The 55,296-nt window shown below is 60.6% G+C and carries 57 protein-coding genes and 3 pseudogenes; 22 read left to right on the top strand and 38 right to left on the bottom strand.

The window, feature by feature from the left end; genetic code table 11:
• Nucleotides 1–138: 138 nt before the first annotated feature.
• The 5 genes and pseudogenes from NKI22_RS27870 to NKI22_RS27850 form a co-directional block, all read right to left on the bottom strand.
• Nucleotides 139–846, bottom strand: coding sequence for a response regulator (locus NKI22_RS27870; protein ID WP_352815204.1), 708 nt, complete (start codon nucleotides 844–846; stop codon nucleotides 139–141).
• A gap of 69 nt (nucleotides 847–915) precedes the next feature.
• On the bottom strand, nucleotides 916–4,605 hold the full coding sequence (locus NKI22_RS27865) for a PAS-domain containing protein (protein WP_352815205.1): 3,690 nt from the start codon (nucleotides 4,603–4,605) through the stop codon (nucleotides 916–918).
• A gap of 268 nt (nucleotides 4,606–4,873) precedes the next feature.
• Nucleotides 4,874–5,041, bottom strand: a pseudogene (locus NKI22_RS27860) (IS701 family transposase); the annotation flags it as partial.
• Nucleotides 5,010–5,282: a hypothetical protein gene (locus NKI22_RS27855; protein ID WP_352815397.1), complete on the bottom strand. Its 273-nt coding sequence runs from the start codon at nucleotides 5,280–5,282 to the stop codon at nucleotides 5,010–5,012. The gene NKI22_RS27855 and the pseudogene NKI22_RS27860, both read right to left, overlap by 32 nt.
• Before the next feature lie 162 nt (nucleotides 5,283–5,444).
• Nucleotides 5,445–5,741, bottom strand: a complete 297-nt coding sequence (locus tag NKI22_RS27850) for a nickel-binding protein (RefSeq protein ID WP_352815207.1) — start codon at nucleotides 5,739–5,741, stop codon at nucleotides 5,445–5,447.
• Nucleotides 5,742–5,908: 167 nt separating this feature from the next.
• Here NKI22_RS27850 and NKI22_RS27845 point away from each other — a divergent pair, with 167 nt between their 5' ends.
• The 5 genes from NKI22_RS27845 (at nucleotide 5,909) to NKI22_RS27825 (ending at nucleotide 11,348) form a co-directional block, all read left to right on the top strand.
• Nucleotides 5,909–7,675 (top strand): winged helix-turn-helix domain-containing protein, encoded by a 1,767-nt coding sequence (locus NKI22_RS27845; protein WP_352815209.1) that lies wholly within the window; start codon nucleotides 5,909–5,911, stop codon nucleotides 7,673–7,675.
• A 158-nt stretch (nucleotides 7,676–7,833) separates the two neighbouring features.
• The gene (locus NKI22_RS27840) at nucleotides 7,834–8,763 is read left to right on the top strand and encodes an alpha/beta fold hydrolase (protein ID WP_352815211.1); all 930 of its coding nucleotides are present in this window, start codon (nucleotides 7,834–7,836) and stop codon (nucleotides 8,761–8,763) included.
• Nucleotides 8,764–8,837: 74 nt separating this feature from the next.
• Complete coding sequence (locus NKI22_RS27835) at nucleotides 8,838–9,818, top strand: DMT family transporter (RefSeq protein ID WP_352815213.1); 981 nt, start codon at nucleotides 8,838–8,840, stop codon at nucleotides 9,816–9,818.
• Between the two features lie 34 nt (nucleotides 9,819–9,852).
• Nucleotides 9,853–10,914: a PLP-dependent cysteine synthase family protein gene (locus NKI22_RS27830; protein WP_352959224.1), complete on the top strand. Its 1,062-nt coding sequence runs from the start codon at nucleotides 9,853–9,855 to the stop codon at nucleotides 10,912–10,914.
• Between the two features lie 89 nt (nucleotides 10,915–11,003).
• Nucleotides 11,004–11,348 carry a glutaredoxin gene (locus tag NKI22_RS27825; RefSeq protein ID WP_352959232.1) on the top strand — a complete coding sequence of 115 codons (345 nt, stop codon included), beginning with the start codon at nucleotides 11,004–11,006 and terminating at the stop codon, nucleotides 11,346–11,348.
• 515 nt (nucleotides 11,349–11,863) lie between these two features.
• Here NKI22_RS27825 and NKI22_RS27820 read toward each other — a convergent pair.
• The 12 genes and pseudogenes from NKI22_RS27820 to NKI22_RS27765 form a co-directional block, all read right to left on the bottom strand.
• Entirely contained in the window at nucleotides 11,864–12,121 is a 258-nt protein-coding gene (locus NKI22_RS27820) for a pyocin activator PrtN family protein (protein ID WP_352815217.1), read from the bottom strand.
• An 872-nt stretch (nucleotides 12,122–12,993) separates the two neighbouring features.
• Nucleotides 12,994–14,617, bottom strand: a pseudogene (locus NKI22_RS27815) (ABC transporter substrate-binding protein).
• Between the two features lie 165 nt (nucleotides 14,618–14,782).
• The gene (locus tag NKI22_RS27810; protein WP_352815219.1) at nucleotides 14,783–16,141 is read right to left on the bottom strand and encodes an MmgE/PrpD family protein; all 1,359 of its coding nucleotides are present in this window, start codon (nucleotides 16,139–16,141) and stop codon (nucleotides 14,783–14,785) included.
• 21 nt (nucleotides 16,142–16,162) lie between these two features.
• Nucleotides 16,163–17,308: a thiamine pyrophosphate-dependent enzyme gene (locus NKI22_RS27805; protein WP_502897724.1), complete on the bottom strand. Its 1,146-nt coding sequence runs from the start codon at nucleotides 17,306–17,308 to the stop codon at nucleotides 16,163–16,165.
• 8 nt (nucleotides 17,309–17,316) lie between these two features.
• The gene (locus NKI22_RS31535; RefSeq protein WP_502897723.1) at nucleotides 17,317–17,838 is read right to left on the bottom strand and encodes a thiamine pyrophosphate-binding protein; all 522 of its coding nucleotides are present in this window, start codon (nucleotides 17,836–17,838) and stop codon (nucleotides 17,317–17,319) included.
• 114 nt (nucleotides 17,839–17,952) lie between these two features.
• Nucleotides 17,953–18,852: a LysR substrate-binding domain-containing protein gene (locus tag NKI22_RS27800; RefSeq protein WP_352815221.1), complete on the bottom strand. Its 900-nt coding sequence runs from the start codon at nucleotides 18,850–18,852 to the stop codon at nucleotides 17,953–17,955.
• 15 nt (nucleotides 18,853–18,867) lie between these two features.
• On the bottom strand, nucleotides 18,868–21,372 hold the full coding sequence (locus NKI22_RS27790; protein ID WP_502897722.1) for an FAD-dependent oxidoreductase: 2,505 nt from the start codon (nucleotides 21,370–21,372) through the stop codon (nucleotides 18,868–18,870).
• Between the two features lie 52 nt (nucleotides 21,373–21,424).
• On the bottom strand, nucleotides 21,425–22,945 hold the full coding sequence (locus NKI22_RS27785) for a trimethylamine methyltransferase family protein (protein ID WP_352815224.1): 1,521 nt from the start codon (nucleotides 22,943–22,945) through the stop codon (nucleotides 21,425–21,427).
• 379 nt (nucleotides 22,946–23,324) lie between these two features.
• Nucleotides 23,325–23,582: a pyocin activator PrtN family protein gene (locus tag NKI22_RS27780; RefSeq protein ID WP_352815226.1), complete on the bottom strand. Its 258-nt coding sequence runs from the start codon at nucleotides 23,580–23,582 to the stop codon at nucleotides 23,325–23,327.
• 546 nt (nucleotides 23,583–24,128) lie between these two features.
• The gene (locus NKI22_RS27775; protein WP_502897721.1) at nucleotides 24,129–24,677 is read right to left on the bottom strand and encodes a transmembrane anchor protein; all 549 of its coding nucleotides are present in this window, start codon (nucleotides 24,675–24,677) and stop codon (nucleotides 24,129–24,131) included.
• 133 nt (nucleotides 24,678–24,810) lie between these two features.
• Nucleotides 24,811–25,479 (bottom strand): HupE/UreJ family protein, encoded by a 669-nt coding sequence (locus tag NKI22_RS27770; protein WP_352815230.1) that lies wholly within the window; start codon nucleotides 25,477–25,479, stop codon nucleotides 24,811–24,813.
• A 114-nt stretch (nucleotides 25,480–25,593) separates the two neighbouring features.
• The gene (locus tag NKI22_RS27765; RefSeq protein WP_352815232.1) at nucleotides 25,594–25,983 is read right to left on the bottom strand and encodes a hypothetical protein; all 390 of its coding nucleotides are present in this window, start codon (nucleotides 25,981–25,983) and stop codon (nucleotides 25,594–25,596) included.
• Between the two features lie 102 nt (nucleotides 25,984–26,085).
• On the opposite strand from NKI22_RS27765, the gene NKI22_RS27760 reads away from it, so the two are divergent.
• Genes NKI22_RS27760 through NKI22_RS27750 form a run of 3 tightly spaced genes read left to right on the top strand, consistent with a single transcriptional unit; the run spans nucleotide 26,086 to nucleotide 28,188 of the window.
• Nucleotides 26,086–26,367 carry a metal-sensing transcriptional repressor gene (locus NKI22_RS27760; protein WP_352815234.1) on the top strand — a complete coding sequence of 94 codons (282 nt, stop codon included), beginning with the start codon at nucleotides 26,086–26,088 and terminating at the stop codon, nucleotides 26,365–26,367.
• Between the two features lie 12 nt (nucleotides 26,368–26,379).
• Entirely contained in the window at nucleotides 26,380–27,705 is a 1,326-nt protein-coding gene (locus NKI22_RS27755) for a cation diffusion facilitator family transporter (protein ID WP_352815236.1), read from the top strand.
• Nucleotides 27,706–27,753: 48 nt separating this feature from the next.
• Nucleotides 27,754–28,188, top strand: coding sequence for a YqaA family protein (locus tag NKI22_RS27750; RefSeq protein ID WP_352815238.1), 435 nt, complete (start codon nucleotides 27,754–27,756; stop codon nucleotides 28,186–28,188).
• Between the two features lie 88 nt (nucleotides 28,189–28,276).
• On the opposite strand, the gene NKI22_RS27745 is transcribed toward NKI22_RS27750, so the two are convergent.
• The 3 genes and pseudogenes from NKI22_RS27745 to NKI22_RS27735 form a co-directional block, all read right to left on the bottom strand.
• Entirely contained in the window at nucleotides 28,277–29,278 is a 1,002-nt protein-coding gene (locus NKI22_RS27745) for a YncE family protein (RefSeq protein WP_352815240.1), read from the bottom strand.
• Between the two features lie 11 nt (nucleotides 29,279–29,289).
• Nucleotides 29,290–30,192 (bottom strand): DUF1259 domain-containing protein, encoded by a 903-nt coding sequence (locus tag NKI22_RS27740; RefSeq protein WP_352815241.1) that lies wholly within the window; start codon nucleotides 30,190–30,192, stop codon nucleotides 29,290–29,292.
• 96 nt (nucleotides 30,193–30,288) lie between these two features.
• Nucleotides 30,289–31,567: pseudogene (locus NKI22_RS27735) on the bottom strand (cytochrome b).
• A gap of 113 nt (nucleotides 31,568–31,680) precedes the next feature.
• Between NKI22_RS27735 and NKI22_RS27730 the strand changes: the two are divergent.
• From NKI22_RS27730 to NKI22_RS27720, 3 genes are all read left to right on the top strand, one after another.
• A complete protein-coding gene (locus NKI22_RS27730; RefSeq protein WP_352815243.1) occupies nucleotides 31,681–32,658 on the top strand; it encodes a chromate resistance protein ChrB domain-containing protein in 978 nt (325 codons plus the stop codon).
• 8 nt (nucleotides 32,659–32,666) lie between these two features.
• Nucleotides 32,667–34,082, top strand: coding sequence for a chromate efflux transporter (chrA, locus tag NKI22_RS27725; RefSeq protein ID WP_352815245.1), 1,416 nt, complete (start codon nucleotides 32,667–32,669; stop codon nucleotides 34,080–34,082).
• Nucleotides 34,083–34,184: 102 nt separating this feature from the next.
• Nucleotides 34,185–35,393, top strand: coding sequence for an MFS transporter (locus tag NKI22_RS27720; protein WP_352815385.1), 1,209 nt, complete (start codon nucleotides 34,185–34,187; stop codon nucleotides 35,391–35,393).
• 70 nt (nucleotides 35,394–35,463) lie between these two features.
• Here the strand turns inward: NKI22_RS27720 and NKI22_RS27715 are convergent, their stop codons facing one another.
• Nucleotides 35,464–36,057, bottom strand: a complete 594-nt coding sequence (locus tag NKI22_RS27715; RefSeq protein WP_352815247.1) for a TetR/AcrR family transcriptional regulator — start codon at nucleotides 36,055–36,057, stop codon at nucleotides 35,464–35,466.
• A 147-nt stretch (nucleotides 36,058–36,204) separates the two neighbouring features.
• Between NKI22_RS27715 and NKI22_RS27710 the strand changes: the two genes are divergently transcribed.
• The 4 genes from NKI22_RS27710 to NKI22_RS27695 all read left to right on the top strand — a co-directional run bounded on the left by NKI22_RS27710 (nucleotide 36,205) and on the right by NKI22_RS27695 (nucleotide 39,241).
• Nucleotides 36,205–37,080, top strand: a complete 876-nt coding sequence (locus NKI22_RS27710) for a class I SAM-dependent methyltransferase (protein WP_352815249.1) — start codon at nucleotides 36,205–36,207, stop codon at nucleotides 37,078–37,080.
• A 178-nt stretch (nucleotides 37,081–37,258) separates the two neighbouring features.
• The gene (locus NKI22_RS27705; protein ID WP_352815250.1) at nucleotides 37,259–37,786 is read left to right on the top strand and encodes a hypothetical protein; all 528 of its coding nucleotides are present in this window, start codon (nucleotides 37,259–37,261) and stop codon (nucleotides 37,784–37,786) included.
• A gap of 81 nt (nucleotides 37,787–37,867) precedes the next feature.
• Nucleotides 37,868–38,512, top strand: coding sequence for a DUF1007 family protein (locus NKI22_RS27700; RefSeq protein WP_352815252.1), 645 nt, complete (start codon nucleotides 37,868–37,870; stop codon nucleotides 38,510–38,512).
• Between the two features lie 15 nt (nucleotides 38,513–38,527).
• Nucleotides 38,528–39,241: a nickel/cobalt transporter gene (locus NKI22_RS27695; RefSeq protein WP_352815254.1), complete on the top strand. Its 714-nt coding sequence runs from the start codon at nucleotides 38,528–38,530 to the stop codon at nucleotides 39,239–39,241.
• Nucleotides 39,242–39,327: 86 nt separating this feature from the next.
• Here NKI22_RS27695 and NKI22_RS27690 read toward each other — a convergent pair whose 3' ends face one another.
• The 6 genes from NKI22_RS27690 to NKI22_RS27665 form a co-directional block, all read right to left on the bottom strand.
• Entirely contained in the window at nucleotides 39,328–40,020 is a 693-nt protein-coding gene (locus NKI22_RS27690; RefSeq protein ID WP_352815256.1) for an amino acid ABC transporter permease, read from the bottom strand.
• 18 nt (nucleotides 40,021–40,038) lie between these two features.
• Nucleotides 40,039–40,746 carry an amino acid ABC transporter permease gene (locus NKI22_RS27685; protein ID WP_352815257.1) on the bottom strand — a complete coding sequence of 236 codons (708 nt, stop codon included), beginning with the start codon at nucleotides 40,744–40,746 and terminating at the stop codon, nucleotides 40,039–40,041.
• A 75-nt stretch (nucleotides 40,747–40,821) separates the two neighbouring features.
• Complete coding sequence (locus NKI22_RS27680) at nucleotides 40,822–41,649, bottom strand: amino acid ABC transporter substrate-binding protein (RefSeq protein ID WP_352815259.1); 828 nt, start codon at nucleotides 41,647–41,649, stop codon at nucleotides 40,822–40,824.
• Nucleotides 41,650–41,665: 16 nt separating this feature from the next.
• Complete coding sequence (locus NKI22_RS27675) at nucleotides 41,666–42,406, bottom strand: amino acid ABC transporter ATP-binding protein (protein WP_352815261.1); 741 nt, start codon at nucleotides 42,404–42,406, stop codon at nucleotides 41,666–41,668.
• A complete protein-coding gene (locus tag NKI22_RS27670) occupies nucleotides 42,399–43,913 on the bottom strand; it encodes an NAD(P)-binding domain-containing protein (protein WP_352959214.1) in 1,515 nt (504 codons plus the stop codon). Before NKI22_RS27670 ends, NKI22_RS27675 begins: the two co-directional genes overlap by 8 nt.
• On the bottom strand, nucleotides 43,910–44,908 hold the full coding sequence (locus tag NKI22_RS27665; protein WP_352815264.1) for a LysR family transcriptional regulator: 999 nt from the start codon (nucleotides 44,906–44,908) through the stop codon (nucleotides 43,910–43,912). The genes NKI22_RS27670 and NKI22_RS27665 overlap by 4 nt, the downstream gene beginning before the upstream one ends.
• Before the next feature lie 162 nt (nucleotides 44,909–45,070).
• Here NKI22_RS27665 and NKI22_RS27660 point away from each other — a divergent pair, with 162 nt between their 5' ends.
• Nucleotides 45,071–45,553, top strand: a complete 483-nt coding sequence (locus NKI22_RS27660) for a CMD domain-containing protein (protein WP_352815266.1) — start codon at nucleotides 45,071–45,073, stop codon at nucleotides 45,551–45,553.
• Nucleotides 45,550–46,125 carry a peroxidase-related enzyme gene (locus NKI22_RS27655; protein ID WP_352815268.1) on the top strand — a complete coding sequence of 192 codons (576 nt, stop codon included), beginning with the start codon at nucleotides 45,550–45,552 and terminating at the stop codon, nucleotides 46,123–46,125. The genes NKI22_RS27660 and NKI22_RS27655 overlap by 4 nt, the downstream gene beginning before the upstream one ends.
• A gap of 115 nt (nucleotides 46,126–46,240) precedes the next feature.
• On the opposite strand, the gene NKI22_RS27650 is transcribed toward NKI22_RS27655, so the two are convergent.
• The 11 genes from NKI22_RS27650 to NKI22_RS27600 all read right to left on the bottom strand — a co-directional run bounded on the left by NKI22_RS27650 (nucleotide 46,241) and on the right by NKI22_RS27600 (nucleotide 51,513).
• Complete coding sequence (locus tag NKI22_RS27650) at nucleotides 46,241–46,498, bottom strand: pyocin activator PrtN family protein (RefSeq protein WP_352815226.1); 258 nt, start codon at nucleotides 46,496–46,498, stop codon at nucleotides 46,241–46,243.
• Between the two features lie 354 nt (nucleotides 46,499–46,852).
• Nucleotides 46,853–47,116 (bottom strand): pyocin activator PrtN family protein, encoded by a 264-nt coding sequence (locus NKI22_RS27645; RefSeq protein ID WP_352815270.1) that lies wholly within the window; start codon nucleotides 47,114–47,116, stop codon nucleotides 46,853–46,855.
• Between the two features lie 236 nt (nucleotides 47,117–47,352).
• Nucleotides 47,353–47,739, bottom strand: coding sequence for a hypothetical protein (locus NKI22_RS27640; protein ID WP_352815272.1), 387 nt, complete (start codon nucleotides 47,737–47,739; stop codon nucleotides 47,353–47,355).
• Complete coding sequence (locus NKI22_RS27635) at nucleotides 47,739–48,023, bottom strand: hypothetical protein (protein ID WP_352851625.1); 285 nt, start codon at nucleotides 48,021–48,023, stop codon at nucleotides 47,739–47,741. The genes NKI22_RS27640 and NKI22_RS27635 overlap by 1 nt, the downstream gene beginning before the upstream one ends.
• 8 nt (nucleotides 48,024–48,031) lie before the next feature.
• A complete protein-coding gene (locus NKI22_RS27630) occupies nucleotides 48,032–48,778 on the bottom strand; it encodes a CbtA family protein (protein ID WP_352815275.1) in 747 nt (248 codons plus the stop codon).
• A 15-nt stretch (nucleotides 48,779–48,793) separates the two neighbouring features.
• Nucleotides 48,794–49,003, bottom strand: a complete 210-nt coding sequence (locus tag NKI22_RS27625; RefSeq protein ID WP_352815277.1) for a CbtB domain-containing protein — start codon at nucleotides 49,001–49,003, stop codon at nucleotides 48,794–48,796.
• A gap of 92 nt (nucleotides 49,004–49,095) precedes the next feature.
• The gene (locus NKI22_RS27620; RefSeq protein ID WP_352851623.1) at nucleotides 49,096–49,566 is read right to left on the bottom strand and encodes a nitrile hydratase accessory protein; all 471 of its coding nucleotides are present in this window, start codon (nucleotides 49,564–49,566) and stop codon (nucleotides 49,096–49,098) included.
• 46 nt (nucleotides 49,567–49,612) lie between these two features.
• Nucleotides 49,613–49,966 (bottom strand): SH3-like domain-containing protein, encoded by a 354-nt coding sequence (locus tag NKI22_RS27615; protein ID WP_352815281.1) that lies wholly within the window; start codon nucleotides 49,964–49,966, stop codon nucleotides 49,613–49,615.
• Nucleotides 49,963–50,277, bottom strand: coding sequence for a hypothetical protein (locus NKI22_RS27610; protein WP_352815283.1), 315 nt, complete (start codon nucleotides 50,275–50,277; stop codon nucleotides 49,963–49,965). Before NKI22_RS27610 ends, NKI22_RS27615 begins: the two co-directional genes overlap by 4 nt.
• Before the next feature lie 23 nt (nucleotides 50,278–50,300).
• Complete coding sequence (gene nthA / locus NKI22_RS27605; protein WP_352815387.1) at nucleotides 50,301–50,915, bottom strand: nitrile hydratase subunit alpha; 615 nt, start codon at nucleotides 50,913–50,915, stop codon at nucleotides 50,301–50,303.
• A 67-nt stretch (nucleotides 50,916–50,982) separates the two neighbouring features.
• Entirely contained in the window at nucleotides 50,983–51,513 is a 531-nt protein-coding gene (locus NKI22_RS27600; RefSeq protein ID WP_352815285.1) for a DUF1097 domain-containing protein, read from the bottom strand.
• Nucleotides 51,514–51,620: 107 nt separating this feature from the next.
• On the opposite strand from NKI22_RS27600, the gene NKI22_RS27595 reads away from it, so the two are divergent.
• From NKI22_RS27595 to NKI22_RS27575, 5 genes are all read left to right on the top strand, one after another.
• On the top strand, nucleotides 51,621–51,881 hold the full coding sequence (locus NKI22_RS27595; RefSeq protein WP_352815287.1) for a hypothetical protein: 261 nt from the start codon (nucleotides 51,621–51,623) through the stop codon (nucleotides 51,879–51,881).
• Between the two features lie 81 nt (nucleotides 51,882–51,962).
• Nucleotides 51,963–53,165 carry a transporter substrate-binding domain-containing protein gene (locus NKI22_RS27590; RefSeq protein WP_352815289.1) on the top strand — a complete coding sequence of 401 codons (1,203 nt, stop codon included), beginning with the start codon at nucleotides 51,963–51,965 and terminating at the stop codon, nucleotides 53,163–53,165.
• On the top strand, nucleotides 53,162–53,776 hold the full coding sequence (locus NKI22_RS27585) for an ANTAR domain-containing response regulator (RefSeq protein WP_352815290.1): 615 nt from the start codon (nucleotides 53,162–53,164) through the stop codon (nucleotides 53,774–53,776). Before NKI22_RS27590 ends, NKI22_RS27585 begins: the two co-directional genes overlap by 4 nt.
• A 102-nt stretch (nucleotides 53,777–53,878) precedes the next feature.
• Complete coding sequence (locus NKI22_RS27580; RefSeq protein ID WP_352815292.1) at nucleotides 53,879–54,901, top strand: acetamidase/formamidase family protein; 1,023 nt, start codon at nucleotides 53,879–53,881, stop codon at nucleotides 54,899–54,901.
• Nucleotides 54,902–54,983: 82 nt separating this feature from the next.
• The gene (locus NKI22_RS27575; RefSeq protein WP_352959210.1) at nucleotides 54,984–55,199 is read left to right on the top strand and encodes a histidine phosphatase family protein; all 216 of its coding nucleotides are present in this window, start codon (nucleotides 54,984–54,986) and stop codon (nucleotides 55,197–55,199) included.
• Nucleotides 55,200–55,296 lie beyond the last annotated feature (97 nt).

Here is a 55,296-nt window from a genome sequence, read left to right as displayed (position 1 = left end):
ACGTGATAGTGGAAGCTCAGCGCAACGCAGCTGAATCCCGAAACTCAGAGTTTGAGCGGGGCTATCCCTTGGAACCACCAAGTCGCAATACGTCAGCCGCAAGGGCTGAGGCGCTGGTCCACCCTGGCGGCGGCGCGCTCAAGAGTAGAGGTAACCCATGCCGCGGATCGTCCTGATCACCTCCGGCTTGGAGGGATCGACCTCGATTTTCTTCCGCAGGCGCGAAACGCGAATGTCGATGCTACGATCGAAAGGATCCCATCCGCGGTCATGGGCGAGTTCGAGCAGTTGATCGCGGTTGAGTACTCGTCCGCGATGGTCGCTGAATACTTTCAGAAGCCGGAACTCCATCGGGGTGATCGCTATCTCGAACCCCTCGGCGTTGTACAATTTGTGTGCGCCCGGGTCGAAGCGGCACTTGCCGAACTGGACCTGGTGGCCCGGAGTGCTCGCTTTCTCCGTAGCCCTTTCGCTCGCCGACGTTCTGCGCAGCACGGCCTTCACCCGCGCCAGCAGCTCCCGCAGGTCGACCGGCTTCGCGACATAGTCGTCGGCGCCAATCTCCAATCCGACAACACGGTCGACGATTTCCGCCGATCCGGTCAGCATGATAATGGCAACGTCTGTGTGCTCTCGTAGATATCGCGCCAGGGAGAGGCCATCCTCACCTGGCATTCGGATATCCAATATGACCACATCGACGTGCTGGCTATCGACAAGTTCACGCAGAGCAGGCCCCGCGTTGGCCGGCGTCACGGCGTAGCCATGATGCTCCAGATATTCCGCTACCGTGTCGCGGATATCCGGTTCGTCATCGCAGACAACTATATGTGCGTGCGTCGTCAAAATCGACCACCGAGCAACTAGCCTAATGGATAAGTTGCCCCTAAAGTGACGTGCAAATCAACGCATCTGTCAAGTATTGTTGTTGACCAGATTCGAGACAAACGAACGGAGCTCGTTAGGTTTGATCGGTTTCTCAAGATAGGGCCGTTTCGCGGCGCGCAGGAACATCTGCGCGTCCGGGCTAATCGTGTCCCCCGTCAGGAAGGCTAACCTGTCGAGCTCGGCCGGATGGAGCTTGGCAATCTGGTTGAACAATCCCCGTCCATCCATGTTCGGCATTTTCAGATCGCTCAGGATCAGCGCGAAAGTGCGGTTCTGGAGGTGCTGCAGCGCTTCTTCGCCGGATCTGGCAATGGTGACCTTGAAACCATCTCGCCTGAGCACCTCAGCAACCAGCTCACCTACTTCCTCTTCGTCCTCCACCACCAGACAGGCAATGCCGGTTGAATTCGGGACTTCGTCTTCGGCCGTTTCGGCTCGTTCGTCGAGACGGTCCGAAGCAGGCAGCGAAAGTATGAAGGTCGAGCCACCCCCCTCGGGGGATTCGACCTCGATGGTTCCTCCATGGGAATGAACGATCCGATGGCAGAAGGACAGCCCGATCCCAGTCCCGGCCCCAATCTCTTTCGTCGTGAAGAACGGCTCGAAAATGCGGGGAAGTATCTCTTTGGGAATTCCCGGACCCGTGTCGGCAACGCGGACCACTATGTTGCCGGTTTTGGGATGGAACCGCGTTGAAACCGTGATTGCCCGTCGCCCTTCCCAGCCGTGCAGCGCCTGTTCTGCATTGATAAGCAAATTGATCAGTACCTGGCCAAGCTGATCGGGATCCGCCCAGATCGGGGGAAGACCAGGTTCAAGATGAACTGTAAGCCCGATGTCCGACGATCGAATCGAATAGCTCGCCACTTCAACCGCTTCGGAAACAATGTCATCGATCGCAACGTTTGAGGTTCGCGTCGGCTGCTGTCTGGCCATCGCCAGGAAAGTCTTGACGATCCTGGCGCAGCGTTCGGCTGCCTTGCTCATCTTGTCGGCGCGTTCCACGACCTTGGCGTCGGTTGCGGTCTCCTTCAACAGCGACGACAGGCCAAGCACCACCGAGAGCGGATTATTCAGCTCATGCGCTACCCCCGCAAGCAGTCCACCGAGGGCCGACATTTTTTCGTTCTGGTGCAGCGTCTCGCGCTGTCGCTCCAATTCTTGCTGCATTTCGATACGGTCGGTGAGATCATAGGTATGGGAAACGATCACCTTCTCACCGTGGAAATCGATCAGTCGAGACGAAATCGAGCACCAGCAGGTTCCACCGTCCTTGCGTTTGAGCTGGGTTTCGAAATCGTCGACCAAGCCGGTCGCGAGCAGCCGCTCAACGTATCGCATCCGCTCTGAAGGATCGACATAGTAGTCGACGGCGCTGGTGACGTCGCCGAGCAGCTCAACGGTGGCGGGACTGCGGTAGAGCAGCTTCCCGTCATGCGCGCGGGTCATCTGGATGTTGACGGGGCAGGCTTCGAGGACCTTACGGACCAGTTCATCCGCTTCCTTGGCGGCCTCCTCGGCGCGCTTGCGCTCTGTAATGTCGACACGGGTGACCACGAACCCGCCTTCGCGGGTCGGACAGTTCGAGACGAAAAACCAACCGCCGTCTGTATGACGGAATTCCTGTTGCCGGAACTCGCGGCGGTCCCTTGCCCTCTCGGCGAGCCAGTCGTCGATCTTGTCCCGTGGAACCGGAAACTGGTTGCGCTCTGCGGTCACGCGGAGGAACTCGAACCAGTTCACCCCGGGAACGAGCACATCCGCGCTTATCGCGTGCATCTGGCGGTACCTGCTGTTGGCCAGCACCAGGCAATCGTTCTTGTCGTAGAGAGCAAACCCTTCGGCCAGAGATTCGATCGCGTCGATCAGCCGCTCGTTTGCCTTGCGCGTTTCTTCCTGGGCGGTGATCATGTCGGTGATATTCGTCGTGTTCGACACTATGACCTGCCTTTCCTGGAAATCGATCAGGCGAGCGGAAATCGAAGCCCAGAATATCTTGTTCTCCGTGTCATATTGCTGGACCCGAAAATCATCGATCCTGCCCTTTTCGATCAGGGTGCGCTCCAATATTGCGCTACAGTGTGGATCGACATAGTAGTCTGTTATTTGAAGGCGATCGCCGTAGAGATCTCTGGTGGCAGGATTGCGGTAGAGTGTCTCTCCGTCGAATGTGGTCATGCGTATTGGCGAAGGGCAGGCATCGAGCACCTTTTGCAGCAGTGCCGTGGCGTTGCGCTCGGCAGCCTCGGCCTTCTTGCGCTCGCTGATGTCGGCGCGCGTTACGACGAAGCCGCCAAGATCGGTGGGATGTATCGATACCGAGTGCCATTTGCCGTCGGAGAGGGGGACCTCGAAAGGGGAGTGGAACTCGATCCGGCCTTGAATCCGCTCGTCGAGCCACTGATCCTCGCGCCCAACCGCATTGCGGTACACGCCGCGCCTGGCGGATTCGCGAAGCAGTTCGTTCCATTCCACGCCCGGCTCAAGGAGATCCCGCACCGGCTGGTTCAGCTCGCGGTAAAGACTGTTGCACATGACCAGGCGGTGATCTTCGTCGTACAGTGCGAATCCCTCGGAGAGTGATTCAACGGCGTTTGCGAGCATCTCCCGCGCCGCAGCGACTTCGCCGTCACGCTTCTTCTGCTTGGTCACATCGGCGATGCCGGCGAGAACCACTCGCCGGCCCTGAAACTCGACGATCCTGAGGTTGCCCGTGGCCCAGAACTCTTGCCCGTCGGGTCTTCTAAGAAGCGCCTCGCAATTTTCGACGACACCCTTTTGCATGAGCTCCCGATTGATTTCGCGGTATTTCTCGGGGTCGACAAAGTACTCGTCGAGCCGCACCGCCTCGCGTTGCGCCTTTTTGCTCCATCCAAGCAGCCGTTCGGCAGCATTGCTCTGGTAGATGAGTTCCCCCGAACTTGCGTCGTTCATCCAGACCGGCAATGGATGATGCTTGATCAGGAAGCCGAACAGGTCTTCGCGCTGCTTCCGTGCCGTGATGTCCAATACCCCGATGATGAGTGAGTGGCGCCCGCCATAGATGCCGCGACGGCAGTTGGTAGAGCACCAAAGGGCCGATCCGCTTGTGTTTCTAAGCTGGATTTCGTGATCCCGCACGATCTCGCTGTTGCTGGCGAGAGAACTGATTTCATCGAAGTCGCCAGTATTCACGAAATGATCCGTCAGGAATTGCGGCTCATGCGGAGTCCACTTTCGGCCAAGCAGGTTCGACGCATCGAGGCTTTCGTAGAGGATTTGCCCGCTTGCCGCGTCTACCACCCAAACGGGCAGCGGGTGACTGTCCGTGATGCAGCGGAATATCTCCGCGTTTTCCCGGTGCGCGATCTGCGCTCGCTTCATCTCGGTAATGTCGACGCTTACCAGGGCCATGCCACCCTCCAGCCGAGGATGTGCCGTGAGCAACTTCCACCGGCCGTCCAAAGTCTCCGCTTCAACTGGACCCTTGTCGATTTGCATCCAGCGCGTCGCGGCGCTTTCAGCGAACTCGTTGCCCGGCTCAATGAGGCGGCCGTCGAAATGTTTCAGATGTGAGAGGGCTTCGGCGACTGCGGCAATGGCGTCTATGGGCTGCCTCTCGCCGCGGTCGAGCCGCTGGCCTCCAAATATCTCCGGATTGCTACCAACGAGGACATTGTTGGCGTCAAAGAGGGCATAGCCTGTGTGTGTGGAGGTAACCGGTTTATCAGGCCGCATGGTCGTTCCCTTGTTCGCGTGATCTCCCAAGGGGCCGATAATAGACCCTCTTTGTTTCAGCACACATTCAGCCGCTGCGTGATTTGTTTCAACTGTTTCGACGCGTGGGAGTCTTCGCCGGAGCAGACGTGAAAACGAATTCTATCCAATGCTCCAGAAAAACGGTCGAAACACGAATGGCCTAGTACTACAGTTGCGGGTGTGTCGATGCCGTTTGTAGGGACAGGTGGTGGCCGCGGCCTGATGTCGTCGTTTCGTTCGGTTTGCTCTATGCGCTGCGGCGAAGATCAGCCGATAGCTTCGAGAGGAATGCCAGGGCGGCCATGCACAGGCTCATGTGGCGATGCCATCCATGCCAAGACCGAGCCTCGCAATGATCAAGTCCGAGATCATCCTTGGCGCGCTCAAAGCACTCCTCGATCGCCCAGCGCAGGCCGCCACTGCCGCCAATTCGCGCTTGAGCTGAACATCCAGTTCTGACGGTCGTCGGTGGCGACATCGCAACCCACGTAGTGGCGCAGATACCAGTTCACTTCATCGGGATTGTCGGTTTCGAAATTGATTAACCGACTGGGGTCGAGGCCATGTTTCCGGGCGACGCCGGCCCAGCTCTCCGGCGTATCGTGATCGGTGACGCGATACGTGAACGAAGCGCCCGGCCTGTAGGTCCGGGGCAATGGAAGGAGCGGCTTTCATTCGGTTCTGAGATGTGCGCCCAGCGGCATACGTATCGGCATGGTCCATTCTCCGTTGCCTCGTTCAGGTGCCAAGGGCGGTCTCCGCGCTAGGGGTGAGCGCGGAGCCGTTGCTAGGTGTCCGTACGCAATTAACGGGCGCCGTCAGGCGGCACTCTTCTCGGGGTCGGCGCGGATGACGACCGTGTCGATGATCGGCAGGATCTCGGCGGCCGGCATGCCGACGCGGGCGGCGTGCTCTTTGATCGATTCGGGATCGCTTGCCTGGTAGATGCAGACGGTGCCGACACGACCGTCGGCTTCGTGCACGACGTAGCTGCGGATCCAGCGGATGCGGTCGGGCATTTCCTCGTTGCCGATGCGCGCCGACTTCGCTCCGGCCTTTTCGAGTTCGCCGAGGTTTGCCCAGGCGCTGGGGCGGCGGATGGCATACATATCCATTGTGGTTCTCCGTGATTGGCTACTTGTCCGGCAGCTCCGGCTGCCCGTCACAGCGGCGTTTCCGCAGCGATTTCTGTGGTATAGGGGGGAGCTGGGCTTGCGTCCTTACGCCGGCCTGAGCATTTGCTGATCTTGACCTGATTGTGCGAGCGACCGGGAGATCGTCGATGGGGTTTGAATTTGGTCTGTTCCGGCTCGATGAGCCGGGTCGCATCCTCTGGCTGGCCGAGCGCGAGGTGCCGCTGCAGCCACGGGTCTTCGATCTGCTCGCCTATTTGATCCGCAGCCGCGAGCGGGTCGTCTCCAAGGATGAATTGCTCGATGCGCTCTGGCCCGGCGTCACGGTGACCGAGAACTCGCTGCAACGTGCAGTCAGCTCGCTTCGCAACGCCTTGCGCGAAGGCAGCATGGAAAACGCGGTCCGGAATTATCCGCGTAACGGTTACCGCTTCTGTGTCGTCGCGGATGGCGAGGTCCCGGACCTGACCACGGCTGTTAGCCCCGTCCGCTCGCGCGATCAAGTGGATGCCGCGCGGCAAGCAGCGGCCGCGCAACGCTGGGACGATGTCGTCGCTTTGTATGCCGAAGCCGACGCTGACGCGTCTCTGGCGGCCGAAGACCTTGATCGCTGGGCCGCAGCGCTGCAGTCCTTGGGCAGGCCGGCCGACGCGATTCCGCTGCTGGTTCGCGCCGTCGCGGCGCATACCGAGGCCGGTGCCGACGATCCGGCCGCCGCCTCCGCCGTAATGCTATCGGTGATTCACTTCGAGCGTGGTGAGGTTGCCGTCTGCAAGGGTTGGGCCGCGCGTGCAAGGAGCCTTATCTCGGGCGATCCAGACTCCCTCGCTACCGGCCGCGTGCTTTGGTTGGAGTCGCGTATTGCCGCTTTCGACGGCGACCAGCGGCAGGCTCTCGGATTGGCTGAGGCCGCCTACGAATTCGGCCAGCGGCTGGGTGATGTGACGTCAAAGGTCCTGGGCCTGATGTACCGCGGCTTCTATCGCCTCAGCCTGGGAGACACACGCGGCGGTCTGGCCGATCAGGATCATGCAGCGGCGATCGCCCTGTCGAGCAAGGTGGATCCGATCACCGGCGGTGTTCTCTACTGCAATATTCTGTGGGCCTGCCGCACTTTTGGAGACTGGGCACGGGCGAACCAGTGGACGATCGGCTATCAGCAATTCTGCAACGACAACAGCATGGCGTTCTCGGGTTCGTGCCAGCTGCATCGAGCCGAGGTATTGGGCATTCGCGGGTCGCTGCACGATGCCCTGGTTCACATCAACGATGCCTTGGCGCGTCTCGGCGAGGATGCGCCGTGGGCGCTTGCCGATGCCTATCGCGTGCTTGGCGATATCCACCACGCCATCGGCGATATCGATGCGGCTCAGGCCGCCTACGAGAAATGCTATGCGCTGGGGTGGAGCCCGGAGCCCGGACAGGCCATGCTGCTTCTGGAACAGGGGGATGCCAACGCCGCATATGCCAGCCTCGAGCGCGGTCTCATCGGGCAAAGCTGGTGGACCCTGCAGCGGCGAGGCATCCTGCTCGCCCATCTGGCCGTGATCGCGGTGCATGCCGGCCGATTAGACGATGCACAGGCACTGATCGACGATCTGTCGGGCCAGGACGAGCGCTGGCCGATGCCGTCCATCCGTGCGTTGACCAACGAAGCTGCGTCGCTGCTTGCTCGGACGCGCGGCAATGCCAGCGAGGCGCTTCGTCATTTGTATCTGGCGCGCCAGCTATGGACGAGCGTTGAATCGCGCCTGCATGCTGCGCGCTTGCGGCTGCAGATCGCTGACGTCCAACTGGAACTCGGCGATCAACGAAACGCTGGCGCCGAAATACGGGCAGCGATTGCCGCAGCCGATGAACTCGGCTCGGAGATGCTGCGGCGGCAGGGCCGGGAACTCCAGCGCAGGCTTGTCTAGCCCGTGGGTCGCCAATGCCTATCGCTCGTCGCTTGTGTGTCAGTTACCCGATACAAAACCCTCGAAACAGAAATACTTGAGCCATCTCTCTGACATTCGGCCGAAACCGGGCCGGTGTTTACCGTGCGTCCGACAACAACGGCGAAACGGTTCAGACCATGTATGGCGAGTCATTCCAGAATCCTCAGGTAGCGGAGATCGGTTCCGGCTTGGGAATGCATCCCAATGCTGCGGGTCGGGGCTTCCTGAAAGTCGAAGCAGCCTCGATTGAGTATAAGGAGTGCGGCAACGGCCCTACTGTGGTGCTCGTGCCCGGCTCGTGCAGCACTGGAGCCGCCTGGCGTTCGGTGGTTTCGCATTTGGGCGATGGCTTCCGCTGTGTGACGACCAGCCTGCTCGGCTATGGTGAAACGGACGAACGCCGGACGATGGCCGACGCGTCGATCGATCATGAATGCCATGTCGTCGAACAGGTTATCAAACGGGCTGGCGGACGCGTCCACCTGGTTGGCCACTCATTTGGAGGGCTGGTGGCCCTCGCGGTCGCTCTTCGAGGTCACGCCGCACTGGCGAGCCTAACCATCCTCGAAGCGCCGGCAGTCGGCCTACTGCGCGGCGAAGGCGACGAGAACCATTACCGCGATTTCATTAATCTCACCGACAGCTACTTCCGCTCATATCGGAACGGCAACCGGGAAGCGATCGCAGCCATGATCGATTTCTACGGAGGTCCCGGCACATTCGATTCGTGGCCCCACCGGGTTCAGTCGCATGCCGTTGAAACGACTGAGGTCAACATGCTTGACTGGACTGGCGCCTACGCATTCACGCCTTCCGACGCCGCGCTGTCGGCCCTTGCCGTACATACTGAGATCATCGTGGGCGCAATGAGCCGTCGAGCCGTGCAGCGGGCAAACGAGGCGGTGATGCACCGCATTCCAGGCGCTGTTCTGTGGGAGATCGAGGGTGCCGCGCACTTCATGATCGCCACTCATCCCGAGCAGGTTGCCAAGATCATATCGGCTCGTGTCGATGACGCTGACCGGCGTGCAGCCACGAATGGTAAGCTAAAGATCAGCCAGCGGTAAGGACTTGCTCCGCAAACCTCGGCTATCCCTCAACAGTCATTTCAACGAACCGAGTGCACCGGATCTGAGCTGTCATGTCCTCACGCGACCCAAGCCTCCTGTCCACCGTTGCTGTCGTAGACGTCGCAGCTTTGACTGCTGGCGGAGATGCCGGCCAGACTTCATTGCGGCAGGCTACGGCGTCTGACCTAGGTGGTTATCTGTGGGGGCTCGGCGCCGCCGCCATCTGGAGCGGCTGGTGGACCGTCACCAGCTCCGGTGTGGCCGGCGGACTTTCTGCCGCTGATCTGGCTGCGGTTCGGTTCGGCATCGCTGGCCTCGTGCTGCTCCCGCTTGCCTGGCGCTCCCGACAGGCGGTCACTCGGGTTGCGCCATCGTTATTGCTGTTCATGGCGCTCGGCGCTGGTGCTCCCTATGCGCTGGTCGCCGGCACCGGCGTCATGCTGAGTTCAGCCGGAGTGGGTGGTGCGATCACCGTGGGAATGCTGCCGGTCTTCACCTTGATCTTGTCCGTGCTGATTCTGCGAGAGCGGGCGAATAAGCGCGTGGTTGCCGGCATCGGATGCATCCTCGTCGGGGCGGCATGCGTCGCGGCTGGGGCATGGAGCGCTGGCGGAAACCGATGGGGCCTGCTTTTCTTTGTCGTCGGCGCCCTGATGTGGGCAGGCTATACGGTGTCGATGCGGCGGGCTGGCTTGCTGCCGCAGACGACCGCTTCGGTGGTCTGCGTCGCATCGCTTGTGTTCTATGTCCCGGTCTGGGGCTTCACAGGCGGCCCTGAGCGACTGCTAGCGGCTGTTCCTAGCGACCTGCTGTTCCAGGTGCTCTACCAATCGCTGCTTTCGGCGATCGGTGCGCTCTACTGCTTCGGCCGGGCCGTCGAGCGCCTCGGCGCGACGCGTGCCTCTGTTTTTGCCGCGATCGTTCCGGCGTTTTCAATGGTGATTGCCGTCGTGCTGCTCGGGGAGTCTCCGAGCACCATCGAGATCATCGGTTCGGCGCTGCTTTCAATCGGAGCGGTCGCTGCGGCGCGCAGTCGTCCCCCCAAAGGCTGACATGCTGAACATCCCCTCTTGAAAGGATCTTATGATGTCCATCCATGACTCGATACTCGACACCATCGGCAACACTCCGATTGTACGGCTGCACCGCCTGTCGCCGGAAGGCTTCGAACTGTTCGCCAAACTCGAGGCATTCAACCCGCTCGGCTCGGTCAAAGACCGGTTGGCGCTGGGTGTGATCGAAGCCGCCGAGCGCGACGGGCTCCTCAAGCCCGGCCAGACAGTGATCGAGGCGACAAGCGGCAATACGGGCATCGGCCTCGCGATGGTCTGCGCACGCAAGGGCTATCCTCTGGTTATCGTGATGGCCGAAAGCTTCTCTGTGGAGCGCCGAAGGCTGATGCGCTTCCTTGGCGCGCGCGTGATCCTGACGCCGGCCTCGGAGAAGGGCACGGGCATGGTCGCGAAGGCACGCGAACTCGCGGCAGCGAATGGCTGGTTCTGGACCCGCCAGTTCGAGAACGAGGCAAACGCGGACGTCCACAGCCGAACCACTGCGCAGGAGATCCTGCGTGATTTCGGCGGCAGCGGACCGGACTACTTCGTGACCGGCGCCGGCACCGGCGGCACGTTGAAGGGCGTGGCGCGTGTGCTGCGGTCAGAAAGCCCTGCCACCCGAATCGTCGTCGCGGAACCCGAGAATGCACCGATGCTGGCTAGCGGCGTCGCTCAGAACCACCTGGATGACGGGACACCTGCCGAAAGCCATCCGCTATTTCGCCCGCATCCGGTGCAGGGCTGGTCTCCCGACTTCATTCCCCGCCTGACCGGCGATGCGATCGAAGGTGGATTTATCAATGCTATCCAGCCCGTGAGTGGCGCGGAATCATTGCGCCTCGCTCGCGAGCTCGCGCGGCAGGAGGGCATCTTCTGCGGCATCTCCGGTGGTGCGACTCTGGCTGCGGCGCTTGAGATCACCAAGGTCGCCCCAAGGGCAGCCGGATCCTCTTCCTGGTTCCCGATACCGGCGAGCGCTATCTCTCGACCCCGCTATTCGAGGCGATCGGGCAAGAGATGGACCCCGAGGAACTGGCGATTTCGAACTCCACGCCGGGGGGTCGTTTCGGCCCTCAGCCGGCAAAGCCGGTAGCGGCAACGCTTGCGCCTGTCGAACCAGCGCCTGCCCGGGCTCGCGACTTCGTAGCAGAAGCGATCGCCGACCCGAAGCAGCCGGTCGTGATGTTCGCACTTGAGTGGTGCGAATTCTGCTGGGCGGTTCGCCGGTTTCTCAAACACATGGGTGTCCGGTTCCGCTCGGTGGATCTCGATGCAGTTGCCATGCAAAAGAGCGGCCTTGGTGGCGAAATCCGCAAGGAGCTACTGGCTCGCACCGGCCAACCAACGATCCCGCAGATCTTCGTCGGAGGCGTACATGTCGGAGGTGCCGTCGATGTCCTGGCAAAACACGACAGCGGCGAACTCGAGCCGCTGCTGCGCGCGGCTGGCGTTGTTCCGGCTGGCAAAACGGAACTAGTTGGGCGCAGCTATCTGCCCAAGTGGCTGGCGGCTCGCCCGGCAGCATAGTGTGGACTGCTTCGAACGGCGACGCGTCTGTCACTATAGGCATAAGGGCACAAATGTGACGTGTCCGACAGCGCGCTAGTTCGCCACGACGATCCTTTATCCTGCGTCATACAAATTGGATCTCGGCGACCGGCTAAGTACGGCCGCCGGGATTCGCTCGTCGACGGCGGCTGCTAATGAACTCGGCTCGGAGATTTTCCCACGCCAGTGCTGGGAACTCCAGAGCAGGCCTGGTTGGATCGGGGATGCCGTCAACACCGTCATCGGTCCGGCTGCTGATGATTGGTTCTGCTCAACATGGTGGCGATCAAACTCAAGCAGATCGTCCGAGCAATCCGCAAGGGTCGGTTCGCGACGCCCGTTGCATGAATGCCAATGGCAAAATCTGGCGCAACCGCGTCGGCCAGCGGGGTCGCTTGGATGTCGGCTTTCAGGAGCGGAAAAGGAGCCCTCAACGGCCGCGATACGGCGCGAAGCGGATCTTCCTCAGCATTATATCTGCATTTTCCAACCGCTCATCTGGAAAACTCCCTCTGGGCCACCTGTCTGCGCTTATCAAGGTAGTCTGCCAAATCCTGCAAATGCACACCCTTGGCACATTTCTGACTTGCTTCTATTCGCATGAGCGGCAGGGCAATGTCGCCTGAACTGAGCTTGCGAAGAAATTTCGGGAGCGTCAGGTGCGAAAAGAAATCGCGACGGACCTCATCGAGCGGAATGATGGCCTTGCCATTGTATTGTGCCATGAGCAGAAAAGCGGTGTTGAGTGACATTGATGGTTACGCTTTGAAAAATAGAATGAAATGGGTCACATATCATAGAGACCGGCAATGTCAGTCTGTCCAATCTCAGTGTGGTTTAAAAACTGTAGGTAAATGATTGAAAAATATATGAAGTTCGCCGTCGCGCCGATGATGGATTGGACGGACGTCGCGAAAAGCAAAGTATATTCAACAACTTAATGGGTATCAGTTCCTCGAAGTTGTACTCCTGTCGTACTCGTCGGAGCGCTTGGGTAACATCGGGCGCGTTTCAGGTTGCATGACCTGGAGCGGTATTTGAACCTGCGACGTTCAGGTTGTGAGTTTTGGAGCCGGAACGCCGGGGCCGTAGCGTCCAAGTATAATGTCCCGTTTCCGCCTTACGCCCACAGTGCCATACCCGTCCTTGCTTGCGTTGCGCTCGTTTCCGCCGTTTGCCTGGCCAACGTCATGGCTGTCCACCAGAATGACCAACACCAGTGGCGGTACCGATTGGGAAGATAGGGTTGGCAAGGAAATGCGATGTCCTCTCAGTTCACGGAAGCGGACCGCCAGTTCCTAGCAGCGAGATCTATAATAGCTGACATTCAGTTCTGCGCGAGTAGCGTCCTGATCTGACCCTTCTCGGACATTTGTCCAAGCAAGACCAAGGGGAAATTCTGGATCCGAAGCAGACGTTCCGACAGTCGGCCTCCAGCTGCCTATTGGCAAACTGGTCGGACGGCCTCTTATGCTAGGAGACGGTTCCTTGCAATTCTCAATTTGACTGAGCATTTTGCAGCCAAGTGGAATCACTTGGCGTCGCACAAATGCGGCTAAAACAAAGAGCTAGAGCGGGATGCCTGGTTCAATTTGAACGCACCCCGCTCAGGATTCGTTCTGACTCAGGCGTCTTCGTCCAGCCAGACATCCTCGAAATTCTGTTCGAAGGTTGGATGGATGCCGTAGTTCTTCACCGACTTCGTCGAGTGATTGTAGATCTTGCGCCAGTAGGGCTGGATGATGACGCCGGACTCCTGCAGGATCTTCTCGATGTCGACCATCAGTTCGCGTCTCTTGTCGACATCGGCGACCCTCAGCGCCTTGCCGATCTTCTCATCGAGATCCTTGTTGGAATAGGCGGATTCGTTCCACGACTCGCCGGTACGATAGGCGAGCGCGATGACCTGCACACCGAGCGGGCGCATGTTCCAGTTGGTCATCGAGAACGGATATTTCGTCCAGTCGTTCCAGAAGGTGGAGCCCGGCAGGACGGTGCGCTTGACCTTGAAGCCGGCCTCGCGGAGTTGGGCTGCGATCGAATCGGCGGTGTTCTTGTGCCAGTCCTGGTCGAGCCCGATCAGTCATCAATGCCTTGGCCTTGGCGATGTCGCGCGACACTTTCGGCAGTTCGGCGTATTCAGGATGGATGGCGCAGACGTGATGGTTCTCGCCGAGCGTGCCGGCATCGCCATAGCCAAGCTTCAGCACGGTTGCATTGTCGACGGCAAGCTGGATGGCCTGGCGCACCTTCTGGTCGTCGTAAGGCTTGTTGTTGACGTTGGTGCGCGCCACGATGGTGTTGGCCGTCACCACCTCGTGCTTGACCAGAACCATCTTGTCGAGAATGTCGACATAGTCCGCCGTGGTTTCGTAGTTGGTGTTGACCTCGCCGGATTCGAAGGCGCTGATCATCGCGTTGGCCTCGGTGCCGTAGTCGATGAACTCGATGCCGTCGAGATGCGCCTCGCCACCCCACCATTTGCCGTTGACGCGGCGCTTCAGCACGACCTTCGAGCCGACATCGTAGGACACCAGCTCGAACGGTCCGGTGCCGATCGGATTCTTCACGAAATTGCTGCCCATTTTCTCGTAGTCGCGATGCACGATCAGCGCTGGATAGTCGGAGAAGCCGGCAATGATCGAGATGTCGGAGGTCGGCAGCTTCAGCTTGATGGTGTACTCGTCGACCTTATTGATGGCCCCTTCGAGCGGCTTGCCGGTCTTGGCGTCGATGAGCGCGCCCATGCGCGCCGCCATCGAATTGCCTTCGGCCGACTTGTCGCACCAGCGCGTCAGGTTGAAGACCACGTCATCGGCGTTGAAATCGTCGCCATTGTTCCATTTGACGCCCTGGCGCACCTTCAGCGTGTATTCGGTGGCGTCGTCGTTGATCTCCCAACTTTCGAGCAGGATCGGCTTGAAGGTGAATTCATTGGTGTATTTGACCAGCGGCTCAAGCGTCTGCCGGGTGACATTGGCCATTTCGGACCAATCATAGGTCCGCGGGTCCTTCTGTTCCTTGACGTTGGTCGCGACTTTCAGCACGCCGCCTCTTTTCGGTTCCTCGGCCCGCGCAACCGTCGGCGCGGCGAGGCCAAGCATTGCGTAAGCCGCGGCTGTCGTGGCGCCGAAAGCGCTGGCGATCGCCAGAAACTCACGGCGGTCGACCGCCCCTGCCTTGGCGCTCTCGGCCATTGCCTCGACGAAATCAGGAATGCGGCCGCCGTCGGTCTTGAACATTGTCATCAAACTCTCCCCGTGGTTTCAGTCCCTGATGCGCTGTTGCTTGCAGCGGCTTTGTTGGCTCATCGTAGACATTGGCCAGCGGGATGGGATCGAAAAGAATTCAGCGCCGGCTGAGAATAATTCCGGCCTGGTGCGGCGATCGTCCGCGCACGCGCCTGGCGCGTGTCAGCGGTCGAGCGGCGCGACCACCAGATCGATCAGCCGGCTAAGACCTTTGCTGTCCAGCCCGTCGAATGACAGCGCCATCGCCTCCATGTCGTCGGCCCGGTTCTTGCCAATCAAGCCATCGGTGAAGGTCGCATATTTCCGATGGAATTCCTCCGCGCTCATCGGATTGTCGCGATCGCCTTTCGGCGTGCGCGGCTCCGACATGATCTTGCGTCCGTCCTTGAGATAGAGCGTCACGTCGGCCCAACGCTTGCCGACGCTGATACGGGTGTAATGTTCAGTTTCGACGAGATCGGTGGCGTTGGAAATGCGGCGGATTTCCGCGTCCTGCAGAACCTCCGGCCGAAGCTCCTGCGGCCCAATCTTGCCACGCACGATCATCGTCGCAACAGGGAACGCGATCGAATAGCTCATCTCGTCCAGCGTCTTCGGATTATGGCCGGCAAGCCGCACCGCATAGTGAAAGGTCTGAATGCGGACGCGCTCTACATCTTTGCTGGACAGGTTGTCGTCGCGCATCAGGTCGCGCGCGGCATCGATCGAGGGATGTGCCCAGCGACATACCGGATAGGGTTTGTACGAGGTGTCTTCGATCACGCGCCAGGCCTGTCCGAGATCGCGCCACCAAGGGGCGGCGGCTTCTCCCTCGGCTGTGATCGCCGGTGCACCGGTGAAGCCGAGTTCCGCCATATAGGCCGCCATGACGCCCGACGGCGCGCCCCAGCCGACACCGTCGCGCAACATGGTCGGGAAATCGATGCAGCGCATCATCTGGCTGCGCGGACCGTGATATTCGGCGATGCCTGCGGCATGGCGTATCTGCTCCTGGCTGAGCCCCAGCAAGCGGGAAACACCAGCCGCCACGCCGACCGCGGTCCATGCTCCAGATGTATGGTAGTCGGAGACGGTACCGTGAAGCGTCAGCCCGGCGCGATAGGCGATCTCGTAGGCGACAGTCAGTGCAACCATCAGGTCTTCGCCGGAGATAGCGGCACCTGATGCCCTGAGCGAATCCGCAACGGCGAGCAGCGCCGGAAACACCGCCGAGCCGGCATGGCCTTTGCAAGGGCTGGTGGTGTCATGCCCATCGATGGAATCGATGGTGAAGGCACCGGCAAACGCCGCTCCCGCTGGGCTGACCGAGCGTCCGTCGAAGATCATCCGCGCCGCGCCGATTTCCGGCGACGAACGCCACAGCCGATCGGCAATCTTCCTGGTGATCGAGGAGATCTCCGTGGTTGAACCCACCGCCGCCACTCCGAGCGTATCGGCAAAACTGCACCTGACGATGGCGCGGACCTCTTCGGGAATGGCGTCGTATGTCAGGCTGGCGGCAAAATCGGAAAAACGGATCACTTTGAAAAACCTCCTGCAGTCTCAATAGGAAAGGCGCCGCTTGAGCGTTCGCCGACCGTTCAAGGCGGATACGGTCATGTTCGGGCCGAGATGGTCCGCGCCAACCTTCACGTGGATGACCGCGGCCTTGCCGCTCGCCAGCGCGCGTTCGAAGGCAGGTGCGAACTCGTCGGTGGTTTCTACCGTTTCGCCATGGCCGCCATAGCCGATCGCTACGGTGGCGAAGTCGGGATTGGTGAGGCCGGTGCCGGAGTTGCGCCCCGGAAAAGCGCGTTCCTGATGCATTCGGATGGTGCCATAGGATCGGTTGTCGACGATGATGAAGATAGGATCGAGGCCGTACTGGATCGCGGTGGCGAACTCCTGGCCGTTCATCAGGAAATCGCCATCGCCGCCGACATAGATTGCGGGCGCGTCCGGGTCGGTGATCTTGGCGGCAACCGCCGCTGGCACGCCAAAGCCCATGGCGCCGCAGACCGGCGCCAGCCCGCCGCGAAACCGGCGATAGCGGAAATGGATGTTGGGCCAGTCGGACGCATTGCCGGCGCCGGTGGTCATGAACGCATCAGCCGGCAGCCGCTGGCTGAGTAAGCGCATGACCGCGCCCATGTCGACGGGGCCGGGCTGCGGAACGAGCTCGAGCATGGCTTCGTAGCGGCGGCGCGCGGAGGTGCAAATCGCAGTGCGTCTGGGATGCTCCTTGCTTGGAACCACGGCTACGGCGGTAGCAAAGGCGTTGGGGTCGGCCTGCACCAGAAGATCGGCCTGGTAGAGCCGGCCAAGCTCCTCGGCGCCCGGATGCACGTGGACGAGCCGGCAGTGCGGGGTCGGCGCCGGAATGAGTGAGAATTTCAGCGTCGTACCGTCATCCAGTCGACTGCCGACGGCAAGGATGAGATCGGCTTCGCGGCAATAATCGTTGGGCATAGGCGCGCCGCCGAAGCCAAGATTGCCGACGTAATTTGGATGGTCGTTTGGAAACAGGCCCTGGCGGCGGAAGCCGACAGCCACGGGAAGCTCGAGATTTTCCGAAGCCTGGATGATGGCGTCATGGCCGGCTTGCGTCCAGTTGGCGCCGCCAAGCAGCAGCAGCGGCCGTTTCGAGTGCGCGAGCAAGGCCTCGATCGTGACCATGTCGGAAGCCAATGGCGCGACAGGCGTCGCCATCGCCGGTTTCAGGTCGGGCGTGTCGCTTCGGCCTTGAGCACGTCTTCCGGCAGAACCAGAACCACGGGGCCGGGTCGGCCGGAAATCGCGGTTCGCCAGGCCCGGTTGACATATTCGGGGATGCGCGACGGGCGATCTATTTCCGCCACCCATTTGCTCATCGGGCCGAAAACACGGCGGTAGTCGAGTTCCTGGAACGCCTCGCGGTCGCGATGCGCCGTCGGGATCTGGCCGACCAGCAAGATGAGCGGCGTCGAGCCCTGATAGGCGGCGTGCACGCCGATCGCGGCATTCATGGCACCCGGACCGCGGGTGACGAAGCAGACGCCCGCATCGCCGGTGGCGTCGGCGTAAGCCGTCGCCATGAAGCAGGCGCCGCCCTCTTGGCGACAGGTGACGTAGCGGATGGCGTTGGCGTGCTGCCACAATGCGTCGAGCGCCGTCAGGTAACTCTCACCGGGAACGCCGAAGACCGCCTTGCAGTTGTTCTGCAAGAGCGCGCTGATGAGAATCTGACCGCCGTTTCGCAAGATTTCCTCGCTTTTCGCGCGACCGTAGGGGCGCATCCGAAGCGTCTCAATCGGATAAAATTTCGGCACCGATGAATTTGATTTCGATCCGCGGCAAAGCCAGGACCAAGCCCGTCACTCGGCCCGAAGGCCTGTGCTGAGCGACAGCAGCCAAGCTTTGAAATGCTTGACGCGGGCGAGCCCCGCCGATCGTTTCGGCGCGATGAAGTAATAAGCGCCGCCGGTTCGCACTTCTTCCGCAAACGGCGCGATCAACGAGCCTCGTTTCAACAGGAGATCGCCATAAGGCCGCCGGTTCATCGACACGCCCATGCCTTCGCTTGCGGCAAGTAGAGCGTGGGAGCGGGAATCGAACATCAGTTTCGGTGCCCGGTTGGAGCCCGGGACGCCCATTTTCTCGAACCAGAAATCCCATTCATGCGGCTCATATTCGCAACCGATCAGGCGCCGCCCGAGCAGGTCCTCCGGCGTCTCGATAGGGCCGCTGTGGCGCAAATAGTCCGGTGAGACGACCGGCGCGATGACCTCGTCGATCAGCTTTTCGCACATGTGTTCCGCAGGTGCCGCCATGGCGTAGCGAATGTCGACGTCGATGCTGGAACCGGAGAACTCGATCTCGTCCGGTTTGGTCATCAGCTTGACGGTGATCTCGGGATTGGACGACAGAAAATCGTCCAGCTGCGGGATCAGCCACATCTGCGCCAGCGACTGGAACAGATGGATGGTCAGGCTGCCATTCTTGGTGTCCTGCATCACCGACAGTGTGCTCGCCTCGATGCGGTCGAGCGCATCGCCCAGCCCTTCGAGATATTTCTCGCCGATCTCGGTGAGTTTCAGGCCGCTCTGCTCGCGCAGGAAAAGCCTGGCGCTGACGAAGGTCTCGAGCGACTTGATCTGATGGCTGACGGCGGAACTCGAAATCAGCAGCTCTTCGGCGGCGTCGGCCAGGCTGCCAGCCCGTGCCGCCGCCTCGAAAGCCCGCAACGCGGCAAAGGGAGGTAACCGCCTTGCCATTATTTTCGCAACTCCTCACGCACCGGAACCGACTGCTCCAGCCGCGGCACCTATAGGGGGTTTCCGGAGGCGGTGGAAGATTTGGATTTTGGATGTGGTGTCGTCACATCCGCATGCGCAGCCCTTGCGGGTCATAGCGCGGTCCGTCGGATGCCGACGCAGTGCGGCGCTTGCCGTTGATCTCGACCTCGAAGCCGGCGCCGGTCTGGGCGACATGCGACTTAAGATAGCCGAGCGCGAGGCTTTCATGCGTCGCGTAGCCATAGGCGCCCGACGTGACATAGCCGACATAGACTTGTCGCGGAATACCGGTTCGCCGCCGCTGCAATCGGCGTCACCCGCGTCGACGGTCAGCGTGACAAAGTGCTCGACGGCGCCTTGCGCACGATGTCCGCGCGCCGCCTCTTCGCCGATGAAGCCCGAGCGTTTCCAGTCGACGAAACGATCCATGCCGGTCTCCATGACCGTGTAGTCCGGCGCGAGATCAAGGCCCCAGCTCTTGAAGGCCTTTTCGATGCGCAGGCTCGCCAGCGCCCTGCTGCCGGCCGGCACCAGGCCAAGGTCGGCGCCGGCCCGGAGCAGCGCATCGTAGAGGCCAGCCTGGTACATTGCCGGCGTGTAGATCTCATAACCGAGCTCGCCTGAAAACGAGACCCTGAGAACAACGGCATCGGTCGCTCCCTGGATCTCCATGCGCCTGACCGACAGGAACGGAAACGCTTCATTCGACACGTCACTGTGCGTTACCTTGGCCAGAATCTGCCGCGCGTTCGGCCCGGCAAGCATCAGGCCGCTCCAGCTGTCGGACAGGTTGTCGACCGATATGCCCGGCGTCTTGTGCGCGTCGAACCAGCGCATGTGCTGGCCCTGCATGGTGCCGGCGCCAAGCAGCAGATAGCTGCCGTCGTCGAGCTTCGAAACGGTCAGGTCGCCGGTCAGCCGGCCCTTTTCCGACAGCATTGGCGACAGTGCGACAGCGCCGGATGGCTCGGGGATCCGCCCCGCCAGCAGCCACCGCAGCCAGCCGGACGCAGCATCGCCCGAGATCCGGTATTTTGCGAAGGTCGATATCTCGAACAGACCGGCAGCACTTCGCACCGCCTTGCATTCCTCGCCGACTGTCTTCCACCAGTTCTGGCGGGCGTAGCCGAAAATGTCGCGCTGTTCGTCGCCCTGGCGGGCAAACCACAGCGGCTGCTCCCAGCCATTGTTGAAGCCGAAGACCGCGCCCCTGGCCTTCTGCGCGGCGTAGGCCGGGAATGTCCGCAACGGCCGGCCGGCGGCGCATTCGAGATGCGGGTAGGGGCGTTCCTGCCGGTTCTCGTAATAATATTTGGTCCGCTCGAAGGTGAAGCGCTTGCCGGCCCAGCGGCCGAAGCGGGCGACATCCCAGAAATTCACGTCCATCTCCGGCTCGCCGTCGACGATCCATTCCGAGATCACCTTGCCGATGCCGGCGCCCTGGTTCAGGCCGCTCATCACGCCGCAGGCGCAGAAATAGTTCTTCAGCTCCGGATGCGGTCCGAGCAGAGGTTCAAGGTCGGGCGAAAAGATCATTGGCCCGTTGATGACGCTCTTGATGCCGGCTTCGCCGAGGCACGGCATGCGGTCCATCGCCACCTCGAAATTGCGATCCATTCGGGCCAAATCGTTGGGCAGCAGCTCATGGCCGAAATCGAGCGGCGTGCCGTCGAAGGCCCAGTGGTGACAAGTGCTTTCATAGGCGCCGAGCAGGATGCCCTTGCCCTCCTGGCGTGAATAATAGCCGGCTTCACTCTCGCCGATGGTCGGCAGCTCGTGATCCATTGCCTCGATTTCGGGGATCGCTTCGGTCACCAGGTAGTGATGTTCGACCGGCAGCAGCGGCAGCCTGATGCCGGCAAGCGCGCCGACTTCTCGCGCCCACAGGCCGGCGGCGTTGACGACGAAGTCGGCATGGATGGTGCCGTTTGGCGTCTCGACATCCCAGCCGCCATCGGCGCGCGGTGTCGTCGCGGTCACCGGCGTGTGGCGATGGATTTTCGCGCCGAGCTTGCGCGCGGCGGCAGCAAAGGCGTTGGTCGCCGATGATGGGTCGACATGGCCCTTGATCGGTTCCCACAGCACCGCCTTGAGGCTTCTGGTGTCGAGGACCGGTGCGCGCTCCTTTGCTTCCTCGAAGCTGATCCATTCCGCTTCGACGCCGTTGCGCCGCGCGCGGGCCCGGGCAATGGCCAGCGTGGTGACCTCGTCGCTCGATGCCGCCAGATGCATGCCGCCGGTCGGGTGGTAGCCGACGGCCTGGCCGCTTTCCCGTTCGATCTCCGGATAGAGATTGATCGTGTAGACCTGCAGCCGCTGGGCGTTGGACGGCCTGGTCAGCGAGAACAGATTGCCGGCGGCGTGCCAGGTCGAGCCGGATGTCAGTTCAGAGCGCTCCAGCAGCACCACATCCTTCCAGCCCTTTTTGGCCAGGTGATAGAGGATGGCGCAGCCGGTTATCCCACCGCCGATCACCACCACGCGGGCATGTGTATCCATTCCGTCAGAAATCCATTCGTTTGATTTTCAAAGAGCGCGAGGAAGCAAGCATCTAGCGCAGGGCTTCGAGTTCGATCTTGCGCCCAGCGACATAGTCCTCGAGCTCTTCGATCACTGCCGGGTCGATGGCGGGCGCCTCATACTCGTTGACCATCTGCTTCCAGATGCCGTTGGCGCGGCGGGCGGCGTCGGGGCTGCCCTTGTCCTGCCAGTTCTCGAAGTTCGACCAATCGGAAACCAGCGGCTTGTAGAAGGCGTTCTCGTAGCGCGCCAGCGTGTGCGCCGTACCGAAGAAGTGGCCGCCGGGACCGACCTCCTTGATCGAGTCCAGGCCGATCGTATCGGCGCTGACGGTGAGTGGCGTCATCCAGGCGCACATCATGCGCACCATCTCGATGTCGAGGATGAATTTCTCGTAGGAGCCGACCAGGCCGCCCTCCAGCCAGCCGGCCCCATGATTGAAGACGCTGGCGTGGCCGGTCAGCGCTCCCCACAGCGACATCATGGATTCATAGGCCGCTTGCGCGTCGGGGGCGTTCGATGCGTTCACGTTGGACGAGCGCCACGGCAAGCCATAGCGGCGCGCCATCTGGCCGGTGGCCTGCGCGCCGAGCGTGAATTCGGGCGTGCCGAAGGCCGGCGACCCGGTCTTCATGTCGGCGTTGCAGATGAAGCCGCCGTAGATGTAAGGGCAACCGGGACGGATGATCTGGGTCAGCGCGCAGCAGGCGAGAGTCTCGGCGTTCTGCATGACCAGCGCACCGGCAACCGTCGCCGGCGCCATCGCGCCGGCCAGGCCGAAGGGTGTAACGCAGACGACCTGACCCAGCCGCGCATATTCGATGACGCCTTGCGCGATCTCGCCGTCGAGCACCAGCGGGGTATTGGTGTTGGTGTTGATGAAGAACACCGGGTTGGCGGCAAGGCTGTCCTCGTCTTCGCCGTACCAGATCTTGGCCATTTCGATGGCGTCGCGGGCACGGTGGCGACCGATGGTCAGCGGCTTCCATGGCTTGTCCGACAGCTTGCAGCAGGCCAGGTAGAAATCGAGATAGCGAGTGTCGGCCGGCAGGTCCTGGGCCTCGACGCTGGTGCCGCCCTCGATCTGCAGCACGTCTGTCATATGCGTCATCTTCAGGAAATTTTCCTGATCGCGAAACGTGCCGGCGCGGCGGCCGTGATCGAGATCGGACACGAAAGGCGGGCCGCTCACCGCTGTGAAGGCAACCTGGCCTTGGCCCATGAAAAGCTTTTTTGCCGGGTCGCGGCCACGCACCGTTACGACCGGCGGCGCCTTGGAGACCAGTGCCAGCAGGCCCTCGCGATCGAAGACGACTCGCTCGGTTGCGTGATCGACGGCAAAGCCGGCGCTGGCAAATAGTTTACGTGCCTCTTCGTCCTGGATGCGCATGCCGACATCCTCGAGCACTGACATGGAGGCATCGTGGATTGTCTCGACCTGCTCCTCAGTCAGAACCTCGGTAGGGGCATGGGGATTGCGGAGCTGCAGCCACTCCCTGGAGAAATCCAGCCTGCCGTCGCGCACCCTGCGCACTCTGGCCGTCGTTCGCATGCCTGCCCCGCAGAGGTTCGATCTTCGGCGGCCAGTTGAGGAAGTTTGGCCGCGAACGGCAATTGAAAACGTTTCAGCCGGCAATGAGTGAATTTCGTCGCTGGGCAGCGATACGCGCCTCGCGTTCGCTCTTGACGAATTTTAACAGAGCAGCAGCGATGAACGCTCCCTGCAGGCGTTCTGCTGCGCGGTTCTCATATGATCCATTCATCGACGTGCCCGAGAACTTTTCGATATTCGATAGGTGTACGACTGGATCGGAACGACCGCTTCTCCTCGACAGCTGCCATCCACATACTAAATATACTAAATGCTGAATGGCAGCTCTTGGGCGCGAAGCGGACGCTTCGTCAGCACCACATCTGCATTTTCCAACCGCTCATCTGGGAAGCTCCCTCTGGGCCACCTGTCTGCGCCTATCGATGTAGTCCGCCAAATCCTGCAAATGGACACCCTTGGCGCATTTCTGACTTGTTTCTATTCGCATGAGCGGCAGGGCGATGTCGCCTGAACTGAGCTTGCGAAGAAATTTCGGGAGCGTCAGGTGCGAAAAGAAATCGCGACGGACCTCATCGAGCGGAATGATGGCCTTACCATTGTATTGTGCCATCAGCAGAAAAGCGGTGCTGAGGGACATTGATGGTTACGCTTTGAAAAATAGAATGAAATGAGTCACATATCATACAGGCCGGCAATGTCAGTCTGTCCAATCTCAGCGTGGTTTAAAAACAGTGGATAAATGATTGAAAAATATAGAAAATTAGCCGTTGCTCCGATGATGGACTGGACGGACGTCGCGAAAACCAACGTATATTCAACAACTAAGAGGTATCAATTCCTCAGAGTTGTACTGTTGTTGTACTCGTTCCGGAAGTCCGGAACGCATAGGCAAAAACCGGGCGCATTTCGGGGAAGGGGGCAGGAATGGCGGATGGGAGGCAGCATCCTAACGGTCATCTAGGGATTGCTGAACTCCAGGCGCAACGAAGCCACGGGAGCGCTAGCTACTTTGGAAGGCGCGTACTTCAGACAGTGCGATTTCGCGCCGCTTATCGGGGTGAAGCGAGGTCCTGGAGATGAACGCCTTTCCGAGCGACCGATGATGTGGCTTGTGCGCCGGCTGCAATGACGGCGCGCCACTTATCCGGCGCCAAACGGCGCCGGATAAGACGTGCCGTATCGGTCACATCATGCGTTTGATGTCGGTGTAGGCGCCATTGGTCTTAAGCGTCACGGTAACGTCGGCATCGGTACGGTTGCGCCAGAACCAGCCGTGATTACCGTCAAAGGCTGCTTCAAGTACGCCCTCGTCCTCTGCAACCCCGCGCCCCTTCTCGTATGAGATGTTTTCGCCGCCGCCGTCACCATGGGTGTCGAAGTTCACCGCCGCGCCATTGGCCGTCCAAGAGTAGTTTGCCTGTGCGCCCTTGGCCATGACGAGCTTGATCTCAGCTCCCTCGCCGGGCTTCAGGATGACCGACATTTCGTCCGTCCGGAGTTCCTGGGCAGAGGCGGAACCAATCACCAGTTCAGCGAAGACGCGCTCCAGAAGACTCGACTGCTGATCTTGGCTTGGCACTGCGGTCGGAGTGCCGTTTTGCAGTTCGCGAAGGCGGTCCCGCTCGGCTTCTTCGGCGAGTTGTGTCTTGATCTCGCCCATCTCGGTGAGATCGAACGCTCGCCCAACGCCGGTCGGATCGATGGCGTATTCGGCCGGCAGCACGATGGTCACAAGGATGGCCGCTGCCGCGAGAATGGCGATGACGGCAGAGCGAAGGAGTTGCCTAGATGTCGGCAGTTCGGCGCGGGTCGGGATGTCGGTATTGTACATAAGGGGAATTCCTTTTTTGGATCTTTTTGGAGGTTCAGGAGACGACCCAGCCGGTGAGCTGATAGCCGATCAGCACAAACCCGGCGGTCATCATGATGGTGTTGGCGGTGTATGCGTGGCGCCAGAAACTGTCGGTCCGGCGCCAGTAGCCCATGACAATAAGGATGGCAGCGAGCGCCAGGAGTTGGCCAATCTCGACGCCGACATTGAAGGCGAGGAGGTTCGGGACGAGACCGTCGGGCGAGATGTCGTACTCGATGATCTTCGTCGATAGGCCGAAGCCGTGGAAGAAGCCGAAGATCAGGGTCGCGATCTTGGTGTTCGGCTGGAAGCCGAGCCAGCGCTGGTAGGCGCCCATATTGTCGAGCGCCTTGTAGACGACCGAGAGACCAATGATTGCGTCGATGATGTAGCTGTTGATCCCGACGTTGAAATAGACGCCGAGCAGCATGGTCGTGGAATGGCCGAGCGCGAATAGGCTCACATAGATGCCGATGTGCTTCATCCGGTAGAGGAAGAAGATCACGCCGAACAGGAACAGGATGTGGTCGTATCCCGTCACCATGTGCTTGGCGCCGAGATAGATGAAGGGCAGCCGATTGATGCCCGTGATCTCCTGGACATAGCCCTTGTCGCCTTCGGCCACGGCATGGGCGAAGGCAGCCCCACCAAGCAGTGGGAGGGTCAGGAGAGCAATGAGCATAGGAAGGGCCAACCGCCAGCGCGCGCAAGGCGTGCGTGGCGGACCCTCGTAGAAGGATCCTTGCATGAGAATTCCAATCGTCGTCGTTGAAGATGGCCGCGCGTGCGGCCGCGATCATGCGATGACGATCTGCCTGGGAGGGCACTCAAGCCGGAAACGGATTTCCAGATCGGCAAACGAAGGCGGGTAAACCAGCCAGCTCCGGCCTATCGGCGGAGCTGGCTGCGCGAAGCCCGGAAGCGTGCTCGCCGTCTCATGGGTGTGGTCGGCCGGATTGTGGCCGTGGGTATGACTAAAGCTCTGCTTATCGGCTTCGCCATCGTCATGGCTGTGGCCATGTATTTCGATCTGCGCTGCCAGCTCGGCGTGACGCGCTGCCTCGGCGGCAGCCAGCGCAATCGGGCTATGCGAGGCCGAACTACCCATTGGGGACAGCAGCACGCCGAGCGCCATCGCAAAAGCGATGACTAGGCGAAAGGCTGTGCTGTGGACCCAGTTCGACATGCTTAACGAGTATTCTCTAAAATCTTAACGAATGGTTGCGCGCACCAGAATCGAGGCCGCTTGGAGGCTTGTAATATCCTCTCCAGGGGATAGCATCAAGACATGAACGAGCGTCCGCACATTCACGAAACCCATCCCGACATCATCAAGCGGCTGAAGCGCGCCGACGGCCATCTGCGCGGGATCGTCGAGATGATCGAGGCCGGCCGATCGTGCCTCGACATCGCCCAGCAACTGCATGCCGTCGAGAAGGCCATCTCCCAGGCCAAGAAGACGCTGATCCAGGATCACCTCAACCATTGCCTGGAGGACGTCGTCGGACCGCTGGCGCGCGAGCAGCGCCGCTCGATCGACGAGTTCAAGGACATTACCAAGTACCTGTGAGAGACGCCCGTCATGGACAAGATACGCGACTGGTTCGGGTTCGGCCCGGCAGCCCAGGGCTTCGGCGGGCATGGCCATGACCATGGCGAGGGCGGGCACGGCCACACGCATGGCGTGGTCGACCCCACCATCGCGACGACGACCCGCGGCATCTGGGCGATCAAATGGTCGTTCGTCGTACTGGCTATCACATCAGCTTCGCAACTGGTCATTGTGTTCTTCTCGGGCAGCGTGGCGCTGCTTGCGGACACCATCCACAATGTCGGCGACGCGGTCACCGCCATCCCACTCTGGATCGCCTTCATGCTGGCAAGGCGCAAGCCGAGCAAGACCTTCACCTATGGCCTTGGCCGCGTCGAGGACCTCGCCGGCATCATCATCGTCCTGATCATCCTGTTCAGCGCCATCGTCGCCGGCTACGAGGCGATCGACAGGCTTATCAATCCCAAGCCGATCGCATTTCTTGGTTGGGTCGCCATCGCCGGCCTCATCGGCTTCGTGGGTAATGAAGCCGTGGCCGTGTTTCGGATACGTGTCGGCCGCGAGATCAACAGCGCGGCGCTAATCGCGGATGGCTACCATGCCCGCACGGATGGGTTCACCAGCCTTGCGGTGGTCCTTGGCGCCATCGGCGTGTGGCTCGGCTTCCCGCTCGCCGACCCGATCATCGGCCTTTTGATCACGGTGGCGATCTTCGCCATCGTCTGGCAGTCGTCGAAGGCGGTGCTGACACGGATGCTGGACGGCGTCGAGCCCGGAATCGTCGAGGAAATCCATCATGCGGGCCGAGCATGTGCGGGCATCGAGCGGATCGCCCAGGTGCAGGCGCGCTGGATCGGTCATCGCCTGCATGCCGATGTCGCCATCAAGGTAGCCGACACCGCGACCGCGAAGGACGTGGTCGGCATCACCGAAGCCCTGAGAGGGGAACTGTTCGATCACTTGCCGGCGCTCTCGGAGGCCAACATCCGCCTGGAAGGCGAGGGCGGGCCAGTGGCAGAGAGTTCCGGCCATGCCCACCACGCGCCCGACCCCTTCAAGGTCGCCTGCGATCTGGCCACGGGGACGCTCGAGATCGTCGACACGCCCGCCGGCGAGCGCATGCGCCTCACGATCGACCAACATTCCGACGAACTTGAAGCAACCGTGATCATCGAGCGACCCGAGGGACGCGAGAGGCTGCCGCTCGATCCTGTCGCAGGCGATCACCACCGCCTCGAGAGCAGCGTCGCCCCGGCCGAGCCGCACGAGTTCGAGGCAAAGCTGATCCTGACCGCCAAGGGCAGGGAACAGATCCTCCCGTTCAAGATGGTCGAGCCGGAAGGCCACCATCACTAGGCCGGGGACGACTTTGCGCGACTTGAAGCGTTCGCGTGACGCGGGGCGATGACAGATCTTGCCGCTTATGCCGCTCTGTTCCTCGCGGCCTTCATCGCCGCGACGATCTTGCCGATGCAGTCGGAAGCAGTGCTCGTCGGGCTGCTGCTCGCAGATTATTCGCCTTGGCTTGTCATTGCTGTTGCCAGCGTCGGCAACGTGCTTGGCTCGGTAGTCAACTGGCTGCTCGGGCGAGGCATCGAGCGTTTTCGTGATCGGCCATGGTTCCCGGTGGACGAAACAGGGCTCGCCCGCGCGCAGCAATGGTATCGTCGTTACGGAAAATGGTCGCTTCTGCTGAGCTGGGTGCCCGTCATAGGTGATCCTCTGACGGTCGTTGCGGGCGTCATGCGCGAACCGTTTCTCGTATTCCTCCTGATCGTCGCCATCGCCAAGATCGGCCGATACCTTGTCCTTGCCGCTCTAACGCTCAACATGATCTGACCTCATGGGCCGGGCCGAGATGCACCGAACACGATAGCCATCTCGACACCACACACGCCTCGCCAATACCGTTGAGGGCTGATCGCCATCATGGCGAAGGGCGAAATACGAGGATAGCAGCCTCGGATCCAAGCCATCCAGCACGCACGGCAACAAAAAGACGATCGAGTTCCGGCATGAAGAGCGAGGTCCGAGCTCCGCTCGATGTTACCACACGTCCGGCCAGTCCGATCCCTTCGGGGCTGCGCTGCATAATGTCGATCGTGCCATCTCCGCAGCTCACGTAAATTCGATCGCGCTTGCGGTCGAAGAAAACATCGTCAGCATCGCCGCAGGTATCGAGGCTCGCCGTTACCGCGCCAGTTGCCGTATCCAGCAGGGCAAGCTTTGCCGGACTGCGGAACACAATTGCAAGCTGTCTACCCGTGCTGTCGAGCGCCATCGGAAAATTCGAAGCCAAGCCTGGTGTTTTCCAGGCCCCCACCTGCTTGCGCGATTTGAGGTCGATGACGGCAATCTGCCCAGCGTCCGGCACATTCGCGAACACGCGGTCCGTTTTCGCGTCGACCTGAAAGCTTTCGGGATGGCCGGCCAGTCTTATGTCTTCGAGCTCTGATCGGGTCACCGGATCGAGGATGGCCAATCCGCCATCGCCATACCCGACAAAGACATGGCCGGAAGACGGATCGCTGCGGACATTGTCCGCATCGCTGCCGAGAGCAGCGGTTCCCAGTGACGACAGATCACCGGCGCGTAAAAACCGAACGGACCCGTCACCGCCATTGGCGACGACAATCACGTCCTGATCGGCAAGATATGCGACGCCCTGCGGCTCATTCAGTCCGTTGACTCTCTGGGAGACTTTCCCGGTCTGAAGGTCGACTGCATCTACGCTGTCATTGCCAAGTTCGGCGACGAACAGTCGTCCCCCAACTCGATCGAACGCCATATGATCGATGCGGCCCCGGACGTTTTCGAGCGGGATTGTTCGCTCGAGGATCAGAGGCGGCTCCGCCGCAGCCGGGCCGACTGAGCATACGATCAGGGAGATCGTGGCGATGAGCCCAAGGGCCACACTGACGGCGCGCACTGGACCCGACCCTAGCTGTTCGCGAGATTCATCTTGTCGAGAGCCGCCTTGAGGCCGCGCGCAAGCTTGGCGGCGTCGTCATTAGCCCAGAAATGCATGAAGAAGAGCCGCGGCTGCTCATCGATCATGTGGCTATGCAGTGCCGTGATCTCGATGCGGCTGCCTTGCAGGGCTTTGATGACTGGATTGACCTCCGATGAGATCAGTACAAAATCGCCCGTGATCGCCGCCTTGCCTCCTCCGGTCGGCTGGAAGTTGATGGCAATGGCGGTACCCATCGACACTGGGACCGTCATGCCGCCGTCCGTGATCGTTTCGGCTCGTGGGATGGTGAACTGATAAACCCCGCCATTGGCCTTTCCTTTATGACCAATGGCCTGGTCGACGGCCGCCGTGTCGAACTCGATCTGCTGGGCGGCGGGTTGCGGCTGTGCGGCACCGGACGCGGCATTCTCCATCGGTGTCTTGCTCAGCGCCAATCCCGCATGAAGCGCTGTGGCGAGCGTGACCGGGTCGCCCTGACCCAAGACATGCATGTAGAGGGTCATTGGCTCAGAGCGCAGCAGATGGTTGTGCAGCGCAGTGATCTCGATCCCACCTTCTTGAAGCTTCTTCATGACCGGGTTCACCTCGTCCTGCGTCAGAACGATGTCACCCATGACCATTGCCTGATTCCCCATTGGTTCGAACGCTATCCATCCTCCGAGGGCAAATCCTGGCTTCAGCGGTACGCCATCGAGCGATACTTTCAGGTCGGTTCGTGGCAAGCCAACTCTATAGACGCCGTCGGACTGCGTGGTCCCTCCTTTGCCGAGCGCCTTTCCGACCTGGCTCCAATCAGGATTGGCGGCGAACGAAGGGGTGATGAAAGTTGCGGCAGCAATGAGAACTGCCAGGCGGGTCGGTAGTGTCATAGTGATATTCCTCTTTTCTTCACTGCGAATTGACCGGAGTTGGTTCTGCCGTCGCCGTGCCACCAGAGACAGGTGCGATGTTCGACGGCTGGATGGTTACGGCGTATCTGCCATTACCCGCGCTGTCGCAGGATGCGCGCCGCCCTTCGGCAGGACTGCCGAGACGATACTGGTCGGGAGCGGCAGCGGCCGCTCGAAGATGCCGAGGAGCGGCATCACGATCAGGAAATGGAAGAAGTAATAGAGTGTGCCGACGCGGCCGATGAGAACGAAAAGGCCCTCCGGCTTGTTGGCGCCGACCCAGCCCAAAACGATGACGTCGATGACCAGGAGCCAGAAGATCCACTTGTAGATTGGCCGGAAGCGGGCACTGCGGACCCTTGATATATCCAGCCAGGGCAGGATGAAGAGGACACCGACGGCCGAGAACATGGCGATGACGCCAGCAAGCTTGTTCGGGATCGAGCGCAGAATTGCGTAGAACGGCAGGAAATACCATTGCGGCACGACCTCGGCGGGCGTTCGCAGTGGATTGGCCGGTATGAAGGCGTCGGCGGAATTCAGATAGTTCGGCAGGTAGAAGACGAAGAAGGCGAACACCAGGAGGAAAGCCGCCAAGCCGAGCAGGTCCTTGACCGTGTAGTAGGGGTGGAAGGGGATGCTGTCTCCCGGCCCGTTGCGGTCGATGCCGAGCGGATTGTTGGAACCGTGCCGATGCAATGCGACGAGATGCAGCATCACGACGCCGACGATAACGAACGGCAGGAGGTAGTGCAGGGCATAGAAGCGCTGCAGCGTCGGATTGTCGACGGAGAATCCGCCCCAAAGCCACGTGACGATGCTCTCACCAACTACCGGAATTGCAGAGAACAGGTTGGTGATCACCGTTGCGCCCCAAAACCCCATCTGGCTCCATGGCAGGACATAGCCAAAGAAGACGGTCGCCATCATCAGCAGCAGGATGACGACTCCCAGCATCCACAACAGCTCTCGCGGCGCCTTGTATGACCCGTAGTAAAGGCCGCGAAAAATATGGATGTAGGTCGCGATGAAGAAGAACGATGCGCCGTTCAGGTGGATGTAACGGATCATCCATCCGTAATTTACATCGCGCATGATGTGCTCGACGGAGCCGAAAGCGAGGTTCGAATCCGCTGTGTAGTGCATGGCGAGCAACGCCGGTGAAGATCATGACGACCAGCATGAACCCGGCCAACGAACCGAAATTCCACAGGTAGTTCAGATTTCTTGGCGTCGGATAGTCGTTCAATTCATGATTGACGAAGGTGAAAATCGGCAATCGATAGTCAATCCACTTTACGACGCGGCTGCTTGGCTGACGGCCTGCGACGTCCTCATTCGATTGGTCTACCATTCTTCGTCTCCGCTCAAGCCGCCGCCGGCCCATCCGTGAGGAGGCGAACGCTATGCTCAAACGAAAAATGATACAAGTGTTGCATTCGGCTCTGTCCATGATACGGTTCACTTATGAGTGAAGGGGAATCGCAGGAGCAGCGCTGGCTGCTCCTGATCCATCAGCTGCCAAGCAAGCCCGCCTATTTCCGGGTGAAGATCTGGCGACGGTTGCAAGGCATCGGCGCGGTCGCAGTCAAAAGCACCGTTTACGCCCTCCCGGCCAATGCCGAGATGCAGGAGGATTTCGAATGGCTTCTCAAGGAGATCGTCGCTGGCGGCGGCGAGGCCATGATGTGCGAGGCACGCCTTGTCGACGGTCTATCGGACGCCCAGGTCCGGGCGATGTTCGATGCCGTTCGTGACGCCGACTATGCGGAGATCGTCAAGGAGGCACGCGATCTGGCCGCAGCGATCAAGGCCGGCGCGACATCGGAAAAACATGCGGAAGCGCGTTCGCAGCTCGGCCGCTTGCGCAAACGGCTCGCCGAGGTCGTGGCGATCGACTTTTTTGGCGCCACCGATCGCCTCGCCGTCGAGGGTCTGATCGCCGAGCTCGAGACACAGCTTATAGAGGACAAGGCCATGACCAAGGAACCGAAAAAGGCGGCCGAGCCGAGCGAGCTCAAGGGCCGAATCTGGGTCACGCGCCGGGACGTGCATGTCGACCGCATCGCCTGCAGCTGGTTGATCCGTCGCTTCATCGATGCCGATGCAACGATCCGCTTCGTGGCCGGAAAAGGATACGTGCCGAAGGAGGGTGAATTGCGCTTCGACATGTTCGAGGGCGAAATCACCCATGAGGGCGACCGCTGCAGCTTCGAGGTTCTGCTTGGCCGCAGTGGCATAGTCGATCCGGCGCTGCAGGCCATCGCTGAGGTCGTACACGATATCGATCTCAAGGACGGCAAGTTCGGTCGCGAGGAAACCACCGGCATCGCCAGCCTGATCTCCGGTATCGCCATGGCGAACGCGGGCGACGAGCAACGGATCGCCGAGGGCGCTTCGGTGTTCGACAACCTCTATCGATATTTCCGTTCGAAACGCGGGTGATCCGAGCCATGGCCAATGCTGAGAGCACCATGACGGCGTCAAACCGACCAAACGACACGCCCGGCCACGGCATTTCATTCGCCGAGGCCACGCGCGTCTGGGCTCGGGTCGCCGCGCTCAGCTTTGGTGGTCCCGCCGGGCAGATTGCAATGATGCACCGGATCATCGTCGAGGAAAAACGATGGATCGGCGAGACCCGGTTCCTGCATGCGCTCAACTACTGCACGCTGCTGCCCGGCCCGGAGGCGCAGCAATTGGCCATCTATATCGGCTGGCTCATGCACAAGACCAAGGGCGGCCTCGTTGCGGGAATCCTGTTCGTGCTGCCCGGGGCGATCGCCATCATGGTTCTGAGCTGGATCTACGCCATCTTCGGCAACGTTGGCGCCGTTCAAGCCCTCTTCTTCGGTCTGAAGGCGGCGGTCCTCGCGATCGTTCTCGAAGCGGTCTTGCGGATCGGCAGGCGGGCACTGAAGAACAATGTCATGGTCGGACTCGCGGCGGCGGCCTTCGTCGCTCTCTTTTTCTTCGACGCGCCGTTTCCGCTGGTCATCTTGGTCGCGGGTATAATCGGATTCGTCGGGGGGAGAGCGGGCTGGGCCTCATTCAGCTCGGGCAACGGGCATGGCAAAGTGGGCGGCAAGCAGGTCGCCGATGCAGATACTGCACTTGGCGAAGGTGTGCCAGCACATGCACGCCCATCCATCGGCTGGTCGTTGAAGATTGCAGCGGCGTTTCTGGCGCTATGGTTCGTGCCTGTCCTGGCTCTTCTGGTGTTTCTTGGGCAGGGCAATGTCTTCACCGACATCGCCATCTTCTTCTCCAAAATGGCGATGGTCACCTTTGGCGGCGCCTATGCGGTACTCGCCTATGTCGCGCAACAGGGCGTGGATCACTATGGCTGGCTCAAGCCGGGAGAAATGCTGGACGGCCTCGGCATGGCCGAGACCACGCCTGGCCCGCTGATCATGGTCACGCAGTTTGTCGGCTACATGGGCGCGTACCGCGCGCCAGGCGTGCTTAACCCGCTGGTCGCCGGAACACTCGGCGGTCTTCTGACGACGTGGGTTACGTTCGTACCGTGCTTCCTGTGGATATTTCTTGGCGCACCTTTCATGGAGACGATGCGAACCAACAAAGCCCTGTCAGCAGCATTGTCTGCCATCACGGCGGCAGTGGTCGGTGTGATCCTGAACCTTGCGGTATGGTTCGCGCTTCACGTGCTGTTTCGCGAACTGCACAAGGTCAGCTGGCTGGGAATGACGCTGGACGTGCCCGTGTTCAACTCCCTCAACATCCCCTCGCTGGTCCTGACGCTGGGCGCACTGCTCGCGGTGTTCCGTTTCAAGATCGGGATGATCCCGGTGCTGGCGGCATGTTCTATCCTCGGCCTGCTTTATGGCGTTGCAACAGGATCGATTTAGGTTGCTCGTTGCGTGCAGCCATTTTCTGGGCAGGAGGCACCTTTGACAGCCGAGGGGCCGACGAACGCTTTGCTCGAACCACTTGCGAGGCATAGGTTTGCGCTGTTGCCTTCGGGCGCGGGGGCAGCGGCCACCTATCTGCTGGCATCGAGGGGATTGCGGGCGTTCGGCGACGGGCTCGTCAGTCTTTTGCTTCCGGCCTATCTGGCCGCGCTCGGCTTCAACGCTTTTGAGATCGGGACCTTCGCGACGGCGACGCTGGCTGGATCGGCCGCACTCACGCTCGGCGTTGGAGCTGTCGCGCACCATTTCTCGCGCCGCTCGCTGCTGATTGCAGCTGCTGTCCTCATGATCCTGACCGGGTTTGCCTTCACGCTCGTCCATGATTTCTGGCCGCTGCTCCTGGTCGCGTTCGTCGGAACGTTGAACCCATCCTCCGGCGACGTCAGCGTGTTCCTGCCGCTGGAGCATGCGGAACTCGCGCACAGTGTCACCGATCGCGACCGTACCGCGCTGTTTGCCCGCTACAGCGTTGTCGGATCGCTTATTGGGGCTGTAGGCGCTCTGGCGGCCGGGGCACCCGACCTCCTGCGGCAGCTTGTCGGCCTGGAGATCAAGCTGTCCCTGCAGCTTGCCTTCCTGCTCTATGCTCTTCTTGGGGTAGGAGCATTGTTCCTGTATCGGCGGCTGCCGGACGAATCGATCGATGCGAGCGCTGCGCCAGCGGAGCCCCTGCGCAAGTCTCGGACCATCGTCCTCACGCTGGCCGCACTCTTCAGCCTGGACGCTTTTGCGGGCGGGCTTGTGGTTCAGTCCTTGCTGGCACTGTGGCTGTATCAAACCTTCGGCCTGTCCTTGGCTGCCACGGGCGCGATTTTCTTCTGCACGGGCGTGCTCTCAGCCGTGTCATATCTGGTGGCGGTTCAAATCTCCAAGCGGATCGGACTGGTGAACACGATGGTTTTCACCCATCTGCCGTCGAGTCTTTGCCTGTTGCTTATTCCGTTCATGCACAGCCTCGCTCCGGTGATCGTCCTCCTGCTGATCCGGAGTGCACTGTCGCAGATGGACGTGCCGACCCGCACCTCTTACGTGATGGCGGTGGTTACGCCTGGCGAGCGTGCCGCAGCAGCGAGCGTCACTGCCGTCCCGCGCAGCCTCGCGTCAGCGGCGAGTCCCATGCTCGCCGGCTCACTGCTTGCCGTTTCCGGTTTCGGTTGGCCGCTGCTCATCGCGGGCGCCTTGAAAATTGTCTACGACATCCTTCTGCTCGTGACGTTCCGCAAGATTCGGCCGCCGGAGGAACGTTAGCCTCAAAAAGGATATCGCCCGAGCTTGCAACGATCGAGACGGGCGCATGATGCGGATTAGGAAGCACTTGCTAGTCTGACCGACCCGGAAGAGCTGAACCCGCCATCCGCTGGAACAGGTCGTCGACCTGCACCGGCGAAAGCCTGGCGTCCTCGGCGATCCACCAGGCAAGCACCGCGAGAAATGCTCCAGATATGAACTGGACGGCGAATTCGATCGGCACGCCTGTGTCGCCGATCCGCTCACCGGCAAGTTCCGTCCGCACGGCGCGCCGTATGCGTTCACGCAATTGGTCGTGGATCGTATCGCCGCTGCTCGAAAGCAGCGCATGGTGAAGCGACCTGAACGCCCGCGCGTGCTCGAACATTGGCAGACTGAATTCGAACAGGCGGTTGCCTGTCTTTTCGTCTGCGGACACGCGCCTGTTGAGCGACTGCAGATGCGCCTCCAGAGTCGCGCTGCGCAGTTCGTCCTTGCCGGCATAGTGGGTGTAGAAGGTCGACCTGCCGACGTTAGCCTTCTCGCAAATGTCTTCGACGGTGATGGCCGCGTAGCCGCGCTCGGGGATTAGGGCAATCAGCGCGTCCTGCAGCAGGGCACGCGTGCGCGCGACGCGCCGGTCGATGGTGCCCCTGTCGTCGGTCCGCTCGATGTTCATGGTCATTGCCCCTTGCCGCGTGCGGTTTCGGACATTCGGCGGTCCAGTGTCTGGCAACAGCATTCCCGGACACCGTGTCCAATATGATACGCCAAGTCCAGAAGCTCAATGATGTTTTGAGCGCACCGCAAACTGACGAGAGGCAAAAAGGACATGCACCAATCTGGTCATCAGGCCGGTAACGGACAGCATTCGCGAAAGCGCGTCATTGTGCTTGCCGTGCTTGTCAAACTGTCGCTGGTCGCCGGTTTCCTGCTCATGCTGCAATTCGGGGCCGGCTACCTCAATGCCGGCGCGTGGATGGGGGCGCTCCACGGCCTCATCCTCGCCGCGGTCGCGGCATTCGCGCTCTGGGGCGGCTTCCGTCACATGCGGCCTGCCGGGAACGACGCGCATGGCGCTAGCGACAAGGGCATCGGTATCGTCCTGCACAGGCCGACAGGCTATGACTTGCTTGCGCGCGTCCTGACTTGGGGCCGCGAGGACCGGTTCCGTGAATTCATGCTGCGCCTGGCAAGGCTCCAGCCTGGGGAGGCAGTGCTCGATGTCGCCTGCGGAACGGGCACGCTCGCCATTGCTGCAAGGCACCTTGTCGGCGCGGACGGACGCGTCACGGGCATCGATGCGTCAGCCGAGATGACCGAGAGGGCGCGCGACAAGGCCATCCGCGCCGGCCTCGACATGGACTTCGTCCATGCGACCGCTCAGGAAATCCCGTTCCCGGATGGACATTTCGACACCGTGATCGGAACGCTCATGCTGCATCATCTGCCGCAAACCGTTCGATCGGCCTTCTTCCGCGAAGCGAAGCGCGTGTTGAAGCCCGGCGGCCGGCTGCTGCTGATCGACTTCGGCAGGCCGCGACGCGAATCCAGAATGCCGAGGCTCCACCGGCACGGGCATATCGACATGAATGCGGTCGGCGCGCTGTTGACCGAGCGCGGGTTCAAGGTGAGCGACATCGGCGCTGTTGGGACCATGAACCTGAACTATGTTCGCGCAACGACGGACACGGTCCGGCCAGCTTGATCGCGCCATGCGACGGCCGTCGGCTCTGGCGCGCCCGCTGCCTAGGAAGACGCGCCCGTTGCGCCGCGGCACAATCGGCTCAGGCGCCGCCATTCCGCGTTGCGTGCATGGCCGGTCTGGACCTATCTTGCGGGCTCGACATCCGATCCGCAAATTGCCTCGTTACCGAGTCTGGAGAATGCCCAAGGCCTTCTTTTCCATGACGCTCGCGGCCGCATGGCTGGCATCGCCATTTGCGCATGCCGATGGCGTCGACCGGGCGCTAGATGCGTTTCACGAAACATGCTTGGCGCACGGCCCCGACTTCGAACGAACCGAGACATTGGCAAAGACGCACGGATGGACGCCACTCTCCGACGGTGCGGCACTTGCTCCTGTCCATGCCATGAAGGCGTTCCGTGGATGGCAGGTCGCCGGCGAGGACCTTCCGCCCGGAACGATGGTCGCGGTGACCAGGGCGACCATGGACGGCAGGTCCGTCCAGACCTGCTCGGTCAAACTCTTCGATGTCGACCGCACAGAATTTGAAAAACGGTTCTTCGACCGCACCGACGCCGAGAAGATCGGCGAGGAGAGGAAGGGCAGGCAGATGTCCCGGCTGTTCATACTGGTCGCGGGCAATCGCAAGCAGCTCGTGCATCTGACATCGCCTGCCGGTCGGGGCACGCCGGACGCCATCATTGCAAGTTCGATCGTCGATGACTGAAGGGCTTCCGGTCGCGTCCCAATTTAGCCTGCTTGCGCTGCCACAGGTCCGGCAGCGAAAGATATGTGAGGGGAAACGCAAATGCGCCTGACGGGCACGATTGCAGGCGCGGCACTCCTGCTCGCTTCCACTCTCGCGGCTGCTGCTCATCCGCATGTTTTTGCCGAGGCGAGGCTGGACGTAGTCGTCGGCACCGATCGGGATGTCGAGACGCTGCGGCATCTTTGGCGGTTCGACGAGCTCTTCTCCTCGACGGTGCTGATGGAGTTCGACAAGAATTCCGACCTCATCCTCGACGCCAAGGAACTCGATAAGGTCGCTCTCACCATCCACGCCTCGCTGGCCGAGTACAATTATTTCCAAATGGTCACGGTGGATGGCAAGGACGCGGCAATGGCGCCGCCGGGCAAACTCATCATAAGCTATGAAGGCAATCAGCTCGTCGTCCAGTTCGAGACGCAGCCGAAAGAGACGCTGCCGCTTGCCGGCAAGGTCAGCATCGGCGTCTATGATCCAACTTTCTACACGGCGATCGATTTCACCGACGACGACAAGCTTGCGGTGGCGGGCCTGCCGCGAGGCTGCGCACGCGCCGTCGTGCCTCCCGATCCGGACACGGCGATCGCGCAGAACCAGCAAAGCCTGACAGATGCGTTCTTCAGCGATCCGACCGGAACCGATCTCGGCAAGATTTTCGCAACCCGCCTCGAACTGACGTGCGCGTGAGGGCCGGCTCGCCTGATGTTTCAGACCCTCGTCGAATTCCAGCGCACAATCTACCTGGCGCTGGCCGAGCAGATCAAACTGCTGTCCACCGGCGGCGACTGGCTGGGTTTCATGGCGTTCCTGCCGATGGGCATACTCTTCGGCGCCGCGCATGCGCTCACACCCGGCCACAGCAAGGCGGTGCTTGCCACCTATCTCGCCGGCTCGGATGCCAAGGTGGCGCGTGGCCTCCTGGTCTCGATCACGCTCTCCGTAACCCATGTGACCATCGCGGTGGTGATTGCCGCCCTGTCCTTGCCGCTCGTCTCGATCGCCTTGGGCAGCGTCGGCCGCGCGCCGCTGCTGGAGAATGTCAGCCGCGGGCTGCTCGGACTTATCGGCCTGTGGATGATATGGCGGGCGTTAAGCCACGGGTACCACCACAAGCATGAGGGCGAGGCCGTCGGCTTCATGGCTGGCCTGATCCCGTGCCCGCTGACGCTGTTCGTGATGACCTTCGCGATTTCGCGGGGCGTTCCGGTGGCGGGCCTTCTCTTTGCCGTCACGATGATGGCCGGGGTGGCGCTGACACTGTCGACCGTCGCTGTTCTGTCGATCCTGTTTCGCGAGCGGCTGGTGCATTTTTTTGACAGCCGGCCACGCCTGTTCGGTGCCGTTTCCCGGACGATCGAAGGTGCGGCGGGACTTGCACTTGCAGGTGTCGCTGTCTGTCAGATCACATCGACCTGAGGCTCTGCACTCTCGCCATTGCTACTCGCCCCTCTCGACCTTGAGCAGGTCGATGAACGCGGACCGCAGACAGGTTGGAGGCTACCTTAGGTCCGCGCCCTAAGGACTGCTTCCACCCTGTCGGCGCCATGTGTGACAATATAGGCAATCACCATGTAGATGACGACAGCGATCAAGAAGGCTTCGAGGTAGTAAAAATTCAGCGCGGCGGTCAACTGGGACTGCGCAAAGATGTCAACGACCTCGATAGCGAATCCGAGAGAAAGCGCCTTCATGATCACCATGAACGAGTTGGCGAGGTCCGGGATTGCGGCTACGATCACCTGGGGAAGCATGACCCGCCGGAACAATTGGCTGCGTTTGTAGCCCAACGAGTAGGCCGCGTCCGCCTGACCGGTGTCAAAGGAGTTCAGGGCGCCCTTCACGACTTCCGCCTGGAAAGCGGCGACACAAGCAGTCAACGCAACGATGAGCGTGACCCAGTTAGGCGTCAAGTGACCGTTGAACTCTATTCCAACAAGCGAGGCCAGGAACTGAAGTGCCGGGGGAAGGCCGTAGTAGGCGAGGAAGATTACAATCACCATCGGGACGCCCTTGAAGGCAACCTTGTAGGCCACGACGAGTTCCCGCAGGACAGGTATCCGGCGATATTCGACCATCGCAAACAGACTACCGACGATCGTGGAAAAGACGAAGATCACCACCGCCATCAGGAGCGTGATGGGCACCGCGCCCAGAATGCTCCACAGGTCCGGGAGCAAGACTTCAATGTCGAACATGTGGTGACCCTTTCCTGATCAGACGCTTGCCATGATGGTGGTCTTCGCCGGCGCCGCTCTTGGTGCGAACTTCGAGGACCGAAGTTCGAAGAAGCGCACGACAAGCCACGCGGCCAGGCACAGCAGCGCATAGATCACCGCCAGCACGAGATAGGTTTCGAACTGATACTGGTTGTAGTCTCGCTCCATGACCAGATGCGCGGTCGCCATCACGTCCGCCGCCCCGATGTACATGACCAGCGCAACGTTGTGGATCAGGTAGATGATGGAGTTTCCGTAGCCGGGCAATGCGATGTGCACCGCCTGCGGTCCGAGGACGCGAGTGAGCTTCTGACGGAATGTGTATCCGAGACTGTCCGCCGCGTCATGCTGGCCGCGATCGACGGCCAGGTATGCCGGCCGCATGACCTCCGACAGATAACCACCATGGTAGAGGCTGAGCCCCAATATCGCAGCCACGGTGGGCGAGACGAAATCTTCGACTTCGAGCAGACCGACCACCAATGGAAGCCCGTAGAACGCGACGAACAGCTGGAGGACGACGGGGACGCTCCGGGCATAGGATACGTAGAGGTCGGCCAGGTGACTGATCACCGGTACTCTGCGCACCCGGAATGTGGTCGCGATCAGCGCCAGGCAGAAGCCGACGATCATGGCCGTGAACGTGATCGCGAGTGTCAGCGGCAACGCCTTGAGCAGTTCGGGGATCATTATGGAAAGGTCCACAGTGCAACAACTCCTTTCTTTCAGTTCCAGCCTTGATCGTCGGCAGTCCGAGAACTCGTTTCGTGCGAGCTTTCGTTACTTCATGTACGTGGTGATGTCCTCGCCGAACCATTTCTGCGAGAGCTTGGCGAGCGTGCCGTCGGCCTTGAGTTCCTTCAGTGCCTTGTCGATGTCTTCGGAGAGGGCCTTGTTTTCCTCGGAGCGATGGATCAGGACGAAGGTGTTGTTGATGGCAACGGGCTCGCTCGCCTTGATGTCGAGCTTCTGCTGGTCGATGACCGTCTGCTCGCCGAGGTTGGACGGCAGAACCAGCGCGTCGTACTTGCCGTTCTGGACCTCCTTCAGGCGATCCGGATACGGAATGCCGGCGCTGGAAGCGGTGATCTCGATCTTATAATCGGGGTTCCGTTCCTGCCACGCCGTGGCGAACTTGTAGATGCCGCCGCCGGCCGTGACGGGTACGATCTTCTTTCCGACGAGATCCTTCATCTCGTTGATGCCGCTGTCCTTTCGGCTGTAGATCTTGATCAGGCTAGCGCCAATCGGGCTCTCTGGAATAAGAAACTGCTTTTCGCGAGCGGGCGCACGGTAGTAGCCGCCGGTCGCGATGTCGTACTTGCCAGTGGCGAGGCCCGTCTCCTGAGCGATGTCGGCGGCGCCTTCCATCTCGAACTTGTACTGGGGGAGTTTCGCGTTGATGGCTTTCAGGACGTCGGGCTCGTACCCCTGCGGCTCGACGCCGATCGCGCCCCACGACAGCGGCTTGGATTCTGCCGCAGTCGCGATCTTGATGGTCCGGACGGAGTCCTGGCCATGGGATGCGCCCGCGGTTGCAAGGGCGATTGCGACGCCAGCTACGGCGAGGCCGAACCGACGGCGCGAAGTTGATCTGATAGAAGACATTTCAGGCATCCTTTCTCTACTGGAGTGAGTGTTCAGTACTGAGGAATTGCGCGAGGCGCGGGTTGGAGGGCGAGTCGAAGATCTCGGCCGGGCTGCCTTGAGATGCGACGACGCCCCGATCCATGAAGACGATCCGGTTCGAGATGTTCTTCGCGAACTGCATTTCGTGGGTCACGAGAAGCGACGTGATCCCCGATGACGTGACGTCCTTGATCACCCTAAGAACTTCGCCGACGAGTTCGGGATCGAGCGACGACGTGGGTTCGTCGAAGAGCATCACGTCTGGTTTGATCGCGAGCGCCCGCGCGATGCCGGTCCGCTGGAGCTGGCCACCGGAGAGCTGGGACGGGTAGCTGTCCAGCTTGTCGGAGAGGCCTACCCGATTGAGCTCCTTCAGGGCGATCGCCCGCGCCTCGTCCCTGGATTTGCGCTGCACTACCACCAGCGGATCCATCACGTTCTGGATGACCGTCATGTTCTTGAAGACGTTGAACTGCTGGAAGACCATGGCCGTCCGGAGCCGGATCGCCTGTATCGCGGTCTTGTCCGGGCGCTGGTAGTCCATCTTGACCTTATCGAACGCGATGGTGCCGGACGCCGGCTTTACCAGGTAGTTGATACACTTCAGCAGCGTGGTCTTGCCGGTACCGCTGGGGCCGATGATCGACACCACGTCTCCGCGCTTCACAGAGAGATCGACGCCGTTCAAAACCTGCGTGTTCCCGTAGGACAGCTTTAGATCTTTGAGTTCAAGCATTTCTGGTGGGTGTCCTTTCGGGAGATGGTCCGGGAAGCGCCAGGTCATCGCTCGCATCGTCTGCCGCTGCTTCGTGGTCCGCCCATTCGTCTCCGAGGAGCTCGGGCGTGTCGAACGCTTGGAGATCGGCGAAATGGCGCTCGCGGTCGGGGACGAAGAGCGCCCTGACAATGCCACGCGCTAGCCGGTCGGCGCCTTCGCTGATGGCAGGAATGTCACCCGTGAGCTTGCCGTGGCTCAGCGTAGCTGGAAAGTTGAAGCAGTGTATCCGGGAGAGCCCCGGGCAGGCACCCGGCTCTGTTTCGAGGAATTCGAACGCGTTTCCAAGATCGGGCGAGGATTCGAGTTCGCCGTTCGGCATGTCAGCCGGTGCGGGGAAGCGGTCACGCCACAGGCGGATGTAGGGTGCGACGGCGGCGAGCTCCGGCCGGTTCGTCAGCTCGATCTTGAAGCCGGTGCCGAAGATCAGGAAGTCGACGGGATAGCGGCCGTTCGGCGTCGTCACCACGACGTGATCGCCGTCCTGCTCCAGCCCGGTGATTGGGCTTTTCAGATGGAGATGGGCCTGCGGAAAGGCGCTGACGCGCAGAACGCTGGGACGGGGGGGCGGCGTCTGCGCCCGCGTGGCGTAGTCGAGAAAGCGCCACTTCCAGTCGTCGGGCAGGCCGGCGAAGCCGTGCACCACGCCCTGGCTGCCGATGCCGGTGAACTTGTTGATCCGTGGCAAATCCGTCCTGCGCACGAAAAGGTCGAGCCGTCCCGCCCCAGCCTCGAGCGCGGTGGCGGCGTTGTCCATCGCAGAAGCGCCGGCTCCCACCACGCCGACGCGCTTACCGCGGAGTGCAGCGAAATCGATAGCGTCAGCGGTATGGGCCCAGAACTCGCGCACGATGTCGTCGGCGATGGGAGGAACGAAGGGGCCGCCGAGACCGTCGCGGCCTGTCGCGAGCACCACGTGGCGGGCGATCATCGTTTTGGTGTGGCCGTCCTCACGGCATACGATGTCGAGCATGTCGTCCGGGCGCGGGAGGATAGCGTCGACGGTGACCCCGTTGCGTACCGGCAGGTCGAGCACGCGGCGGTACCAGACCAGGTAGTCCATCCACGTCTCGCGCGGCGCCCTGTCGAGCGCCACCCAGGCGTCGCCTCCATGCAAGGCTTCGTAATAGGCGCGGAATGTCAGCGCTGGCAGTCCCATCGCAGGCCCTGTCAGTTGCTTCGGGGAGCGGAGTGTTCGCATCCGCGCAAAGGTGACCCACGGACCCTCTCGACCGGCAGGTGCCTTGTCGAGGACGATGTGGTTGGCGACACCGAGCCGCTTCAGCATGGCCGAGGCGACAAGCCCGGCCATGCCGGCGCCGATGATCACCACATCGGTTACACGTTGTCCGTCGACGACGCGGGTCGGAACCCAGGCCTTGGCCGGCAGTTCCAGCCAGGCGAGGTCCTGCTGCAGGCGCGCCTCGAGGGCGTCGAGACCGGTCGGAAACCCTGACATATCGCTCACGACGGCGCTTCCTCGAATAGCAAAGTTTGCCCGTAGACGGTGTCGGCCAATGCGTCGTCGCCGGACGAGTCGCGCAGGCGGCAGCCAGGCATCGCCAAGGCAACCGTGCGCGCCGCGTCGATCATGGCGGCGACGGTCGGCGTCATCGGCAGCGTGGCGGGCGAAATGGCGCCGAACAGGAAGGGGATCGTGTGGTCGAGCACGCGCATCACGATACCCTTGAGCGGAACGCCGCAGACGGTTGCCGGCTCGACGATGGCAACCCCCAGTCCAGCCCTAACCATCGTGAGGGCCGTCATCGAGGCGTTGACGTCGATGATCCGTCGCGGCGTCACGCCCGCCCTTTCAAGAGCCTCGTCCACGCGGTGCCGCAGGCGATAGGGGTTTGCCAGGGTGATGATGCGGCGGTCCGCGAGATCGGCAAGGCGCACCACATCGTTTCCGGCAAGCGGATCGCTCACGCTCAGAGCGACGACGCACGGCGCATCGGCAATCCAGTGCACCTCGAGGCCGGGATGTTCCAAAGGCAGACTTGCTATCCCGAAGTCCGCCGAGCGGGCGAGCACGGCCTGCACGACGTTCTCGGCCGCCAGAGCCTGCACATGAAGATGACGCGGAAGCAGGTCTGGCGCGACGGCCGCGATCGCTTGGGGTAGGACGCCGGCCGCAAGCGAAGGCGTGGCCGCGATCGTAAGCGAAGGCGGCTCATCGAGACCGATAGCGTTTGCCCGTTCGCGGATGTGGGCCAGGCTGGCGAGATGGCGCTCTACCTCGGCGTGAAAGAGTAGACCGCGCGCGGTCGGGCTGATGCGCGGTCCGCTTCGATGCAGCAGCGCATAGCCGATATCGGCTTCCAAATCCTGAATAAGCCGAGTGACCGCCGGCTGCGATCGGCCAAGCAGCCGTGCCGCTCCGGTCACGCTACCGGCGGACATCACCGCTGCGAAGGCTTCAAGTTGTCGGATATCGAAAGAGTTAGAATGCATGCTGGACATCAACAACTCTCCTTCATGTCAGTAAAGCATGACATTTCCCAATTGGCGAATGGGAAATAGATAAATTTTTCGCATCGAGAGCGGATCATCATTCTCATTTGACATAGTGGCACGGCGCGCCTACCTAGGTCGCATGCCTGCTGACGTACGGAGGGGCTTGTTTTGAGACTCATCGAAAACCTTGCCTCCGTAAGGCCGGGTTCCGCGCTTGCGGAAGCCATGGAGAAGCGCGCGGAGATTTTGCGCCTCAGCGAAGCGGCCCACGATGCCGTGCTACTGCCGCGGGAACCCGGCGGCCTGTCTCATGGCCTCAGGGCCGCGCTCGCCGCCCGTATGGCGCGCCTCAATCGCAGCCCGGCGCTCGCAAGCCACTACGAAACCCTGGTCGCCCGCGCCGACGAAGCGACGACAGCCTCGCTCGCCAACCCCGGCACGAGCGTGACGGACCGGCGTACCGCCGAGATCGTCCGTCACGCCGATCGGCTCACACTCGCACCACGCGAGGCCACGCGCGCCCATGTGGACGCGTTGCGCGAGGTTGGCGTAACCGACGCTGACATAGTCCGGCTCTCGGAGCTCGCGGCCTTCGTCAATTACCAGGTGCGCGTCATTGCGGGTATCACGCTGATCGGAGGAATGCGATGAGCGAGGTCGTCCACACTTTCACCACCACGATACCGCGCTGGCAGCCCTATGTGGTTCCAGTCGATCTCGCGACTGCCACCGACGAGCAGCGTGCGGCCATGCAGGTGACGCCGTCTAGCAAGGGCATCTCGCCCTATGTGCTCACGCTTGCGCATGACCCAGAGTCGCTCGCGGTCCGCTCACCCCTGTTTAATCTGATCATGTACGGCCGCGACGGGCTGGCGGGCAGCGAGCGCGAGCTGGGCGCCGTCGCGGCTTCCGTTGTCAACCGCTGCGTATACTGCGCCGCAGTGCACGCCTCCCGGTTCAACAACCTTACGAAACGGACGGACGTCATCGAAGCTGTCTTCGCCGACGGTCTTGAGGCAACGCTCGACGAGCACCTCCAGGCAATATTCGACTTCTCGGCACACCTGTCGACCACGCCACCCGAGGCGACCGCGGCCGACGCTCAGGCGCTTGTCGACGTCGGGCTCAACGAGCTGGAATGTCTCGACCTGGTCCTGTCGGCTGCCATCTTCGGCTGGGCGAACCGCTTGATGCATACGCTCGGCGAGCCGGTGATGGATTGAATACTACAGACGGCCCAGATTGAAGGCATGCAATCGATCATCTGCCGCGATCGATCAAGCGCCTCCAACGCCGCACGCAATGCCGAGCGCTACAGCTGCACTCAGCTCCAACCGCTCATCTGGGAAGCTCCCTCTGGGCCACCTGTCTGCGCCTATCGATGTAGTCCGCCAAATCCTGCAAATGGACACCCTTGGCGCATTTCTGACTTGTTTCTATTCGCATGAGCGGCAGGGCGATGTCGCCTGAACTGAGCTTGCGAAGAAATTTCGGGAGCGTCAGGTGCGAAAAGAAATCGCGACGGACCTCATCGAGCGGAATGATGGCCTTACCATTGTATTGTGCCATCAGCAGAAAAGCGGTGCTGAGGGACATTGATGGTTACGCTTTGAAAAATAGAATGAAATGAGTCACATATCATACAGGCCGGCAATGTCAGTCTGTCCAATCTCAGCGTGGTTTAAAAACAGTGGATAAATGATTGAAAAATATAGAAAATTAGCCGTTGCTCCGATGATGGACTGGACGGACGTCGCGAAAACCAACGTATATTCAACAACTAAGAGGTATCAATTCCTCAGAGTTGTACTGTTGTTGTACTCGTTCCGGAGCGCTTGGGCGAAAGCGGGCGCATTTCGGGGAAGGGGGCACGAATGGGCGACGGGAGGTAGCATCCTGTCGGTGATCTAGGGATTGCTGAACTCCAAGCGCAAAGAGGCCACGGGCGCGCTAGCTACGTCGGAAGGCGCGCACTTCAGACAGTGCGATTTCACGCCGCTTATCGAGGTATGAAGCCAGGTCTTGGAGATGAACGCCTTTGGCACTCTTCTGGCTTCTTTCTGCTCTGGTTAGCGGAAGCTCAATTTCTCCAATGCTCACTTTGCGTAAGAACTTGGTGAGCGTCAGGTGGGAAAAATAATCCTTGCACACGGTCTCAGCGGGGACAATCATGCGTCCCTCATATTGCGCCATGAGTAGGAAGAGGGTGTTCAATTTCTTCGCTCGCCGCATGGCTGCATGACTCAAACCAAATGGCCTCCGGCAAACCCGGGGCGGTTCACCCGGTGGCGGTAGCTGTCGTGGTGTATTTCACGTCTACGGGCACGGTCTTTCTCCTTTGGAAATGTCGGCATTTGGGTAATGGCGAGTGCGAAGCGGACAAGACTTCGCGTTGGCCGGCAGAGAGCGCTCGACCAGCGTCGTCTCATTCGTTCTTCAGGTTTCGGTGTTCAGACGTCCCCGGGAATGGGGTTCCGGTCTGTTCCCCCAACCTGTCGCCTCAAGGTGCGCGTTGGGAACAGGACGGCAAGAAGGCCTGCCATCGTCGCTACAAAGGCAATTCCTACCGCAATCAGGCTGGGCAGGTGGAAGGGAATGTCCCGCCAGTCCGGAATGACCGGCGAGGCCGTATTGAAGGTCTCGCCGCTGAACTGACACATGACGAACGACGCGCGGTTCAGCACCATGTCTGCGTCGATCCGTGATATCAGCGCCTCGACGGCCGGTTTATCTGCCGACATCTCGCGCAGATGCGTCAGCGCTGCCTGCATCGCTGACAGATAGGCATGGCTGCATTCATTGAAGGGGCTTGTCTCATCTCCAATGCTGCCGGGCATCAGCCCCAAAGACAGGCGGCATACTGCAGGTTGGCGAAGTTCAACAGCCTGCGAAACGTTTCGTCCGTGCGGTTTTGTTTGGCCGCCAGGTCGAGAATTTCGCTGCGATAGTCAGCGATCACGGCCATCTGGCCGTGTGTCAATGCGGGTATTTGTAGACCTGAGCTGTTCAGGTCCGATTTCTGCCCATGCGCCTGCGCCGATCCCGCCATCATCGAGAGCAGAGAAAGACAGAACCACCATGACGCGGCGCGCGTAGACATCCGGATGCTGTGCGCCGTCATGGAATGGCCTAGCGAGCAGCTGCGTTCGGCACCGGGCGACCGTCATCGCGATAGGCCATCCTGCGTTCGGCGACCGCTCCGAACAGCACGCCGATCGCAGTCCACAGAACCGTCTGGATACCGAGCCCCGCAAGGCGGAAATCCCACAATACAACAACGGAAAACTGCTCAGGCACTTCGTTGATCGGCGGCAGCGCATATTCGGCAATCGCCATCACGACGAGATAGGCAGCTACCGCCGCTATCCAGGAAGTCCAAATCCCGTACTGCGACGCTAGGCGTTTGGCGAGGCCGATCGAGGCCACTGCCGCCAAGACAGACACGATCAGCAGTACAAAGAAGAGTTGGGTGCGCGCCTGGATAGTTTCGGGATCGCCCACTGAAGGCGGATTGGCAGGATATTTGAACTGCGGCACCAGGATGATCGCGACGAATCCGGCCAGCGCGATCAGCGCTGCCGTGCCTCGCGGTCCAAAGCCGCTGACCCTTCCCTGGACATAGGAGAAGACCAGCGCGAAAAGGCCGCCAATGGACGCGCCATAGACGAGAATGCCGGTCAGCAGGCCGATGCCGGCCTGTGTGGAGCGACTGACGAGTTCGGGCTCCGGTGCCTCGCCCGCGGCCCGCGCCTGATGTTCCTCGAAAGCGATCGCGTGATCCACCTGCGGCTCGCCGAACACACGGGCAAAACCGAACGCCAACAGGCCGGCCATGATCCCGACCAGCATGCCGCGCAGCAAAAGACTGCCAACCATGATGTTGATCCTTTATTAGTGGCAGGGAAAGCCGAGCAGATGGCGGCCGTCGTGGACGAATTCGTGGACGTACATGCCACGGATCAGCGACGTCGCGCCTTCTTCGGCACCGATGAAATAGATCGCCAGCATTAGCATGAGCCCGCCAAAGACGGCCCAGGGCAGAAGCTCCTGGACCGGGATGGGTGCCGGCAGGGCAACGGGTTTAAGAGCGATTTCGGACATGAATGTTCTCCTCAAGAGTGTTCATTGGATGGACTCGCGACGAAATCTCGTTCGCCCTCATTTTGCGATTGCGGCTGCTGCCGGCTTGTGGGTCACGCAAGCCTTGTCGCTGGCGCGCGGCAACTGTGATCGTCGTCATGAGCATGAGCATGAGCATGAGCATGATCGTGATGATGATGGTGGTGATGATGCGAATGACCATGACCATCCAGGCTAAGCGGTTCGCCAAAGCCGCGATGCTCGTCGGCATGACGCCATTGTTCCTTGCGCGCCATCAGCTCATCGAAGCTTGACAGCTTCTTGTCGGTCACCAATTTCTCAAGCGCGGCAAGCCATTGATGATAGTAGATCCCATTATGGTCTTCCGGATCGAGGCCATAGGTTTTGCCGAGTTCGATTTCCGCGCTGATGTAGTTCACCCACTCACGCCATTGGAAGTGGCCATTGTTGTGAAGTTGGAGCACGATCCCGAAGGCGGTGAGCTGCCAAGGCTCGGCAAACAGTGGTCCGGCTTCATTGCGCGGAAGACCGGGAAGCTGATCGAGACTGCTATTCTGGTTCATGGGAAAATCCTAACGAAGCCGAGGCGGTGAGCAGTTGGGCGGAGCGCTAGTCGGCGCCCTCGAGGTAGTCATCCCAGGCGTCGACATACATCCGGTCCCGCGGATGGCCGGCATCGCCCCACAGCTCGCGAGCCGTGAACACCACCGTGTAGACGTGCTGCGGCTTGGGTCCCTGGCGGTGGGCGCTCGTATCGGGGAAAACGAACACGCCGTGATCGAAGGTGACGGTACCGACCTTGCCCCTGATGTAGGCCGGCAGGCGGTTGTGCGCGACCTGGTTCAGGTTGACGACCGTAACCTTGTCTCCGGCCTTGAACTTCGGTGCGACCTCGACATCGACGCGCGCTGGATCTCCGGTGGCCAAAACCGTAGGCACCATATCGGTGGTGAGCATGTTCATGCTGCTTTTCCTTTCATGAGCTGGGCGTGGCGGGCATCGACTTCCTCGCGGGTGACGATGCCTGCATCGATGCAGTTCTGTTCCACGGTGCAGAGCCACTTTTCGTAGTAGCTCGACATCAGGTAGTGGCGAGGATCCATCCGCTCGATCGGATGCCGGAACTGGTCGACGTTGTAGATGCCCGCCGCAAAGCAGGCGATCATCATCGATAGCATCCGCCCTTCCCATTCCTCATGGAAATACGGCTCGTTTTGTTCAACCAGCACCGGGCCGAAGCCGTGCTTGCCGCCGACATCATGAATTCCATTCATGGTCCTGATCCTTTTGCCAGAGGCTAGTGCGAGGGTGATTGTGCGACGCCGGTTCCGATCATGGAATCCCGGGTAACGAGAGCAGCCAGTTCTTGTTCGGTCAGGTTTTCAGTGCCGGCTGGGCGCATCGGCAGCACCAGGTAGCGAAGCTCAGCCGTGCTGTCCCAGACGCGCACCTCGACGTCGTCGGCAATATCGAGGCCGAATTCCTTCAGGACGCTTCGAGGTTCGATCACCACCCGAGCCCGGTAGGGCGCCGACTTGAACCAGATGGGAGGCAAGCCAAGCGTCGGCCAAGGATAACAAGAGCAAAGCGTGCAAACGACCACGTTGTGCACCGCGGGAGTATTCTCCAGGGCGACCATGTTTTCGCCCTGCACGCCGATATAGCCGAGGCTCTTGATGGCGGCAGTGCCATCTTCCAGGAGCCAATTCCTGTATTTGGGATCGGTCCAGGCCTTGGCGACGACTTTGGCGCCGTTCTTCGGACCCATCTGCGTCTCGAAGGTCTCAATGATCAAATCAAGCGCGGCAGGATCGATGGCCTTCTTCTCGGCGAGAAGCGATTCAAGCGCCTTCACGCGGAGACCGACCTCGGGGATGAGTACGTTGGCATGGGAATGGTTATCGGTGGTCATGACTTGCCTCATTGATGTTGTCTGAAAATTTTTTTGAGCGCCGCCGGTCGAACGTGCCGGCCGGCAGTCAGGCGACGGCAAGACTCGGTTTGGTCAAGGCACCAGCGAGCTTGGCCGATGCAAACCCGAACAGAGCGCCGGCCACCATCGAAACCGGGACCACGACCAGCGAATTATCGAAGGATGCTGAAAGCAGCTTCGGCAGGGCGAGCCGGTCGGGCGTCTGCAGCAGAAACGCAAACGTACAGGCATAGCCGAACGTCGTGCCCGGAACAGAGGCCAAAGCAGGAATCTGCGATGCGAGGATGTAAATCACGACTGTGATGAACACCACCATGGCAGGCCAGATCTGGGGCCCAACAAAGTTCCCGATGGGCAGGCCGAGGATCATGACGGCGCCTAGCCAGCCCATGAAACAACCGAAGATGTTGGAGACGATCGTGCTCTTGAGCGCAGCATCATCGCCGCCTGATTGGAAGAAGCAGGCCCACGCGACGAATGCCGCCCAGACGAGGATTGTGCCGATCGAGAGAAATGCCCAGGTGCAGATTGCACCAAGGATGCCTACGCTTAGGGCTGTGGCGGTGACAGGTTTCATTGTCAGGTTCCCCATTGTCTTTTTTCAGAACTAAAAAGGCCCGCCACCGTCACCGGTGAGCGGGCCTCATCGCCATAAGCTCGCATTGTCACGAGCTTTATCTGTTCATGCTGCGCCTCTTTTGGGCGCTCGCTGTCTTGTTCCTATTTAGCGTCGCCGAGGAATTTTTTTTTGTCAACCGTTATTCATGGGAAATTCGTAAAACTGGCAAAATCAGCAAATGGCATAATTTTTATGAAACAAACCAGTTACTTAACCTATATTCGCAACGTGGTGAGAAGTCAGGGGAAATAGAATTTGACATTTTTGCCGATATGACGGACGATTTAAATCGAATTTGCCGGCTAGCCGGTTTGAACTATAATTGAGGGATCACCACGATCCTTCGCGGCAACGAAGCCCTGACGCCTTACAAGGCGTCAGGGCTTATTTTTTTTTGGGTAGCTACGTTGGGCGAAAAAGCGAAAATCCCGGTCGGCGTGCTGTTTTCCACGACAGGGCCGTACGCTACAGTCGGCGAGGCGATGCTCAATGGAACGCTGCTCGCTGTCGAGGAAGTCAACAGATCGTCGGACTTCGATTTCGAACTGGCACCACTCGTTCGAAATCCTGGAGGCGAAACGGCTGAGTATGCTTCAATCTGCCGGGATCTCATCATCAATTCCGGTGTTGCGCACATCGTCGGCTGCTACACCTCTTCCAGCCGCAAGGCGATCGTGCCCGTCGTCGAGAAATACGACGCGCTGCTTTGGTATCCCTCGCACTATGAAGGCTTCGAAAGCAGCGACAATGTCGTCTATCTCGGCGCATCGCCGAACCAGCACATAGTACCCCTGGCACAATATATGGCCTCGGGGTTCGGCGCTCGCGTCTATTGCTGTGGGTCCGATTATATCTGGCCTTGGGAAAGCAACCGCGTCATGCGCGAAATCGTCGAGAATTTTGGCGGCGAGGTGCTCGCTGAGCGCTATCTGGCTGTCGGATCGACCGAAGTTACCGGGCTCGTTGAGGAAATCCGTCTGTTGCGGCCCGATTTCGTGTTCAACACGCTTATCGGCGAATCCAGCTACGCATTCTTTCGTGCTTTTCGCGATGCGGGACTGGGTACGCAATCCGCATCCGACGTTTCCATTCCTATAGCCAGTTGCACGCTCTCCGAACCGGAACTTCGCACGATCGGCGATCCGGCAGCGCTCGGCCACATCACCTCCAGTGTCTACTTCCAGTCTCTGGACAATCCGCAAAATCATGCCTTTGTCGAAAATTACAAAACGCGTTTCGGCCGGCAGAAGGTGACCTCGGCCGACGCCGAAGCTTCGTACAATTCCGTTCACATGCTGGCGCTGGCCCTTCGGTCCGCAGCCTCAACGAGAGCATCCGACCTACTCGCCGTGCTCGGCGACTGTGTTTACGATGCGCCGCAGGGACGGATCCGCATCGACACGGAAAACAACCACTGCTACCTGACACCACGAATCGGCATCTCGAGCGCCGGCGCGGAATTCGCCGTCATTGCGGCCGCGCAAAAGCCGATCAAGCCCGATCCGTTTCTCGCATCCCTGAAGGGAGCGGCTTTCATGTTGGACGCTGCTCGAGACCAGGATCAGCCGGATGGCAACCGACAACCGCCGAAGCTGAGGATCGTGTCGTGATCAAGCAGGCGATCCCTAATTTCAGCAACAAGACAGCGCTGATTATCCACAAGACGGATGGCAACGTGGATGCCCTGCTGAGCCAACTTCGCAGGTTCAACATCGAAGCCGTATGCCAGTGGCCGCCGCGGGCCAAGGATTTTGGCCCCGTCGATATAGTATTCTTCGACGTCGACAACGGGTTCGACGGCATGTTCCCGTGGTCCGAGGCTCCGATCCCGCTTATCGCGATCATAGGATCAGAGACACCCGGTCGACTTGCTTGGGCCATAAGCCAAAACCCGAGCGCTTACCTCACTACTCCCATAGGTTCGAAAGGCGTGTTTCAGGCGCTGGTCACGGCCTTCCACAACCATACCGACCGTGCCGACCTTCAGCGCGAAGTCGCCGATTTGCGCGAGCGGCTTCGATGCCGACCACTGGTGGTTCACACGATCCTGCGCATCATGAGTGTTTTGGGCATCGACGACGACGCTGCATTTCACCTGATTCGGGATGAGAGCATGCGCCGGCGCATCTCCGTCGAAGCATGCTGCCAGGAACTCGAAGCACAAGCAGACAGCTTTTTGTCGACAATTCCCGAACTCAGCAGATCCATCGCCCGCAAATAAGCGGGGCTGAGCCTCGATATCGGAATTGAATACGCACAGCGCCGTGCGAACGCTAGCGAAAGCTGCGCTCGCGCGGCCATTTTATTTTTGGAGGAAATACACATGAATAAGCTCGATGTCGCAATTCCTTTCACGCATCGATGGGTCGCGGACTCGATCATGGCGACGCGCGGGGTTGGTCGTGGTTCGGCTCGCCAAACGCATCATCTGACGGAGGAACGACAAGGGACCTTCCACTATACAATGGGCCCCTATTCGGAGCCCGTCCTTACGGTTTCACCCGGCGACAGGATCGTCGTCGAAACCCGGGACGCCTTCGAGGGCGCCATTCAGCATGAAACCGACAAGCCTTCGCAGCTCTTGCGAATGCCTTTTCTCAACCCTCAGAACGGGCCGATCATGGTCGAAGGGGCGGAGAAGGGCGATACGGTTGCGGTCTATATCGAGTCGATGGTGCCGCGCGGCCAAAACCCGCGTGGCACCTGTTGCATGATCGAGGAATTCGGCGGACTGACCGGTACGGCCTATACCGCCATGCTCAACGAGCCGCTACCCGAGGTGGTTCGCAAGATCAACCTCGACGAGGAAAACGTCTACTGGAGCGACCGGGTCAGACTCCCTTATAAGCCACATATCGGGACGCTCAGTTGCTCGCCCGAAATAGATTCCATAAATTCTTTGACGCCCGACAACCACGGCGGCAACATGGACCTGCCGGACATGGGGCCAGGGAGCGTGACGTACTTGCCCGTGCGATCACCGGGTGCACGCGTATTCATAGGTGATGCGCATGCCTGCCAGGGCGACGGCGAGGTTTGTGGCGTGGCGGTCGAGTATTCGGCGACCGTCACCATCCGTATCGATCTAATCAAAGGCTGGACGATCGACTGGCCTCGACTGGAGACCGCCGATCTCATCATGGCGATCGGCAGCGCAAGACCCCTTGAGGATGCAACACGCATCGCTTACCGCGAATTGATCCGATGGATGGTCGCGGAGTTCGGTTTCGACAAGTGGGACGCATATATGCTGCTCAGCCAATGCGGCATAGTGCGACTGGGAAACTTCGTGGACCCGAAATACTCCGTAGCCGCGGCAGTAAGGAAAACAATCATTAACAGGTAGGCTGTTGCCGCGGGCTTTCACCGCGAAAGATAGGTAGCACCGAACTGAAAACGAAGACTCTGACAGGATGAGAGCAACACGCTTGACGCTGGTTTGCAGCGGTATCACGCACGAAATGCGCAAGGGTGGATTTCCCCTCAACGAGCCACTGGAAAAGCGCTCGATTGAACTGGCGAGCGCTCTTGGAAACCATCTTTCAAAGACAGATGGCGTGTTTGTGGCTCCATCGCTGCGCGCCCGGGAGACAGCCCAGCTACTGGGGCTTCGTGCAACGGTGATCGACAGCCTGCGAGGATAGTGTCCTGAAGGTTCTGCAAAAAGTTTTGGAGAGAGAACGGCGCTTGCTCTGAAGGGCGAGCGGCCATGGCACGGTGGTGACGTTGCAATCACCGATT

This window comes from Mesorhizobium sp. M0778 (genome assembly GCF_040320105.1).
Lineage (GTDB): Bacteria > Pseudomonadota > Alphaproteobacteria > Rhizobiales > Rhizobiaceae > Mesorhizobium.
The sequence above is the reverse complement of the archived record's forward strand: the minus strand, read 5'-3'. Positions and strand labels throughout refer to the sequence as shown.

Excerpts from the sequence above, each read along its gene's own strand:
- NKI22_RS27865 (WP_352815205.1), bottom strand. The coding sequence starts at position 4,605 with ATGCGGCCTGATAAACCGGTTACCTCCACACACACAGGCTATGCCCTC.
- NKI22_RS27850 (WP_352815207.1), bottom strand. The coding sequence starts at position 5,741 with ATGGATATGTATGCCATCCGCCGCCCCAGCGCCTGGGCAAACCTCGGC.
- NKI22_RS27845 (WP_352815209.1), top strand. The coding sequence starts at position 5,909 with ATGGGGTTTGAATTTGGTCTGTTCCGGCTCGATGAGCCGGGTCGCATC.
- NKI22_RS27840 (WP_352815211.1), top strand. The coding sequence starts at position 7,834 with ATGTATGGCGAGTCATTCCAGAATCCTCAGGTAGCGGAGATCGGTTCC.
- NKI22_RS27835 (WP_352815213.1), top strand. The coding sequence starts at position 8,838 with ATGTCCTCACGCGACCCAAGCCTCCTGTCCACCGTTGCTGTCGTAGAC.
- NKI22_RS27830 (WP_352959224.1), top strand. The coding sequence starts at position 9,853 with ATGTCCATCCATGACTCGATACTCGACACCATCGGCAACACTCCGATT.
- NKI22_RS27825 (WP_352959232.1), top strand. The coding sequence starts at position 11,004 with ATGTTCGCACTTGAGTGGTGCGAATTCTGCTGGGCGGTTCGCCGGTTT.
- NKI22_RS27820 (WP_352815217.1), bottom strand. The coding sequence starts at position 12,121 with ATGTCACTCAACACCGCTTTTCTGCTCATGGCACAATACAATGGCAAG.
- NKI22_RS27805 (WP_502897724.1), bottom strand. The coding sequence starts at position 17,308 with ATGGCGACGCCTGTCGCGCCATTGGCTTCCGACATGGTCACGATCGAG.
- NKI22_RS27800 (WP_352815221.1), bottom strand. The coding sequence starts at position 18,852 with ATGGCAAGGCGGTTACCTCCCTTTGCCGCGTTGCGGGCTTTCGAGGCG.
- NKI22_RS27790 (WP_502897722.1), bottom strand. The coding sequence starts at position 21,372 with ATGGATACACATGCCCGCGTGGTGGTGATCGGCGGTGGGATAACCGGC.
- NKI22_RS27785 (WP_352815224.1), bottom strand. The coding sequence starts at position 22,945 with ATGCGAACGACGGCCAGAGTGCGCAGGGTGCGCGACGGCAGGCTGGAT.
- NKI22_RS27780 (WP_352815226.1), bottom strand. The coding sequence starts at position 23,582 with ATGTCCCTCAGCACCGCTTTTCTGCTGATGGCACAATACAATGGTAAG.
- NKI22_RS27770 (WP_352815230.1), bottom strand. The coding sequence starts at position 25,479 with ATGCTCATTGCTCTCCTGACCCTCCCACTGCTTGGTGGGGCTGCCTTC.
- NKI22_RS27765 (WP_352815232.1), bottom strand. The coding sequence starts at position 25,983 with ATGTCGAACTGGGTCCACAGCACAGCCTTTCGCCTAGTCATCGCTTTT.
- NKI22_RS27760 (WP_352815234.1), top strand. The coding sequence starts at position 26,086 with ATGAACGAGCGTCCGCACATTCACGAAACCCATCCCGACATCATCAAG.
- NKI22_RS27755 (WP_352815236.1), top strand. The coding sequence starts at position 26,380 with ATGGACAAGATACGCGACTGGTTCGGGTTCGGCCCGGCAGCCCAGGGC.
- NKI22_RS27750 (WP_352815238.1), top strand. The coding sequence starts at position 27,754 with ATGACAGATCTTGCCGCTTATGCCGCTCTGTTCCTCGCGGCCTTCATC.
- NKI22_RS27740 (WP_352815241.1), bottom strand. The coding sequence starts at position 30,192 with ATGACACTACCGACCCGCCTGGCAGTTCTCATTGCTGCCGCAACTTTC.
- NKI22_RS27730 (WP_352815243.1), top strand. The coding sequence starts at position 31,681 with ATGAGTGAAGGGGAATCGCAGGAGCAGCGCTGGCTGCTCCTGATCCAT.
- chrA (WP_352815245.1), top strand. The coding sequence starts at position 32,667 with ATGGCCAATGCTGAGAGCACCATGACGGCGTCAAACCGACCAAACGAC.
- NKI22_RS27715 (WP_352815247.1), bottom strand. The coding sequence starts at position 36,057 with ATGACCATGAACATCGAGCGGACCGACGACAGGGGCACCATCGACCGG.
- NKI22_RS27710 (WP_352815249.1), top strand. The coding sequence starts at position 36,205 with ATGCACCAATCTGGTCATCAGGCCGGTAACGGACAGCATTCGCGAAAG.
- NKI22_RS27705 (WP_352815250.1), top strand. The coding sequence starts at position 37,259 with ATGCCCAAGGCCTTCTTTTCCATGACGCTCGCGGCCGCATGGCTGGCA.
- NKI22_RS27700 (WP_352815252.1), top strand. The coding sequence starts at position 37,868 with ATGCGCCTGACGGGCACGATTGCAGGCGCGGCACTCCTGCTCGCTTCC.
- NKI22_RS27695 (WP_352815254.1), top strand. The coding sequence starts at position 38,528 with ATGTTTCAGACCCTCGTCGAATTCCAGCGCACAATCTACCTGGCGCTG.
- NKI22_RS27690 (WP_352815256.1), bottom strand. The coding sequence starts at position 40,020 with ATGTTCGACATTGAAGTCTTGCTCCCGGACCTGTGGAGCATTCTGGGC.
- NKI22_RS27680 (WP_352815259.1), bottom strand. The coding sequence starts at position 41,649 with ATGTCTTCTATCAGATCAACTTCGCGCCGTCGGTTCGGCCTCGCCGTA.
- NKI22_RS27675 (WP_352815261.1), bottom strand. The coding sequence starts at position 42,406 with ATGCTTGAACTCAAAGATCTAAAGCTGTCCTACGGGAACACGCAGGTT.
- NKI22_RS27665 (WP_352815264.1), bottom strand. The coding sequence starts at position 44,908 with ATGTCCAGCATGCATTCTAACTCTTTCGATATCCGACAACTTGAAGCC.
- NKI22_RS27655 (WP_352815268.1), top strand. The coding sequence starts at position 45,550 with ATGAGCGAGGTCGTCCACACTTTCACCACCACGATACCGCGCTGGCAG.
- NKI22_RS27650 (WP_352815226.1), bottom strand. The coding sequence starts at position 46,498 with ATGTCCCTCAGCACCGCTTTTCTGCTGATGGCACAATACAATGGTAAG.
- NKI22_RS27640 (WP_352815272.1), bottom strand. The coding sequence starts at position 47,739 with ATGCCCGGCAGCATTGGAGATGAGACAAGCCCCTTCAATGAATGCAGC.
- NKI22_RS27635 (WP_352851625.1), bottom strand. The coding sequence starts at position 48,023 with ATGACGGCGCACAGCATCCGGATGTCTACGCGCGCCGCGTCATGGTGG.
- NKI22_RS27630 (WP_352815275.1), bottom strand. The coding sequence starts at position 48,778 with ATGGTTGGCAGTCTTTTGCTGCGCGGCATGCTGGTCGGGATCATGGCC.
- NKI22_RS27625 (WP_352815277.1), bottom strand. The coding sequence starts at position 49,003 with ATGTCCGAAATCGCTCTTAAACCCGTTGCCCTGCCGGCACCCATCCCG.
- NKI22_RS27620 (WP_352851623.1), bottom strand. The coding sequence starts at position 49,566 with ATGAACCAGAATAGCAGTCTCGATCAGCTTCCCGGTCTTCCGCGCAAT.
- NKI22_RS27615 (WP_352815281.1), bottom strand. The coding sequence starts at position 49,966 with ATGAACATGCTCACCACCGATATGGTGCCTACGGTTTTGGCCACCGGA.
- NKI22_RS27610 (WP_352815283.1), bottom strand. The coding sequence starts at position 50,277 with ATGAATGGAATTCATGATGTCGGCGGCAAGCACGGCTTCGGCCCGGTG.
- nthA (WP_352815387.1), bottom strand. The coding sequence starts at position 50,915 with ATGACCACCGATAACCATTCCCATGCCAACGTACTCATCCCCGAGGTC.
- NKI22_RS27600 (WP_352815285.1), bottom strand. The coding sequence starts at position 51,513 with ATGAAACCTGTCACCGCCACAGCCCTAAGCGTAGGCATCCTTGGTGCA.
- NKI22_RS27595 (WP_352815287.1), top strand. The coding sequence starts at position 51,621 with ATGCTGCGCCTCTTTTGGGCGCTCGCTGTCTTGTTCCTATTTAGCGTC.
- NKI22_RS27580 (WP_352815292.1), top strand. The coding sequence starts at position 53,879 with ATGAATAAGCTCGATGTCGCAATTCCTTTCACGCATCGATGGGTCGCG.